A 57671-nucleotide genomic window follows, 5' to 3' on the forward strand; every position below is an offset into this window, starting at 1 on the left:
CGTCGACACAGCAAAATAGTTCTTCTAGACTAAGCATGGGGTAATTCAGATGGATGAGAAGTTAGCACTTTCACCCTACCTGTTTTGCCCCTTCCTTATCCCGAACTCAGGTTGGATTAAAACCCAGCCCTTGAAACAATGGGATGTGGCGCGGGAGTTCCGCCGCCGCCTGAAAATCGCCTTTGATGAGGCGGGTGTTCCAATCCCGCTACCCCAACAGGAGATTTGGTTTAACCGTTCTCTGCCTGCAAAATCTCAGATGGATGAACACGAATCTCACTCGCCAGTTTAGTACGGATGTACTATAATAGAAGGGTAGGCAAATCCAGTCGAGAAACCGCCTGAACCCCACATGGAGTCAAGTATTCAAGCCATGACCAAGCACTACATTCTCAGCCTGAATCCGACTGCTCAGCATGACTGGGATCGTTGCACTCTCAGAAACCCTATCACTGCTGAACGCCCAGACTTGGCGAGTTTGATTGCCGAAGCGGTGGGAGCGGATGCCGGTTCTTACCTGGTAGCTGTCCATATTGAAGTCCAAGTTTTGGAAAAAGCACCAATTCTGCAACCAGAGCGCGTTCATCTGGATGTGCCAGTGACGTCGAAGCAGCTCAAGGAATTAGTCGCGTAGAGGCGGAATACCCAACTAATTTGGCATTTCAGCAATCGTTGTTGTAAACCCACCCTCCGGTTTGAAGTTGAAATCCGGCGAGGGTGGGGCTACAAGAACGCAGCCGCCTTTCATGAAGGCTAGTACAAATTTTTTACAGCTTCTCATGTCCGGACAACACTAGGACAAGGCAGTGCCGTTCGCCTACCGACGCTACGGAAGTCCGCTTTCGGTGGACTAGTACAGATTTTTCTACAACAAGTATTCTTCAAGAAGAAGATGCAAATGAAACTGAGTCAATATCCCGCTGCGATCGCTCAAGCTGCTCATACTGTGAATGAAGTGGATGCTCAGCTTGCCGCCGCTCATCTGGTGATTAACCGCATGGAAGGCAATGCTGACAAAACGGTGGCATTTGAGCAAGATTTGAAAAATGACAATCAACGCAAGGCGCGTCGCTTTGAATTACTGATGGTGAATTTGGAGTATCAGCAGGCGCTGAATACGATGATGCGCTTAAGTGCTGAAAAAGCCAATGCGGTGGCTCACCTGGAGTATCTCCGCAACCAGTTTAGCGTTGCCAAGCTGGAAACACGTCTTGCGATCGCCCGACAGCTTGCTGGTTCCGAAGCCTTGGAACTGGTGGGTGTGTAAGCGATAAAAGCTTCACCGATGACCAGAAGATGGGATAAGTCGGTGTTTCTACAAACAAGTGGGGGTGGGCACTGCCCGCCCTTTTTTTGTCGCACCACAATGGCAATGCTTTGGCACAATAGTTGTAATTGCCTATCTGAATTCCAGATTGGCTACCTTGAATAACAATCCCATGACTATCGTTACATCGGCAGAAATTGAAAATTTTCGTTCCGAATTGGCAGATTATCCAGACGCTCTGGCAGCTTTGGATGTAATCGAGGATTGTGAAGGAGATTTAGAAGATGCGGCGATGGTGCTGGCAATTCGAGTCGGACAGCAACCAGAGATAGCAAACGCAGAATGGTTGCCGATTTTAACTAAAAAATGCCGCGCTGTTATCTGCCAACAAGAATTTCGCGATGAGCTGGTTAATGGAAAATTTGCCCGGATGATGGGGCATTTGGCAGCCACAAAACTTTGCCCAAGCCCTTTAGTAACGCCCGTTTTGATGTATGTGGCTCAGCAGGGTGTGAAAAATTTTTGCGAACCTTTCGATCCGGTATCCTAGCCACACAAGCTTGTTTTTAAATGCAAAGAACCCAAAAGTTAAGAACGCCAAGGTACGCAGAAGAAGGATTCTCTTTGCGTACCTTGGCGTTGAAATAAGAATTTTAGGAATGCTGTTTAGGGTTGTGGGGAATCAGGAAACTGTCGCGATCGCACTTCGCTACCGTAATTCTGCACTGCTTGGGTAATTGTTTCTCGCAAATTGGCGTAAGATTTGGCAAAGGGCGGCTGGCGTTCGGAGAGTCCTAGCAAATCGGCGGTAACGAGTACCTGTCCATCGCAATGCACCCCAGCCCCAATTCCTATCGTCGGAATCGATAATTTTTGGGTAATCTGCAATCCCAAATCGGATGGGATATGCTCCAAAAGCATCGCAAAAGCACCTGCTTGTTCCAGCGCGATCGCTTCTTGTAAAATTTTCTCTGCCGTTTCTGGTGTTTTCCCCTGCTGTCGGTAGCCTAACTGATGTACCGATTGAGGAGTCAGACCCACATGACCCATCACCGGAATGCCTGCTTGCACGACTCTGGCAATCGTTTCCACCATTGCCGGATATCCTCCCTCCATTTTCACCGCCTGAGCGCCAGTTTCTTTTAATACTCTCCCAGCTGAGTGAATCGCTTGCTGAGGACTTTCTTGATAACTCAAGAATGGTAAATCGCACACGACTAACGCCTGTTTGACACCGCGACGCACGGAGGATGCATGGTGTAGGATTTCATCTAGCGTCACCGGCAGGGTTGTCTGATAACCGAGTGCCACCATCCCTAGGGAATCCCCCACCAGAATCACATCCACTCCAGCGGCGTCTAAAAGTTGCGCGATCGCATAATCCCAAGCTGTCAACACGACAATGGGACGCCCCTGTTGTTTCCACTGGATTAATTGCTGGGTGGTGACTGCCATTTTTTAGATGCGATTTTGAGAAGGTTGTTAATCATTGGTAGGGATAGGCTAGAACCCACCCTACTTGTAAAAATTAACAACTATTTCAGCGCTCCGGTTTCATCGTTTGCACAAATCTTAGAAAATCGTCAGTTTCCCAACCGTCTTCAATATCTAGGGTCTGTATGTTAAAAACTCCTACAGAACCGTCAGTCAGTTCGACTTCCATCGGCACTGTTCCACCAAGACCATAGGTGTTCACTACCTGTTCTACCAGAGTACAAGGCATATTGAACGTACCCATATCGATTCTGCCATTGTTGGCTCTGTAATCCCAAACGACTACCTTTTCAATTCCAGCAGAATAGGGTTGCTGACAGTAAAATCGATGACTTAAGGCAATCATCCTCGCCATGTGGACATCGTAGCGGCGCATCTCACCCCCGAAAGCAGAAACAGTCGTGTTTCGATCGGGGACTTCAAAGTAACCCAGTCGCACGTTAGCACTGGCATCGAGGGTATTTTCTAATCGGATGGTATTGATCCGGATGTCTGCTGGACTAGCAGCTTGAGCGATCGCAGAGAAAGCCGTGGCAACGATCGCTGCACTTACAACAGTTTTGGCAAATTTTTTCAGCATGGAAGCGTCAATCTGTTAATGACTCAAACAACCTGTAACAGACTTCAACTTCCGGCTGACTTATTCCGTTAATCTAGACCTTGACAAATTGTTTACTCTTCTCCCCGAACGAAGGCTAAGTGCGGGGTCACGCGCCCTGTCGTCAAGCTAATCCAAGCGAGTCCTTCACTGGTTCCCACCCACAACTTATCGGCGACATCCGTTGATAAAGAGAGTATCCGACTGGAGGGGAGGTCGCCAACTCGATCCAGAACCGCACCCGTATCCGGATTCAATCTCAATAAACCATTATCTGTCCCCACCCAAACGCTCCGATCTTGGGCAAAGCGCACAGCGGTAACGTTGCGCCCCCTGAGTGGCGTCACCGACCGCAGCACATCCCCGGTTTTTGGGTCAATGACTAGCAAACTGCTGGGCGTTCCTGCCCAAATCCGTCCCTGTGGATCTAGGGTGAGAGCTTGCACTGTGGTGCCGGGAATATCCCTCAGCCGCTTCATCACAAAGGCATTGGCGGTATTAATTCGCACTAATCCTTCTAAGGTTCCAACCCATAACTGACCTTCGCGGTCGAGGGTGAGGGCATTCGCTGACACTCCGGGAAGCTTTTGCACCGTTGTCATTAACAATCCCTGGTCGGGACTGATCATGGCAAGACCGCGATCGCTTCCTACCCACAGATAACCCCGCTGGTCAGTCAATAGCGACAACACCCGATTAGACGGTAAGGTGAAATTTTGCGCCGTCACTTCATTGCTGCGGGGATCTACACGCAGCAGTCCTTCGTAAGTTCCCACCCAAACTCGTCCCACTCGGTCTTGCGCTAACGCGCCGATGGTGTAGTTTGGTAGAGCAATCCGAGCCAAAACATTGCCTGTCCTCGGATTTATCCGCGCTAAACTCTGCCAGGAACCAACCCAGAGACTGCCGGTATAACCCGGTTGCAATGCAGTGACGCGAAAATCTGCGGGTAGGGGGGTGGCTTCTTGCCGTCGGCGTTCGGGGGGCAAGGGACGACCTCCAGGCGGCGGCGATGAGGGTGGATAGGTGAGTAGGTCATCTCCCCGGTCTACCTCCGTAGATTGTTGAGCTAGTACGCCACTACCACGGGTCTGTGAATCTGATTGGATGATTCCCCATACTGGTAGGCTTAAAGAAAGCAGCGTAGCACTAATAAACAAACCGATACGCTCACTCAAGAATGCCATCGCTAATCTCCTTAGAAGAGGCTTTGCTAACGTGCCTCTCTTCATTTAGCTGAAATATAAGTTCCTACTACATTTAAGCCTGTGTTAGCGACAGATTGAAAAATTACAACGAAGTCGCGATCGCAGATTGCATAACTTGAGTATATGTACTCAACAAATTAATCACAAACGCCAAATGTTTTTAGTTTGCCATTGACAAAGTAGAAAGCATTTGAACAGTATGCAAGGGTGCCAATTTCTAAATATTGAGGGACACCGGCTGAATCAGTTGGTAGTGCTTTCCAGAGTTCAATTGCTGGTTTTGCTTTAAAAATTTGCTGTTCGGATGTTCCAGATTTCAAAGGAGAATATTCGCGGGCGGCTGGTCCGAGTTCTCCGGATGGTTTGAAGCTAATCGCTGTGTAAATAGTGCCTTCTGAGGAGTCTGGAAGATGGCTGAAATCCTTAACCACGGCTGAATCAAACTGTCCGCTGCTCTGGCTAATGGCGATCAAAAATCGAAAATTATTATTTTTAGGGTTGACTAACAATAGAGCGTAATCTTTCTGCTTGTCTTCGTTGAAGTCAGCAGTGAAAATGCTACAAGTCGTTCGCTGTCCGGGATTTTCTCGCTCATAGGCACGAATTGAAGCGACAAAGTCAGATTCTTTCGCTAACCGATACTCACCCAAGGTTGCTTTGAGCGATGCGGGGATTTCTCCTTGGCACTGAGGTTCTGGTAGCACTGTCACGGATGGGACTGTTTGAGTAGCGTTTTGAGTACCGTTGGAAGCGGGATCGACGCGAGAGGCAGTCAAATCGGTTAACGGACTCATTGGCAGATGGTTGGATACAGCGATCGCACTACACGCTGCCAGCATCAAGGATGCGGCTAGGAGAGAAACTTTTTTTAGCATTCCCAACAAAAAACAACGACCCTATAATATTCGGTGCGCGATCGCTATTTTCAGTGATTTTTATTCGTTTACTAATTGTTTCCAAAAGTCAAGTCTTTATTTGTAACAAAACCTATAGATTTATAGGCAATAAGTAAAGCTTATGTTTACAAAAAGAAGATTAGAATATCAACTTATTACCTTGCTGGTATAGTTAAAAATTAATAAAGAAAAAAGTTATGGGATCGCTTAAACCCGTAACAACATTCAGGATTCCCTCAGGAAGGAAGACATGTCTTACTCTCAAACAAAAACTCAGACAAAGACTGGGTATAAGGCCGGGGTTCAAGATTACAAACTCACCTATTACACCCCAGACTATACCCCCAAAGATACTGATGTCTTGGCGGCTTTCCGGGTTACGCCTCAGCCTGGTGTTCCTCCAGAAGAAGCTGGAGCTGCTGTTGCTGCTGAATCTTCCACAGGTACCTGGACAACAGTATGGACAGACCTGCTGACAGACCTGGATCGTTACAAGGGTCGTTGCTACAACATCGAGCCAGTACCAGGCGAAGACAACCAATATTTTTGCTATATTGCTTATCCCCTGGATTTGTTTGAAGAAGGTTCTGTTACCAACTTGTTGACCTCTTTGGTGGGCAACGTGTTTGGTTTCAAAGCCTTACGTGCGCTGCGCTTGGAAGACTTAAGAATTCCTGTTGCGTACCTCAAAACCTTCCAAGGTCCTCCTCACGGGATTACCGTTGAGCGCGACAAACTGAACAAGTACGGTCGTCCTTTGCTGGGTTGTACGATTAAGCCGAAGCTCGGTTTATCAGCTAAGAACTACGGTCGTGCCGTCTATGAAGTCCTGCGCGGTGGTTTGGACTTCACCAAAGACGACGAAAACATTAACTCCCAGCCTTTCATGCGCTGGCGCGATCGCTTCCTGTTCGTTCAAGAAGCCATCGAAAAAGCTCAAGCTGAAACAGGTGAAATCAAAGGTCACTACCTAAACGTGACTGCTCCCACCTGCGAAGAAATGATGGAACGGGCTGAATTCGCTAAGGAAATCGGCACACCGATCATCATGCACGACTACCTGACGGGTGGCTTCACCGCTAACACCACCCTCGCTAAGTGGTGCCGCCGCAACGGTATCCTGCTGCACATTCACCGCGCTATGCACGCTGTGATTGACCGTCAAAAGAACCACGGTATTCACTTCCGCGTTCTCGCCAAGTGTCTGCGGATGTCTGGTGGAGACCACCTGCACTCCGGTACCGTCGTTGGTAAACTGGAAGGCGAAAAAGGCATCACGATGGGCTTTGTTGACCTAATGCGTGAAGACCACATTGAAGAAGATCGCTCTCGCGGTATTTTCTTCACCCAAGACTGGGCTTCTATGCCTGGTGTGATGCCCGTGGCTTCTGGTGGTATCCACATTTGGCACATGCCTGCTCTGGTGGAAATCTTTGGTGACGACTCCTGCTTGCAGTTCGGTGGTGGAACCCTTGGGCACCCCTGGGGTAACGCACCTGGTGCAACCGCCAACCGTGTTGCTTTGGAAGCTTGTGTCCAAGCTCGTAACGAAGGTCGCAACCTGATGCGCGAAGGCGGCGACGTGATCCGCGAAGCTTGTAAGTGGAGTCCTGAGTTGGCGGTTGCTTGCGAACTTTGGAAGGAAATCAAGTTCGAGTTCGAGGCAATGGATACTCTGTAATCTAATGACAGAGTCATGATTGTTGAGTGCTGAGTTAAACTTAAACAAACTCAACACTCAAAATTCAGAACTCTTTAGGTCTGGGGTCAAATATGGATCTCAAGCAAATTGCCAAAGACACGGCTAAGACACTGATTAGCTACCTGACTTATCAGGCAGTGAAAAATATCGTGGCTCAGTTGAGCGAAACAAATCCTCCTTTGGCAATTTGGCTGAGTAACTTTTCTAAAACGGGCGTCATCCAAGATGGAGAAGCTTACGTCAAGGAATTACTCAAAGAAAATCCAGAGTTAGCGCTTCGGATTATGACTGTGCGCCAGCATCTTGCAGAGGAAGTAGCAGACTTTTTACCTGAGATGACTCGCACTGGTATTGAGAAATCTAATATCGAATATCGGCGTCAACATCTGGAGCGAATTACGCTACTTACTTTACCTGACCCCAGCTTCCAGCCGGAACAACAAACTGAATCACCAGGCGAGTCTGGATAACCTCGACCGTCATCTGACAGAACTCTTCAACTTTGGACGTTAGACCGCATCAAGCGTCCACTTAGCAGACATACCTACAAGGAAGACCACACAACTATGAGAACTCTGCCTAAAGAGATTCGTTTCGAGACTCTTTCCTATTTGCCAGCGCTTACCGACGCGCAAATCAACAAGCAAATCCAATACATCCTCGACCAAGGCTATATTGCAGGGGTTGAATTCAGTGATAGTTCTGCGCCGGAACAGCACTACTGGACATTGTGGAAACTGCCTCTGTTCAATGCTACGACAACCCAAGAAGTTCTCACTGAAATCAAAGCTTGCCGTTCTGAGAACCCCAACGCCTATGTCCGGGTCATGGGCTTTGATAACATCAAGCAGTGCCAAGTTCTCAGCTTCATCGTTGGGAAACCAAACCAAAGAGGTTACTAAACCTTAATTAGTCAGGTGGGCGCTGCCTAACCGACTCACTTTTAACTCGTTCGTGCAAAATTGGAGAGGCAGAGAAATCTACCTCTCCAATTTGTTTGTTTGATGCCTAGCAATCGGAGCATTCACTTTAACAGACTATGACCTACTACATTTCTCCCCGCTTTTTAGACAAGCTGGCGGTTCATATCACCAAAAATTTTCTTGACCTCCCTGGAGTACGAGTTCCTCTGATTCTCGGAGTTCACGGACGGAAGGGAGAGGGAAAATCTTTTCAGTGTGAATTAGTATTTGAGCGGATGGGCATTGAAGCTGTCCATATGTCGGCAGGGGAACTGGAAAGTCCAGATGCAGGAGATCCCGGGCGTTTGATCCGCCTGCGCTATCGGGAAGCAGCAGACTTGATCAAGGTGCGCGGCAAGATGTGCGTGCTAATGATCAATGATTTGGATGCTGGGGCAGGGCGCTTCGATCAAGGCACCCAATATACGGTGAATACTCAGCTGGTGAATGGCACGCTGATGAATATTGCTGATAAACCTACAGATGTGCAACTTCCTGGCAGTTATGATTCCACGCCGCTACCCAGAGTGCCGATTATTGTCACAGGCAATGACTTCGCCACCCTGTATGCGCCGTTGATTCGGGATGGTCGGATGGAAAAATTCCACTGGGAACCCGATAGAGATGACAAGATTGGCATCGTCGGAGGCATTTTTGAGCCAGATGGATTATCTCGCAGTCAGATTGAACAGTTAGTCGATCGTTTTCCCGATCAAGCGATTGATTTCTTTGGTGCAGTGCGATCGCGCATTTACGATGAACAAATCCGCTCTTTCATCCACGATATTGGGATTAACCGGGTTTCTACTAGGGTAGTAAACAGTGCTGAAGGACCACCAGTGTTCAAAAAGCCTGATTTCACTCTTTCTCGCTTAATCGAGTTTGGCAACCTGATGGTTCAAGAACAGCAGCGAGTTCAGAATTCACGCTTGGTAGAGGAGTACAATACAAGCCGACGCTCCGTGACTCCAGAAGTTAGGGATGTGCCTCAGATGTCATCCCTACCCCCGGAAAATCGGAAGACCGTTGTCCGCAATGAACTGGCGAACGAGCCATCGCACCCTCATGAGTCCGATCGAGGTAACGGTCACAGCAGCAACACTCAGGTAAATAGTGCCCGAATTAGTCCAGAGGTGCAGCAACAGATCCGGGATCTACTTGCCCAAGGCTATCGCATTGGTATAGAACACGCAAATGCACGTCGGTTCCGCAGCCAATCTTGGCAAAGCGGCGATCCCATTCAGACAACAAATGCGTCGGAAGCGATCGCTGCTTTGGAAGCTAGCTTGAGCGAGCATAATGGGGAGTACGTGCGCTTCATTGGCATTGACCCCAAAGCCAAGCGGCGCGTTGCAGAAACGATTATCCAACGTCCGAATAGTTAACGTTTGTAGTGTAGTATTTGCGGGGAAAGCGATCGCCCTGTTGGGGCGATCGCTTTTGTTTATCCTGGCGAATCGATAATTCAATAAAAGCGAGATGGGAACAAAAATTTGTTAATTTCGTCGCCCTTTGCGGTATAAATTTACAGTAACGAAGTGAGCGATCGTGATTAAGATATAGAGGCTCATCGAATCACAAAATCAATCCAACTTCTGTAAAGTTTAGGTAAAGTTGCACGATTTTTGTGCAATTTTTGATGAAGTTTTCATTGCTGAGATAGCGATCGCTTAATCACTTTACTTGTCACCGTAACAGAGCGATCGCTATCTCACGAGCAATTGCTCAAACAACCTGCCTGTGCCTCTTTCAACACGTTTTTAGTTCGCTAGATTTGCACTTTGGTTAAAAAAAATCATGCAGTCCATAATCATCCTCTGGACTGATGTTTCGCTATGTAAAGCCCCTTACGATGAGATGACACTAAAATTATGTTTAATGATTCCTTGAACCGAATCATTTCATTGAAATCTAGGCTGTTCTTAAATACGAGTAACTAAGCTTTTTCCGGGTGTTTCTAATGCGAAAAGCGAATGACTAGCGAAAAACAAATTATAGGGTGGATAGAAAAACATTCTATGTTGCAATTGCAGTCAATCAAAAGGCTTTTTAGTAGCTTCTAAATAGCTCTTAAGATTGCATCCTAGCTGTTGTTTGAAACTGAAAATATCAAAGCGTTTTATCTCAATCTCTTCACGAGAGCAATGATAAACCACTCCTAAAAAGTAGCGAAGTAAAGGCTGTGTATACTCTAATAAGCGAAGGTTATACAAAACTATTGAATCAAGATTGTCATTCAGTCCTTGAGCCTAGCTATTCAAAGAGACAAACAATCGCAATAACCCTAGTGTAAGCCTAATTCTTTGACTATGAAACGCCCGATTACCTCTCCCCATGAAGATTTGGCTATTACTGACTCTGCAAGTATTTCTAAATCTTCCCCAAAATCGACAAGGTCTCAAGGAAATTGGATGCGTTACTTAGTCTTAGGACTATTAACTAATGCAGCTATTTGGGGAGGAGCTTTATATTATATAAAAGTTACCAAACCCAATTACAGCACTGAGTTAGCGCTTAGTTTACCCTCAGCCGGTTCAGCCAGCAATATCAACCTGCCAGGGATTGGGCAAGCTTCCTCTAAAAGCGACTCTCCCTACATGAGTACGAATCAAGATCCCAGAGAGAACTATAAATTTCTAGCTCTCAGTAAGCCGGTCTTGGAGACTGCTGCTAATAAGCTCAATATGCCCTTGCAAGATTTTGGTAAACCCAGAGCTAAAGTATTAGACAACACTACGCTGATGACTTTTGAGTTTCAAGGAACGACTCCCGAAGAAGCTTATAAAAAATCTTTAGCGCTCTACGAAGCCTTGCAAGTAAAAATCAACGAACTGAGAATTAAAGAAGCCGCTCAGCAGGATAAAACGCTACAATCTACCCTTGGGGAATCTCAAAAAAAATTAAAAGCAGCGCAAACACGCCTATCTGAGTACAAAGCGCGTTCGGGTTTAACTTCTACGGATCAACTTACGAACCTTTCACAAAATATTGAACAGCTACGCCGACAGCGGGCAGAAGTAGTAGCTAAACAGCAAGATGCGAATGCTCGTTTGCAAGGACTATCTAGTAGCTTAGATTTATCGGCTAAACAAGCAGCAGATGCTTTTGTTCTTCAAGCCGACTCCCTATTTCAACAATACTTACAAGACTATAGTGAAGCGAACAGCCTCTTCGTTGCTTTGCAATCAAAGTTTTTACCCGATCATCCTGCTCTAATTCAGCAGCAGGCAAAGCTAAATGCCGCTCAAACGGCTTTACTGAGGCAGGGGCGATCTCTTTTAAAGCGACCCGTTACGATAGCAAGTCTAGAAGAACTTAACCTGAGCAAAAGTGGTGGATCGGGAACCTCGCGGGATGCTCTTTTCCTAGAGTTAGTGACAGTGCAGACAGAGGCACAAGGACTCCAAGCAGAAGCGCGATCGCTCAACCAACAGCTTGCTCTACTTGAGAATCGGCTCAAGTCACTTGCACAGCAAGAGGTTTCATTAGCTGACCTGATGCGGGATGTGCAAATTGCCGAAGCAGTTTTTTCTTCTACTTTAGCGAGATTGGATTTGAGCAAGTCGAATATATCTTCCTCTTATCCCCAACTTCAAATCTTTACAGAGCCTACAATTCCAACTTCTGCGAGTGCCCCCAATAAGAAATTAGTTCTGCTAGGTGCAGCCTTAGGTTCCTTGTTTTGTACTAATGGACTACTGTTACTGTGGCTGCGCGATCGCAAAATTTCTCGGTCTTCTGCGCTAGTTAAACATACCTACTTGGATACCAGTCCGTAATTACTAGAAATCGATTCAGGTTTCAGGAGATAAACCGCAGCAACAATATTGTTTTGATTAGACCCAAGATGCATGAACCAGATATCAATGAAACCTCAAAATCTTGAAGAAAAGTTGATTTGGTATTACATTACCTGGATTTATGTAATTCACATTCTTGGGCTACAAATGACCTTAGTGCCTATACTAGCTTGGTTTTTCTTGTGGCGTGTAGGAAAGAAACTGTGGAACCAAACAGAGAATACGCCCACTGAGGAGAAAATAACCATTCCCACAACAATCTGGGTGTGGATTATTTGTATCTTAGTCATGGAGGTGGCTTTAATTGCTGCTCACATGAACTTCAATCTAGGATTAGGCAAAATTCTTAACTCATCAATCAATTGGGTTGTAAGATATGCTCCCTTAGCGTTATTTCCTCTTGCAGGCTGTTTAAAAATTCGACCACAGATAATTTATAGAGCAGCTTGCATACTTTGTCTGCAAAGCTTAATTGCTGTGATCGTTTGCTATACAGCGTCTAGATTACACCTACCTTCTCATATCTATACTTCCCCTTTGCGGCTCATAGAACGTAGCGGTCTTGCCTACTACAGTGTTAACCTCTACGGTCTCGATCCTGAAGGAGGTGGAGTTCGTCTTGAATTGTTTACGCCCTGGGCACCTGCCTTGGGAATGGTAGGAAATATCTATTTCTTTCTAGCAGCGCAAGAATCGAACAAAAAATGGCGATTCATTGGCATGATTGGCGCGGTTGCAATGATTGTGGGTTCGGTTTCGCGCTTAGGTATTGTATCTCTTCCTTTTGTCATATTTTCTACTTGGGCTTTATCAAATTTTACGAAACCTTATATACAGCTCATAGCCGGAATCGCCAGTTTTATTATGGGAGTGTTTTCTTCCTGGCTAATTAATTCATTTAGGGCTTTCTCAGATATGTTCTATCAGGCTAGAGCAGGCTCTTCCAGAGTGAGAGATATATTGGCTCGCCTAGCAGTAGAACGTTGGAAAGAAGCTCCTATTTGGGGACATGGAATTGGTGAATTTAAAGGACCTGCTGTTGCAACATTCAAGCCAATCGGTTCTCACAATACTTGGTTTGGTCTTCTGGTAACGAAAGGAATCGTAGGGTTTACAGCACTTGTCATTCCCCTGGCTTGGAGCTTTATAGATTTAGTAATCAAGTCGCAAAGTAGTCGAGTTTCACGAGTAGGATTAAGTATAATCTTGGTGATATTTATGTTTACTTTTGGGGAAAATATAGAGGCTCTTGCTTATGTTTATTGGCCTGGGTTAGTTATGTTAGGAATTAGCATCAAAGAAAAGTTTCCTAGCTTTTTATTCACTGAAACCAATATTCCTGAAAACGGTTATAGAGTCAAAACAGAACTTTAAACTGTTTACTGATGATTGAGGCAAATTAAGATAATATTTTCTTTGATTAGACTTCTACAAAGGTTAAACTAAATGCCAGTAATATCAGTGATAATTCCGGTCTACAATGCTGAACAAACAATCTTGGAAACGGTTAAATCTGTTCAGCAACAAACATTTTCAGACTTGGAAATAATTTTAGTTGATGACGGATCGAGTGACAAAAGCGTAGAACTGCTTAAAGGAATTGTTGATGAACGGGTAAAAGTATTTGTCTATAAAAATGGCGGAGCCGCCGTCGCTCGCAATCGCGGTTTAGCTCACGCTAAAGGTGAATTTATTGCCTTTATTGATGCAGATGATTTATGGACACCAGACAAGCTAGAACTACAACTTGCAGAATTACAAAAGCACCCAGAAGCAGGAGTAGCTTATAGCTGGACTTCTTTTATAGATGAAAAAGGAAAACTTTTATATGTGCAGCAACCCGTATATTTTGAAGGAAATGTTTATCCACAATTATTAGTCAGCAATTTTCTAGTTTGTGGGTCAATCCCACTGATTCGTAAGCAAGCAATTGAGTCCGTTGGGGAACTCGACCCAGAACTGAAATCTACTCATGATTGGGATTACTGGCTCAGGTTAGCAGCTAAGTGGTCTTACGTTCTGGTTCCTCAACATCAGATTTTTTATCGTCAAGTAGCTGGCTCAATTTCTTCCAAAATAGAGGTTAGGGAAAAATATAATCTGATGGCGCTTGAAAAGGCTTTTCAGACAGCGCCCGCAGAGTTGCAATCTCTCAAGAACCAGAGTTTAGCAAATGTTTATCAGCACCTCGCCGATCTTTATTTAACTCGTAAAGCAGATCCTGATGCAGTTAAGCAAGCGGGTTACAAACTAAAAACGGCAGTTCGTTTGTATCCAAAAATGTTGCTAAATAGCAGCGCTCAGCGCTTACTACTGAAATGGCTGGTGATGCGATCGCTTTCCCCTAAATTCGCTAACTATTTTCGGCAGATATCTACTAAATTTCGTGATTTTAGATATCAACGCTGGAGTAAAAATTTAGCAAATATCGGTAAGGAGACACCCTGAATTTAGTTTGAAAACCGACCAAAGCAAGGGAATTTAGAAGAAGGGTTTAAATCCTTCTATAAATATCAGAAATAATTAGCAATTTTTAAATTAGTCGCTTCAAAGAGTTTTATAAGAGGTATCAATTTGTCAAGATTAGAGAAAAAGATTCTATCTGAGCCTGACCAAACTCAGCACTTTCAGACTGACCATCTGAAGGCTGATTTAAAAGGTCGCTCGGTTCGTGGCGGTGCAGTCACGATGGTGAGTCAGGGGTGCAAATTTGTACTTCAAATGGGATCGACGGTTGTGCTAGCTCGTCTACTCTCACCTCAAGACTACGGTCTAATTGGGATGGTGACTAGCGTGACGGGTATTGTGTTTCTCTTCAATGACATGGGTCTGTCAACGGCGACGATCCAAAGAGCCGAAATTAACCACAAGCAGGTCAGTACCCTGTTTTGGGTGAATGTGGGGCTGAGCCTCTTACTGATGCTCTTAACTGCGGTGATGGCACCTGCGATCGCTTGGTTTTATGGTGAGCCGCGCCTCACCTGGATTGCGATCGTTTCTGCCAGTGCATTTATATTTGGTGGCTTGAGCGTCCAGCACCAAGCCTTGCTTCGGCGACAGATGCGCTTTACCGCTCTCGCTGCAATTGAGATCGTCTCCATCGTGCTGGGGGTAGCGATCGCGATTATTTCGGCTTTGTATGGGGCTGGATACTGGTCGCTGGTATTTATGTCACTGACTACGGCAATCGTCACGGCTGCTGGGGTTTGGGTAATGTGTGGTTGGCGTCCTGGCTTACCTGCTCAACGCTCAGGCGTCCGTTCTATGCTGGCTTTTGGTGGCAACCTCACTGGTTTCAGCGTCCTTAACTACTGCGCCCGAAACCTGGACAACATTCTAATCGGACGGGTGTGGGGTGCTGAGGCTCTAGGTGTGTACGCGAAAGCATACAGCCTAATGATGCTTCCTTTGCAACAAATCAACTCCCCAATTACCGCTGTTGCCGTTCCCGGTCTGAGCCGATTGCATTCTGAGCCACAGCAATTTCGCAATCACTATTTAAAAGGACTATCGCTGATCGGATTTTTGACGACGCCTATCGTCCTCTTTATGATGATTGTCTCCGAAGAATTGGTCGAGCTGATACTTGGCTCCCAATGGGGAGAGGCTGGTACAATCTTCAAGCTTCTTGGTATATCTGCACTCGTTCAACCACTTACGAATACCTCTGGCTGGCTCTATATTTCTTCAGGAAGGACAGCTCAGATGTTCAAGTGGGGAGTATTTTCTTCCAGCTTCTTAGTGATTTCTTTTTTCTTTGGATTACCTTATGGCGCACGCGGTGTTGCTTTAAGTTATTCAATTGCCAAGCTATTGCAGACATTGCCTTGTATGTACTATGCAACGCGCGGCACGTCTATCACCATGCTCAATTTATTAGAAGCCATGAAGCATCCTTTGCTGGCATCTCTAATCGCAGGAGCGATCGCGTTTGGGGTTAAGTTAGCGATCGCGCCAACTTTAACCGTTTGGGCTACAGTGATTGTCAGTTTGGCGGTAATGGCTTTGACCTATTTAATCTTGATGTTCTATGTATTCAATACCAAGGAGCTTTACCTGTCTGTACTAAAACAGTTCAAACGACCTAAAGGCTCTTGATGCTTAACCGTCCAGGATGATGACAGCAAAGTATCGGATATTAGGTGAAATTTACGATGAGAATCGCCTTTATTGTTGGTAAATTTCCTACTGTATCAGAGACGTTCATCTTAAATCAGATTGTGGGACTGATTGAGCGAGGACACGAGATTGACATTTACGCCCAGAAACCGGGCGATACTGCCAAAATCCACCCAGATGTGGAAAGATATCAACTTCTTGATCGCACCTACTATGTTCCGGAGCAAAGACCAGCCAATCCTTTAATTTATGTAATTAAGGCGATTTGGCTGCTGTTAGCAAATTTCCCCAAAAATCCTGTTGCATTTCTGCGATCGCTTAATGTTTTTAAGTATGGCAAAGAAGCTGCTTCATTGAGGATGCTGTATACAACATTCTCGTTACTCCCATTTCTATCAAATAAGCCATACGATATAATCCATTGCCAGTTTGGACCCTTAGGATTCTTAGGGATGTACTTTAGGACAATTGCTGCCTCTAGAGCTAAAGTAATTATCTCATTTCGAGGTTCTGACCTCACTATGTATCTCAGTCAATATGGTGACGATATCTATAAAAAGCTTTTTGAAAAAGGAGACTGTTTCCTGCCCATTTGTAAACATTTTAAAAATAAATTGATTAGTCTGGGCTGCAATGAAAAAAAAATTATTGTACTCCGCTCAGGAATCGATTGTAATCGGTTTTCCTTTAAGACACGCTATCCGCATCCCGATGGTAAAGTGCGGATTGTTTCAACAGGTCGCCTAATTGAAAAAAAAGGGATTGAATATGGTATTCGCGCTATTGCTAACTTGACAAAAATGAACCTCGATCTTGAATACAATATCATTGGTGATGGCTCTTTAAAGCCAGACTTGCAGCAACTGATTCAAGAGCTAGATGTTGGAAATATAGTAAATCTCTTGGGTTGGAAACAACAGCACGAAGTCGTGCAAATTCTCAACGATTCCCACATTTTTGTAGCTCCCTGCGTAACCAGTAAGGATAATAATCAAGAAGGAATTCCTAATGTTTTAAAAGAAGCAATGGCAATGGGTTTGCCAGTTGCCAGCACTTACCATAGTGGCATCCCTGAGCTAGTCGAAGATGGGGTTTCAGGGTTCCTAGTTACAGAACGAGATGTCGATGCTTTGACAGAAAAATTAGGCTACCTAATCGCCCACCCAGAGGTCTGGCCCGAAATGGGTGCGGCTGGTCGTGCATACGTGGAAAAGCACTATGAAATTGGGCAGCTAAACGACTATTTAGTTGAAATATACGAGAAACTGCTAATTACCTGATAGGGTATTTAGTAAATAGAAAAGTCAAGTTATAGGGGTAAAATTGTTGTGAAAGTCGCGATGATTGTTGGTCGATTTCCGGTTTTGTCAGAAACCTTTATCTTAAACCAAATCGCTGGTTTAATCGATCGGGGTCACGAAGTTGATATCTATTCTGACCAACTCGGAGATACTTCCAAGGTGCATCCAGCAGTAGAAAAGTACCAACTCCTGAATCGTACCTACTATATCCAAATGCCATCTAATATTGCGATTCGCGGGCTAAAAGGCTTGGGGTTGCTATTCGCGAACAGCTACAAAGACCCAGCCCTATTACTGCGATCGCTTAATGTTTTTAAGTATGGCAAAGAAGCTGCTTCATTGAGGTTGCTATATGCAGCAGTCTCATTATTGGGCAAAAAAGAATACGACGTCATCCATTGTCAATTTGGCCCTTTAGGATTCATCGGGATGTCATTTCGGCTGATTGGTGCGCCCCACGGAAAATTAATTACCTCATTTCGCGGTTTCGATATTAGCCAGCATATTCAGGAATTCGGTGAAGACGTTTATAATCCCTTATTCGCCACAGGAAACCTTTTTCTTTCTAACTGCGATTATTTCAAACGTCGCCTGATTAAGCTAGGTTGCGATGAGAAGAAAATCATCGTCCTTCGTTCGGGCATCGATTGTAGCAAGTTTGTGTTTACCACACGTCATCTACCCGCTGATGGTCGCATTGGAATTGTCACCACAGGTCGCCTTGTCGAAAAAAAAGGGATTGAGTATGGAATTCGTGCCATTGCCAAGTTGGCTAAGGCATACCCCAACATCGAGTACAACATCGTTGGGGATGGGCCATTAAAGGAAAGTTTGCAGCAACTCATTGATGAGCTGGACGTTAGTGACAAAGTAAAATTGCTGGGTCACAAGCAGCAGCAGGAACTCATTGAAATTCTCGACAACTCCCATATATTTATCGCCCCCTGCGTGACAGCGAAGAACGGCGATCAAGATGCCCCCGTAAACGTATTAAAAGAAGCAATGGCAATGGGTTTACCCGTGATAGGGACGCAACACGGTGGCATTCCAGAACTAATTGAAGATGGGATTTCAGGTTTTTTGGTTCCCGAACGAGATGCCGATACTCTGGCTGAAAAGTTGGGCTATTTATTTGAACATCCGGAAGTTTGGCCTGAAATGGGTCGCTCCGGTCGCGCCTACGTAGAAGCGCATTACGACTTTAACAAGTTGAACGAGCGGTTAGTAGAAATCTACCATTAGATAGAGTTCAACCGTTAAAATTGCATTTGGCAGGTTAAAATCTGCCATTAGAAGTATATTTTTCTAGAAAAGACATGATATAAACCGGAATGATTTTCTGATTGAATGAGTTAAAAAATAAAAACTTCAAGCAAGGATTTTATATTAATTGCAACTTCACTAAAACTTCACATTAAAAATAGGGAAAATCGTGTTTTTTCGATGCTTTTATAGCAAAAAATCTGGTAACATTTACTAGAGAAAGTGAACAAAGCTAACACTGTGTTTCCTACGAGCAAAATAATTTAAGAGCAAGCGTCGGCACAGTGAAATATCAGGAAAAAGCGCTCCGGCAAGAAAATTTAGCCTGGAATTAGCAATCAACGATTGGCTGTTCAAAGGTTCAGTAGCGGTAGACACTATGAGTCGAAGTCAGACACTCGGACGAGAAACAAGGTTGCGTGAGGCTAAAGCAAAATTAAAATTGGGCTTAATGAAGCGAATTGGAAAATTCGATAAACTGACCTCTCTGATTTTGGAGGTGCAGAAGAAAACTCTCTATCTAGGTTTAGTGACAATGATTTTGTCTTCTATTCTAGATAGTGTAGGAATCGGATTGATGATTCCTTTCCTAAAAGTAATTTTGAATGAAGGAGGTGGAACGCTTCTTCCTCAAATGGCTTTAACGGAAGGGTTGAACAGTTGGCTAGCGCAGCAAGGTAAAGGAACGCTCATTAGCTTGTTTGCCTTAGTCCTCATGGGTTCTTTAATTTTAAAAGGGTATTTCTACTACATTTCCCAAGTCTTGACTTCCATTTATCGGGAAGCCGTCATCAAACGCTTGAGGAAACGGCTGTATCAAACCTATTTATATTCGCCCATTGAATTTTTTGATAATGTGCAGATGGGTAAAGTAACCAGCACCTTACATACAGAGGTGATGGAAACAAACAAGCTGTTGACTAACTTCTTTTATGGCTTGACCAACCTGCTGATTTTAATCGCGTATTTGGGAACGTTGGTGATCGTGTCGTGGAAAATGACGGTTCTAACGACATTTTTGATTACAGGCGTTGCTTTATGGCTCAGTTATTTCTTGAAAAAGATTAAGACATCGGGGGGTTTAGTTGTTACTGCTAAACGCACTCTAAACGCGATGGCTTTAGATACGTTAGGCGGTGTTCGCATCGTTAAATCTTATGGTGCGGAGGATTTTGAACTGAACCGCTTCAATAAGATCAGTAGCAATTATATGGAGGCGAACATCGGGCTAGCTAAGAAGCTAAACATCATCGACCCGCTGACAGAGTTAGCGACTTTGGCTGCGGCGATGGTGGTTTTAGTCGGTAGCTACACTTTGTTTATCTCCAAGGGTCTGCTCACGACCGCAGAGCTACTGATATTCATGCTGGTTCTGATTAGAATTGTTCCGGTACTGAAAAAGGTGAATGCCGCGAGGGGTTCTGTCCAAGAGTCTCTGCCAGCGTTAACGAAAGTCACGGAGGCGCTCTCGTTACCAGAGAAATATCCGCTTCCTAATGGAAACCAGAAATTTACAGGGTTGCGCGATCGCATTCTTTTCCAAAATGTAAAATTTGCCTACAGCGGCAGATCTTACGTCCTCAACGGTTTGGATCTAGAAATTCCTCGTGGCAAAACTGTGGCGCTGGTTGGCGCTTCTGGAGCCGGGAAATCCACTGTGGCATCTCTCGTTACCCGTTTCTACGAAGTGACCGACGGTGTAATCGAGATCGACGGTCAAGATATCCGAAACTACGATGTTGTCTCGCTACGCCAGCACATCGGAGTCGTTAGCCAAGACACCTACATCTTTAATGCCTCACTTCTGGATAACATTGCCTACGGTTTAGAGGGAATGGACAGAGAAAAGGTGATTGAGGCAGCCCGCCTTGCCAATGCCCACGAATTTATCTGTCAGTTGCCCAACCAATACGACACAGTGGTAGGAGATAGAGGCGTTAGGCTTTCCGGAGGACAACGACAACGCATTTCAATTGCTAGGGCAATGCTGCGCGACCCGGAAATCATGATTCTCGATGAAGCCACTAGCGCCTTAGATTCGCAGTCAGAACAGTTAGTGCAAGAAGCACTGGAACGTTTGCGAACAAACCGGACTGTAATTGTGATTGCCCACCGTTTGGCTACTGTCCGGAATGCCGACAAAATTGTGGTAATGGAGAAAGGTCGAATTATCGAACAGGGAGGGCATGACGAGTTGCTTGCCCAGCAGGGAGCTTACTGGTCTTACCACAATCTCCAGTCTTTGCCTGTGTAAAACAGACCTGCCCAAGCGACACCGGGCAACTACACAGTACAGACTTTAAACACAAACAAGTTTTTTCCCTATCTAGCTGAGTTGATGCATAGCAAACAAAACAGCCGATAAATTGTTTAGTCTTTAGCGAGGAGTTCCTGATGTTAGATCCCCAAGTTACGATTGTTGTTTCACCCCGCGAACGTTTCAGCTGCGCCCGCGAGTCGCTGGAAAGCATTTACGAACATACATCAGTCCCATTCAAGTTAGTTTACGTAGATGGGGGTTCACCCGCTCACATTCAGCGTTATTTGCAACAGCAAGCGACTGAAAAAAGATTTCAAATCATTCGCACCGATCACTACCTCACTCCAAACCGCGCCAGAAACCTCGGTCTGAGTCAGGTTACAACCAAGTATCTCGTCTTTATCGATAACGATGTGATCGTCAGCCCAGGCTGGTTGGAAAGCTTAGTTCAGTGTGCTGAAGAGACAAACGCTAGCGTAGTGGGTCCCCTGACCTGCCAAGGCACTCCGGTACACGAAATTGTCCATTTTGCCGGTGGAGAAGCCCACATTTGGCTGGAAAAAGTCGGCGAAAACCCCAGACGGCGTCTCCGCGAGAAAATGTACAAGCAAGGTCAGAAAGTAGCGGAGGTGCGACCCAAGCTCAAACGTCAACAAACCGAACTAGCAGAATTCCATTGCGTGCTGGTTCGCGCTGAAATCTTTGAGAAAGTCGGCTTGCTCGATGAACAAATGTTCAATACTAAAGAACACCTCGATTTCTGCATGACAGTCGTTGAGGCGGGTGGTAGCGTTTACTTTGAGCCAGCGTCTCTTGTCACTTATGTTCCAGGCCCGCCACTGAAGCCTTCAGATATGCTCTTCTATATGCTGCGTTGGAGCGACGCTTGGGAACTCAATAGCTTGCATCGCTTGCGCGATAAATGGAATTTGGACGAGGACGGGTACTTCAAATATCGCTACAAGCGCTTGGGATGGCGGCGATACGTGACAATCCTGAACCCAATTGGTAGCCGCCTGACTTTAGGTCTTGCTGGGGGCGGGGTGGCAAAAGTGTTGCGTCCTCTAGATAAGGTGTTTAACCGTTATCTCACGAATCGTCAGGCTCGCCTGCAAGCGAAAGGGCTACAACCTCAGATGCCTGCAATACCGGAGAAGAAGCCTACAGTGACGGCATCGTCCCGTTAGGTTGGCGTGTAAGGGTGTAGAACGACGAAACGAAGGTGCCAAAAGAAGGTGCGATCGCTTCGACGATAAATACCCTTACACAGCCAAAACCTAAGTCTTCATCCAGAAAACAAGTGGGGAAAGCGATCGCAATCCACAGACTTTTTTAGTCGTACTCCTACCTTGGAAAAGTGGATGCTATTACTAAACTTGTTCTGTGTTAAGCGATTCCCCGCTTTTTCAGGAACGCTCCTGTTGAAATTGAAATGTTGTTTGGGTTTTCCTTCTTCAGGGAGAGGTTTTGCCTAAGCCGTTCAATGATTGTTAATTTTTGTAAATGCACTAAACCAGGCAAAATCATCGGAATTCGCCTAAGCCGAGTGCAACAAAAATGAAGCATCCCAATCAACAACAAAACTATGCACTCTTTTGCCCAAACAAACATCCAACTCTTCAACCAGCTACGTGCAGAAGGCTACTCAAGCAACGATATTAACCGCATCCGTGATGCTTATCAGCTGACAATGCAGCTGTTCACAGGTGCTTTTCGAGCCTCAGGTAAGACGTTTATCGCCCATCTAGTCAGCACTGCTAGTATCCTGGTTTCTCTTCATGTACCTGCAAAGATAGTAGCAACAGGTCTGCTTCATGCTACCTATACTCATGGTGACTTTGGAAACGGGAAAAAAGGCATTTCCAATGCCAAACGCGAACAGGTAAAACGTGTTGTTGGCAAAGAGATTGAGGAGTATCTTGCTAGATATGCAACGCTATCCTGGAATAAAAAGACGATTCCCGCTATTTTTCACCGCATTGATACGCTCGATCCGCTTGAGCGCGATATTCTTTTGGTGCGCTTAGCCAATGAGCTAGAGGAATACTTGGATTTTGGCATTGTTTATTGTGGAGATTTCAAACATCAACAATACATTAATTATGACGGTCATCTGATCGTAGAAATGGCAGAAAAGTTAGGTTTTCCTAATTTAGCTATTCAACTAACAGAAGCATTTAAAGAAACTGCCTCCGCTGAAATACCTAGCGAACTTTGTAACACAAACGCTCAAGATGTTTCGTTTCGTCTTGCACCAAAGTCCTATCAGAAGCGGCTGTCCCTCACCTTTTATAATTTGTTGATTCATAAACCGCGTCGTTTAGTTTCTGCCATAGCCCGTAAATTTGGTAATTTGCGTCCCAGTACGTCCATGACAACGGATGTTCCTACTATAAGTCAGTCAGAGTAAGGGGGCAGTTAATCACAAGGAAGTGCTGGCTGTAGCAAATATTATTTTTTCACAATTTTTCAAAATTAAAATGAAAAAAATTTCTGTCATAATTCCGGTCTATGGAGTCGAAAAATATATAGCTGCTACAGTGCAATCAGTTTTAGACCAAACCTACAAACATTTTGAACTTCTAATTATTGATGATGGTTCTCCCGATCAAAGTGTAGAAATTTGTCAGCAATTCACAGATCCTCGAATTCAGATTATTCGCCAGCAGAATAGCGGGGTTTGCGCCGCTCGAAATACAGGAATTCGCCATGCTCAAGGAGAATATCTTGCTTTTTTAGATGGAGACGATCTGTGGTTACCAGAAAAGCTGGAAAAACATATTGAGCATCTAGAAAATTCACCAACTGTCGGGCTTAGCTTTAGCCGCTCTGCTTTTATTGACGAAGCGGGGCAGCCATTAGGTATCTATCAAATGCCTAAACTCAAGGATATTGCTCCACCCTTGATCCTCTGCCGTAACCCGATTGGAAATGGCTCAGTTCCGGTGATTCGGCGAGAGGTTTTTGAAGCTATTAAGTTTCAAGATGCTCCTCAGGGTACTGCAAAAGATTGTTATTTCGATGAAAGATTGCGACATTTTGAAGATGTCGAATGCTGGCTTCGCATTTCCTTAAAGACTAATTGGCAAATCGAAGGCATTCCTGAAGCTTTGACGCTGTACCGAGTTAATTCCGGAGGGGCTTCAGCAAATCTGCTCAAGCAGTTAGAAGACTTGGAAAAGGTGCTGGAAAAAACCCGCTCCTATGCTCCAGATTTGATTGCTCAGTATGGAAACCCAGCTAAAGCCTACGAGTTGCGGAAATTAGCCCGGTGGGCAGTCCGGCTGAAAGCTGCCCCAACCGCTGTAGACATGGCTCACCGCGCCTTATCTACCCACTGGCGCATGATTCTTGACGAACCCCGGCGGACACTTTTGACGTTGGGAGCTGCCTATTCGCTGTGGCTACTGCCACGTCCTCTCTACCGCCAGATGGAAAGTTTTGCCTTAAAAATGACAGGAGCCGCCCAAAAACGACGCATTCTTCAAGATCGTTCCCGTCAATTGGCATAACGATAGAACCTTTTTTATAAACACCCGCTCGCCATCAAAATAGGTTGCAGAATATGAGGGTTGTCTACCTAATCCAAACCCATACCAATCCGGAGCAAATTTATCGGCTGGTTAAAGTTATTAAAAAGTCCAGTAATGACTCTTATATAGTGATGAGTCATAACTTTAATGCTAGTCAAATAGATGTAGAACTCTTCGAGAGTTTACCGAATGTTAAAGTACTGAGAGCCAAGAAAGTTGGAAGAGGCGATTTCTCAATTACCCAAGCTTATTTGGATGTTGTTGACTGGATTTTAACCCAGAATATTCAATTTGATTGGCTAGCTAATCTCACAGGTCAAGACTATCCGACTCAATCGCTCTCAAAATTTGAGAATTTTCTGGCTGCAACCGAGTACGATGGATTTTTTGATTATTTTAATGTGCTTTCTGATAAGTGTACTTGGGGAGCTAAAGACGGGCGCGATCGCTACTTCTATCAATACTGGTGGTCAGGTATAGAATTAGCCAAGTGGCAAAGAGCCTTATTCAAACCTTTTCGAGTGCTTATTAATAATGTTCAGCCTTTTGTGCGGATTGATTCTTCCTATGGACTCATCATCGGGCAACGGGCCGCTTCAGCTCCATTTAATGACAAATTTGTATGCTATGGAGGCTCTTACTTTAAAACAATTTCTAGACAATGCATTCAATACATTCATGATTTTTGCTCTGCCAATCCTGATTTGGTGAACTACTACAAGAAAGTTCGCCTTCCCGATGAATCTTTTATGCAAACCATCTTATTAAATAGTGGTTTGTTTAATTTTTATCCCCGCAATATGCGCTATATTGATTGGGAGAACAGCCGACACGGTCATCCCCGCATCCTCACATCTGAAGATTTTCCAAATTTAATTAAAGATAAATATTACTTTGCTAGAAAATTTGACATGAACCGGGACAGCAAAGTATTAGATATGCTTGACGAAAGAATTTTTCAAGCAATTTAAAGAAAATGGTACTTTTCATGAAAAAATTTTCGGTTATTATTCCAGCCTACGGAGTAGAAAATTATATAGCTGCTGCAATTGAATCGGTTCTAGCTCAAACATACAAAAATTTTGAAATTATTGTAGTTGATGACGGCTCTCCCGATAGAACTGTAGAAATTTGCCAGCAGTTTATAGACCCTAGAATTAAAATCGTTAGCCAGAAAAATAGAGGACTCGCTGGAGCAAGAAACACCGGAATCCGCCATGCTCATGGCGACTATTTAGCTTTTTTAGATGGCGATGACCTTTGGCTACCGGAAAAATTAGAGAAACATCTCGAACATTTAGATAATTCCTCGACGGTAGGGATTAGTTTTAGCCGTTCTGCTTTTATCGATGCAACAGGAAATCCCTTGGGTACGTATCTGATGCCCAAATTCAAGGACATTACACCACCGGATTTACTTCGTGACAATCCAGTCGGAAATGGTTCGGCTCCCGTAGTTCGGCGAGAGGTATTTGAAGAAATTAAATTTCAAGATAATCTTTACGGGACTGTTGAAGATTTCTATTTTGATGATAATTTTCGTCAGGCAGAGGATATAGAATGCTGGCTTCGCATCCTCCTCCAAACCAACTGGCAAATTGAGGGGATTCCTGAAGCGCTGACACTGTATCGGGTAAACGCGGGAGGTCTTTCAGCTAGTTTGCTGAAGCAATTAGAAGCTCTCGAAAGGGTAATTGAAAAAACACGCTCCTACGCTCCAGAATTAATCGCTGAATGGGAAAACCCTACTAAAGCATATCAACTGCGATATTTAGCGAGAAGTGCAGTCCGTTTAAAAGCAGGCTCAATGGCTGTGCAGCTAATGCACCGAGCCTTGGCTGCTCACTGGCGCATCCTTTTGGAGCAACCCCGCCGCACGCTGATGACCTTAGTAGCTGCCTACTTGCTCTGCTTCTTACCCCATCCTGTTTATTACCAAATAGAGGCTCTTGCTGCCAAAATGACTGGGCTTATTCAAAGACGCCGTATTCTTCAAGATCAGTCTAGCTAATCTTTATAATCAACATTTTTATACTTCTAATAAAATTAATCTAACTGCTTCAATAAAACCTTGACGTTGCATTAATTGATGTTAGTATAGTGGCGTTTTAGTGACTGGAGCAGCTAGACCATGAAAATTTTCTTAGAAATAAAAAACTTTTTCAAAGAAACAATTAAGGGTTCATTTCTCGATCCGGTTGTTAGACCATTTTTAGATATAGTAAATCCTCCTAAACGCAGTGACATTCTTAATAGACAAGACAATGCTTTCACGATTGAAATAATGTCTTGTGTTTTAGCAAAAGACTCAAACTGTATTGATGTTGGTTGTAACACGGGCGATTTACTTGACAAAATTTTACAGTTTTCACCTCTAGGATTTCATTATGCATTTGAGCCAATACCACGGTTAGCGAGTAGGCTTAGAAAAAAATTTCCAACTGTTGAAGTAAGAGAAACAGCTTTGAGTGATTCGGAGGCAGAAACTACTTTTTGGTATGTAGTGAATGCTCCTGCTGTAAGTAGCCTGGATAAAGAATGCTGTAAAAGCCATATTCCTGATGCACTTATGGAACCAATCACTGTTAAAACTCAGAGACTTGATGATGTATTAGCCCCAGACCTTAAGATTAATTTCATCAAGGTAGATGTAGAAGGGGTAGAATTGCAGGTTTTTAGAGGTGCTATCAGAACATTAAAAACTTATAAACCTTACTTAGTCTTTGAAAGTGGCTTAATTAATTCTCAGGAATGGGTTGATGGGACATTGAAAGACGGAAAATGGCACGATAGCAGAATTTACGATCTGCTTGTCAATGAGTGTGGTCTAAAAATTTTTAAGCTAAAAAATTGGGTAGATGGTTTAGCTCCGCTGAGTCGGGATGAATTTCTAAAATCTTCTGCTTGGAATTTTTTAGCAATGCCTTAGTAACAGAAAAATTTGCCTGAATACTTTTTGAGCTATCTGCAAAGTGGCAATTAGCTAATTTTCTAGTACTTTTTATTATGCTAGTTTTGTGCAGGCAAGATTGGTATTGCTTGTTACTGTTATTTTAATTTTAAAGGAAATATATTAATGTTTTACTTTAGGCGGACAAATCGCATAAGTAAAGTCTATCTTAAGGGGGACGCTTGCACCATAGGCACTGTAACAAGATGTAAAGCGTAAAGCGACTAGGATTGCAAGCGTGGCTTGAGTCCCTTAAAGAGTTCCTTAGACTGGGATTTTAATTATGACCATAGCTGTAAATGTAAAAAATTGGGTGCAACGAAAAGGTCATAGCCTGTCGTGAAGAATCTAATTTTGTACACCATTACTGAATTTGGACATGGTTAAAAGACAGAGATTTTTTTCCTAGGGTACAGAGTTTAGTATCTATGTCTATGTGGGTGAAACAATAAAACAAGGTTCGGTTGAAAACCGGGAACCAAATAAACCCACATTTCGTCTATATACCAGGTTTACTATTTACCATTCTGAACTTAACTATTCTAGAGTGCCTGATTTCCAGTGAAAGCACCTATTTACTGCTGTTTTAACTTTGTCGATGCTATTGCAGTTAAACAGTTTTAGTTAAGTTCTTGAACACAGATTTCCCTGTCAATTTATGGCTTTGCTTGCACAAAATCACCAGTATTTATTATGCAGGCATTTCTAGTTTGACAATTGTTGCAAATTTTGTTCTTACCGCATAGAGAGCAGATAATCAGGTTTTTTTTAATACCTTGATCGGGTTGAATCTACCTATCTCTACTTAGGGTACATTCGAAGTGTTATGCACAACACTTTGGCAGATTGCTGCGTTCACTTTTTCGTGCAGTTGTTTTCTGGAGGTTAAAGATCGTGAAAGTTTTATATCTGATTCAAAGTCATAAAAATCCCGAACAGATTTTTAGACTGGTGCAAACTCTAAAAAAATCAAGTCCCCAATCTCAGATATTGATTAGCCATGACTTTAGGGGTTGTCATTTAGACGTAACGGCCTTTCACCAATTCCCAGGAGTGAACGTAATTAGGGGTACAGGAGGACGAGGAGATTTTTCGATTGTTCAAGGTTATCTGAATGCCATTGACTGGCTTTTTAGCCATAATGTTGAATTTGATTGGCTTGCCAATATTACAGGTCAAGACTATCCGATTCAACCACTACCAAAAATCGAGAAGTTTCTTGCAGAATCACCTTTTGATGGCTTTTTAGAGTATTTTGATGTACTTTCAGATTTAGAGGGAAATCTTTGGGGAAGCCGGGAAGGTAGCGATCGCTATCTCTATCAGTACTGGCGTTCGGGTCAATATTTACCACTGTGGAAACGCGCTATCGTCAAAATTCCTCGCATGGTCATTAATAATGTCCAGCCTTTGGTGAGAATAAATTCTTCCTATGGGCTGATGCTAGGAGTTCGTACGACTTCATCTCCATTCAATGAAAACTTTAAATGCTATGCAGGGTCTTACTTCAAGACTCTATCGAGGAAGTGTGTCGAATATTTACATCATTTTTGCCAGCATAACCCCGAGCTAATTAATTACTATAAAAAGACTTGTATTCCTGATGAATCTTTTGTCCAAACGGTTTTAGTCAATAGCGGGCAATTTCATTTGTGTAACGACTATAAACGCTATATTGATTGGACTGGGACTCGCCACGGTCATCCTCGTACTCTAAATGCTGAAGATTACTCAGCAATTATAAGAAGGGACGTTCACTTTGCCCGAAAATTCGATATGACGCAGGACAGCAGAATTTTAGATATGCTTGATGCAAGAGTTTTAAAAGAAAGTAGCCCAGTCACCTTAGGCATTAGTTAAGACTTAACCCGTCAAATCTGTATAGTCAGCTATAATTCCTTAGTTGGAAGTAGCTGATTATGGGATTTGAGGCTCAACGATGCTTAATGCAGCTATTAATCATTGGTCAACCATTGAAGCGATCGCTAATGTTACATTTGCAGGGCTGGCAAGCGTCCAACCAGTTCTGACTAGCTTATTAGTCTTCGCCATCGGGATTTGCCTCGCCCATATCGCCTTCAAGCTGATTACTAAATTTAGCGCCCAACCAAGCCTTTCGTTAGCTCGAACGGTTCGCCTTGCTGTCATTGCTCTGTTTGCCACAGTCGCACTTCAGCACATCTGGCTTGCTAGCAACATCCTTAACGGTGCATCAGGACAGGCAGAAGTCGTCACTTCCCGCAATTACCGAACCAATGTGTCTTTGGGGGAGACGAATGTTGCAATAGGCGGAGGGGGCTATGTTACGGGTATTTTTCTGCATCCGCTACAGAAGGATCTTGTTTACATCAAAACTGATGTGGGTGGCTTCTATCGTTGGAATTCAGTAAATAAAAGCTGGGTACCGCTAACTGACCACTTTCCACTAGAGAAGAGCAATTACTACGGCGGAGAAGCCCTAGCCCTCGATCCAAAAGATCCAAATATTGTTTATATTGCCGCAGGCAAATACGTCTGGGATGAGCCTGGAACTATCTTTAAGTCTAACGATCGAGGTGCAACCTGGAAAAAGCTGGATTTGGACTTGCCAATGGGCGGCAACCAAGATAGGCGGGAGGTAGGCGAGAGACTCGTCATCAATCCATTTAATTCCAAGATGATTTTATTTGGTTCGCGGCGCGATGGGCTTTGGAAATCTTTAGATGCTGGCGCGAACTGGACTAAAGTGACTTCTTTTCCCGGAAAGCCGGAAAAAGATATCGGCATCACAGCAATTGTCTTTGACAAAGATAAGCCTGGCTTAGTCTATGCCAATGCCTATGGTGATGGAATTTATAAATCTACTAACACAGGCATTACCTGGAGCAAGATTGACGGAAGCCCAAAAAAAGCGATGCGGCTAGTGACAAGTCGCAATAACACTCTCTACACAACAATTAATGGAAGTCCTGGAGTTAAAAAGTATACAGATGGAGATTGGAAAAACATTACTCCACAAGGCTCCAAAGAGGATTTTAATGGGTTGAGCATTAACCCTGCTAATTCTAAAGATATTCTTGTTTCTACAAAAGAGAGAAAAAATACTAAAATTTATCGCTCATTCGATGGCGGAACTACATGGAAAGAGCAGAAGCGATCGCTTAACAATACCGTTCCTTGGTGGTCTAGCTATATGCTCTCCAATCCTTCTGTCTCTGCGATTGAGTTTGACCCCCACGTTTCTGGGAGAGTTTGGTTTACCGATTGGTACGGAATATGGCGGACAGACAATATTAACAAACAACCCTCTGCCTGGACGAACTATCAAAAAGGACACGAAGAGCTTGTCACCTTCACCTTAACTGCGCCTCCGAGTGGCGCGTTGTTGTTGAGTGGGGTGGCAGATGTAGACGGGTTTTACCACAACAAGGGATTAGACAATTATCCATCTAAAACCTTTAGTGCTAGTGGCCCTTCGTTCCAGGATACCTACAGCATTGCCTACTATGAAAAAGCTCCCCTGCAAATGGTGCGCGTTGGCGGTAATCGCTGGAACAATACTTATTCGGGAGCAACTTCGACAGACGGCGGCTTAACTTGGAAAGAATTTGCTTCATTTCCAAAAGACACGATGCCGATGCGTATAGCGATGTCAGCAACTAATCCAAAGTTATTTGTTGTCACTGTTAGTGGAGATAAAGCTCTCCGCACAGATGATGGAGGCGCTTCGTGGAAAGAAGTTACTGGCTTACCCAAGGGTTCCAAGGGACCTTGGAATTGGTCTTTGCCGCTGGCAGCAGACAAAGTGGATGGTAACACGTTTTATTACTATAAGAATGGCAAATTCTATCAAAGTACCGATGGAGGTTTGTCTTTTAAAGTCGTGAATTCATCAATTCCCGATGAAAGTTGGCACTCGCTAAGAACCGTATCTGGAGTTAAAGGTGAAATTTGGCTGAGTCTCGATAAGAAACAACTTTACCATTCGACAGACGGTGGCAAGACCTTCTCTAAGATGAATACAGTTAAGAGATCCTATTTGTTTTCTTTAGGAAAACCACAGCAGGGGAGCACGATTCCAGCACTGTATGTGTACGGAGAAATTAATAATATGGGCAAAGGAATCTTCCGTTCTCTCGACAGAGGGAAGACATGGCAAAGGATTGGTAATCCGAAAAATCCGATTGGCAATAGCCCAAATGTGATGGAAGCAAGCTTGCAGCAGTTTGGTTTAGTTTTTATTGGTACAAATGGCAGAGGAATTTACTATGGCAATTAGTAATCCAGTAGGAACATCCTCCTAAGGCGGCAAGCAAATACATCTTGTGACGCAGTTGTAGCGAAGGGGTTCGGAATGCGATCGACCCTTACAATCTATTTAGAACCCCAGCCTTACCCGTTTACCGGAAAGAAAGAGCTTGAGGAAAGGTGGGAGAAATTTCTCAAGTAGTCTAATTCAAGTAGTCTAATCGCCTGTCAAGATATCTCAATCACAAAAATAGACGTTCCGTGGAACGTCCATCATGCAACCATAAATTTTAACAGAAAGCCTATAGCTGCTGTAGCTTGCTTACCCTACGACAAGCAAGCTACAGCATCACAACAATAGGTACTTTACAAACGTCCCTTCAAATAAGAATTTTTTTATTCCCACTTAACTCGTTCTAATTTCACAGATTTCTTCTCTGTCTGAAAAGGCTTTTTATAAAGGTTAAGCTTTTGTTTCAAGATTAACCAGAAGAAAGGCATATCGTCTATTAAATATCTTTTCCATAACCTTTGTGGCTCGGATAAGAGTCTATGTAACCACTCTATTCCTGCGTCGCTCATCCACTGTGGAGACCTTGGTTTATGACCTGCTTCAAAGTCAAGAGATGCGCCAACAGACAAGAAAACTTTGACATTGGGTAATTTATTTTTATACTTCAATATCCACTTTTCTTGTTTAGGGGCACCGACGCCAATGGCTAAGACTGTAGCGCCTGACTTATTAATTTTGTCAATAATTTCTAGGCATTCTTTTTCGCTCTTTTCAAATCCGAAAGACGGCGAATGAGAAGCGACTATAATATTTCTGCCTACTTGGTTATTGATTCGCTCTTGAGCTTTACGAGCCACCCCTTCAGCAGCACCCAGCAAGAAAATCTTAACGCTTTCATTGTCCTTGTGGTGCATATAGAAAGCGGGAAATAAATCTGAACCCGACAGTTTTTCTTTAATCGGCGTTCCCAAAAATTTAGAAGCGTACAATACTATTTGACTGTCACACACTTTATAAGTAGCGATATTGTAAGCTTTGTAGAAATCTCCATCGGTTTGCAGCTTCATCAGGTGGTCTACGTTTGGCGTAAATACGATACCACCTTCCCGATCGAGTTTGGTTAATAGCTCTGCTCTTGACAAGTTGTCAATGGATACATTAAGTACATTAACTTTTTTCATTGACTCCTCTCACTTTAGCAATCTACTCGTGTGGGGACAGCACACTAATAACAACACAATAGTGAGAGTCAAGCTTGCACTACCTCTACCATGAGAGAGGACAAATCTTTATCAACGTTTATTCCCTCGGATAGATTGGAAAATTGAGTGAACAAGATTCGCTATTATAGTGAGGGTTTTTCTGAGCGAAAGAAAAAAGGTTGTGATCGCGCCACAACCAGCCGCAACCTTGGCTGAAAGGCTTGCCCTGTTTACCTCCGGCGCGCTAAACAAGGGAATTCGGCGCTTACTTCCCATCGTTCCCCTGTATGAATCAGTAGGGTTAGCTGAGCAGCAGTGAACTCAAACTCTAACGATCGCCCCTGAAATTCAGGCCATGCCGCATGAAAGTTTTGCCGTGTCAAGTCTCTAAAGGCAACAGTCATGTGAGGAGCAAAGGGACGCTGCTTGGAAACCGCATCGACAATTCCCAAGTTTGTCTCCATATCGGTCATTAAATCGGCTTGTAACGCTAGCAGTTCCGGCGTCTTAAGAACATTGATGTAAATAACACGCGGTGGAAAAGCTCCAAACCCTTGCAGAGTAATGGAAACGGGTGAACGATGGGAAGCAAACGTTCTCAAGGAGTCTTCTAGCACTGGCACTGTCTCTACCTGCCATTCAAACGGCGGTTGCAGCGTGATATGCGGGGGAGATTTCTGGGCACCTTTGCTAGCATAGGTTTGGGCGAAGTGCTTCTGAATCTCTTTGGCGTAGTCTTGAATCTCTTGCGGCGGCAAGAGAGCGATAAAGAAGCGGCGTTTTGTATTGTCCAAGAACTTCCAGCGGTAGTTTACTTGTTAAATAGATATAGCCAGATAAGGGAAGAAAGTGAATGCCCTGGTTTGTAAAGATTGAAGAAGGCATCGTTGATAAACCGATCTTTGATAAATCTGTACCGGCGCACAAAGCTTATGTCCAGGATTTGATTGCCAAAGGATATCAGGCGCGTAGCGGCTACTGGCTGGAGCGGCGAGGCGGCATGATGCTATTTGAGGCGTCTTCACTGGAGGAGGCGCGCACGATTGTCTCACTCGATCCGCTGGTGCAAAACGGCTGCGTCAAGTATGAACTTTATGAGTGGCGAGTGGTTGCCGAATAAAAGCGAATCCTTGATTGCCGCCAGAGGTTTCAATTTTCAGTGAATGATGTTATGCTTTAGATGATCTGGACCCATGCGATCGCAACGCCTAAACCTTGTCAGAACCGGAAGGTAGCAGCAACACGGGATGCTTGTGATAGGCGTGGTATCCGGATCACCCGAATCGCCGCCTCGCCCTCGTTTGCCTTGTAATTGGTGGGCAGTTTCTCGATTTCACGCTTATGCTGGAATCAGCAGATACTTGCAGATTAAAGGAGCGACTTATTGCGATGGCTGGTTTTGGAGATATTGTTCAAAAAGCGTTTTACTTAGGGGTTGGCTTAGCTGCCTCTGCGGGTGAGAGAGCTGGGGGGAAGTTAACTGAGTTGCGATCGCAAGCTCAAAAGCTAGCCGATGAAATGGTAGCAAAAGGCGAGATGACAACAGACGAAGCTCGCCGGTTTGTCGATGATATGATGAAACAAGCCCAGCAGGCACCCGTTGAGCCATCCACTAGCAGCACCCAACCCGGTGAGCCGCGGCGGATTGAAATTCTCTCAGAAGATGAAGAGCCAAAGTCGGCAGCAGCTCCAAATGCGGCTCCAAATAATGATGTGGACGCGATGCGCCAACAGGTGCAAGCACTACAGGACGAACTGCGTCGGCTAAAGCGCGATTAGCTTTGCAGTAATGAACGATAAACTGCGAACAGCCGAATCGTTAGCTGCATAGGCAAGAGCGAGTCGCTGCGAGGAGCATCACACGCCTTGCGATCGCGCAAGGCAACGTGTGCTAATCTATAGCATTGCGATCGCATCATGGATTCGCACTATTTAGAATAGAATTGCAGATTAATTGGCGTCATCGCGTCGCCGGTAAAAACTAAGCCTTTTGTGCTGAGTATCCAAAATGGAAGAGTGGCAAAAAGATTTTTTCGAGATGATGGAAGCAGTCGCTGATGAAGTAGAGCAATTCTTCGTTGGCATCACAGAAGTAGTAGACGCTGTTGCCGAAAGCGTGCAAACTACAATTGCAACCGATCTCAATCAGTGTTTGCAGGAATTATTTGAACCGATCGCTGAAATTTATTTAGAATTTGAAGAAATTGTGGGTGAAGGTGAGCAGCCTTTTTCCTATATGGTGGATACTGTTGAACCCACCCCACAAAAAAATCCTGCATGTATGGGTTGTCACCATTACCACGGACAAGCTTATGGTGGAAACCTGTTAGTCTGCGCCATGCATCCCTATGGCTGGGATGATAAAAATTGTCCGGATTGGGAGGGTAGTACAGATCCGTTCAATTCTAGAGATATTTTCTGAACAAAGCAGGTGAAGAAGGCTGAAAAAGCTTGACCTGCATTCATATTCAAGGGTTATTAGTCCTTTATTTGTTATAAATGACTAATAACTAACGACCCACGTTTGCTACCACTACTGATGAGTCAGTCGCCAACACAACAACAATTATCATCTGAAACGCCGCTCTCGGAAATGAAATACGGTGAGCGAAATATTTCTGAAGGACAATTAATTACCTTCCCCAATCCGCGAGTCGGACGCCACTACGACATTCACATTACTCTACCAGAGTTTACCTGTAAGTGTCCGTTTTCTGGCTATCCTGACTTTGCGACCATCCATATTACCTATGTTCCCGACCAAAGGGTGGTGGAACTGAAGGCGATCAAGCTTTATATCAATAGTTACCGCGATCGCTACATCTCCCACGAAGAATCCATCAATCAAATTTTGGATGACTTTGTGGCAGCTTGCGATCCTTTAGAAGCCACTATCAAAGGGGATTTCGCGCCCCGCGGTAATGTCCACACAGTCATTGAAGTGCGTCATCAGAAGTCCTCTGACGCCTAGATAGCAGCAAAAAAATTCACTTGCATCTGGCTACTTCCACCTGGTTTAAAAATTATCTTTTTCAGAAAGCCCGTCCAACGGGCTTTCTGCTTTGTGTCATCAAAAGTCTATCTTATCGGCTCAAAAAATAGACACAATATCAGTCTCAGGGTGAATGATAACTTCCATTGGCACGCCTAACATTTCGCAAAGCTTCCCGGCTTTTTAGATTACGAAATGGAGGTTTCATGGCAGTTGCACAAAGCCTTAACCATGTTAAGAATAGGTTAACTCAGACAAAACTACTTCCTCCAACTTGGTTACAATTTTTTATCATTGTCGTGCTGGTACTGGGAGTATTTTTTCGATTCGTCAACCTGGATCGCAAAGTTTACTGGGGCGATGAGACTTTCACTTCATTACGGATTGCCGGTTACAGCAAGGCAGAATTCGCCCAAGAAGTCTTTGATGGACAGGTGATGGGGGTCGAAGAATTACAGAAGTTTCAACAACCCAATTCGGAAAAAGGTGCAAGCGGAACCATCAACTCGATAGTGGTCGATACTCCCCAGCATCCGCCCCTCTATTTTTTAATGGCAAGATATTGGGTGCAACGATTTGGTTATTCGCCAGGGATAATCAGAAGCTTGTCTGCATTAATTAGCTTGCTAGCTTTTCCTTGCATCTATTGGCTATGCCAAGAATTATTTGGATCTTCCTTAGCAGGATGGATAGCGATCGCACTCATCGCCGTCTCCCCGTTTCAAGTTCTCTACGCCCAGGAAGCACGACCTTATAGTTTGTGGATTGTGGCGATCTTACTATCGAGTGCGGCACTGCTGCGAGCGATGCGGCTGGGAAATAGAGACACCAAAATCCTTATTTCCACTTGGGGGCTGTATGCAGCAACGCTAGCACTGGGAATTTATACCCAGTTATTTTTTGCGCTAGTTGCGATTGGACATGGCATTTATTTATTGACAATCGAAAAATTCCGATTTACTAAAACAGTCTTTGCCTATTTGCTGGCATCTTTGGCTGGTTTGCTCACATTTGTGCCTTGGCTTTTAATTCTAATTGCTAATTCATCTACCGTTGAAAAGACAACAGATTGGTCTCGCCAGAAAGAAAGCCTGTTTTCTTGGGTGAAAGCTTGGACTCGCAATATCACTCGGACATTTCTTGATACAGATCCAGCAGGAGGAGTGATTGAGTTTGGATTTAACAATCAATGGACCGAATTTATCCGACTGACACTGGTAGGAATGATTTTATTCCTGTCAGGATATGCAATTTATTTTCTGTGTCGTAACACTGGCAAGCAAGTTTGGTTATTTGTTTTAACTTTGCTTGGGGTAACTGCCCTTCCCTTTATTTCCAGAGATCTAATCTCCGGAGGAGGATTGTCAGGTTCAACTCGACATCTAGTTGCTGTTTATTTGGGGATTCAGCTAGCAATTGCTTACTTACTGGCTACTAAAATTAGTTTGCCTTCGAGAAGTGCAAAGGTACAAAAACTATGGCAATTTGTGCTTGTTGCAGTAGTTTCGAGTGGTGTTATATCCTGTGCCATCAGTTCTCAACAAGAAATCTGGTGGAATAAAGCTCTCTCTCAAACTGAATACAATCCAAAAGTAGCCCAAATCATCAACAAAACAGCTCATCCGCTTTTGATCAGCAATGAGAAACTAAACTTTTTTCTTCCTTTAACCTATGCACTGGAACCGAAAGTGCGGCTTCAATTAGTCGTTAAACCAAATGTGCCTCAGATTCCAGATGGGTTCAGTGATGTGTTTTTATACAGGAGTTCCAAGGAATTAAGAAAGGCACTACAAAAGCAGAACTACAAAATAGAGCCTGCATACCAAACGGGTCAAGTTTGGCTTTGGAAACTAGAAAAAAAGGTGTGAGTGGAAGACGTTATTTGTTGGTAGAGGCGCGATGAATCGCGCCTCTACCAACCCACATCAAAAATGGTTTAGGACTGGGTCGCGATCGCTTCTATCTCAACAACTGGCACTTCCTCCTGAGACGGATGACTGACTCGATCCAAAATTTCTAACAGTTCCCGTTCAAAAGCAACCTGTGCGCGGTTAGTTCTGCCGCCGACATAGAAGCGAATCTCCTTGTGAGAAGCGGCGCTAACTCCTTCTTGCAGCGCCCAAATTTGGGAATGAGAAAAATAACTCATGACTACACCCAGCATCAGCAAACCAAAGCCAGCATAAACAAACGGGATACCCGGATCGGCTTTTATTTGCAAGCCAGTGCTGCCGATTACTTCATCAATGCTCAGCCTGACTCCATTCACAGGTACCGACATCCCGGCGCGAATAGTATTGATTAGCTGACCCTTTGGGTTATAAAGCATCAGTGTTCCCTGCAAATCCTTCGCAATTAAGGCAACTCCCTCACTCAAATCCGGTTTAGTGGGAATCCAAGTTCCCCAGATTCGACCCTTGCTGACAGTATTTAATGACGCCATCGGCAACTGTAAAACTGGGCTATTATTCAGCCGCACCTGGATACCTGCAATTCCCCAATCTGTTTGATAAAGCGTCACACCTCGGTAACGCAGCGGCTGATTGACGTGAATCGTTTGACGATCAACTTCTTGTCCTTGTTTATCCAAAACCGACAAATCGGAATAAAACTGGTCGATTCTGCCTTCAGGTGTATAGTCGATCCAAAAGCGATTTACCCGCACCGACCAATCTTTGGGAACTTGTGGCAGCGCCCAAGAACCCGCTTCGATGATGTTTTTTATCTGAAACGTATCGCCGCTGGCAACCATTTCCTGGGCCACAAAACCCGTGATACTCCCCCAAATTGCGCCCCCCAGAATAATTAACATACTGGCATGAACAACAATCGGACCAATCCGCCCCACCAGACCTTTTCGGGCGTAAAGTTTATCTCCTTCTTGAAAAACTTTATAGCGCCGCTGCTGCAACAACTCGGTCAGTTTGTTTAGCGAACCTGTTTCGAGTTCCGCACTCAAGGCGAGTTTCTGAAATTGGCGGGGTTGGTCGTAAAACTTCCAGTGCTGTGCTGCTTTTAAAGCTGGAAACTGGCGGGTGAAGGTACAGGCAGTTAAGCTGCTGCCAAATAAAATCAGGATGGCTAAAAACCACCAGGTGCGATAAACACGATCCAATCCGACTACCTGGATTACCTTCCAAGTCAGGAAACCAAACAAAGCGGGATGCTCTGGATAGTTCGCTTGGTAAAAAGCAGGCGACTGACCCTGCTCAATTACCGTGCCAGAGATACTGAAAAGTGCGATCGCTAATAGCAACGCGATCGCTAACCGCAAATCTGCCAGTAGTGGCAACAACTCCTGTCGCCAAAACCGATAGGAAGTTGACCCTAAGTTTGAGAAAAAAGAATTTTTTGCAGTCATTTTTTGATAATTGATAATTGGTACTTGGTAATAGCGAGTGCTTTTGATTACCTTTAACCAATTGGAATCCGAGACAGCAGCGAAAATACCCCAAATCCAACCAAAAGCACACCACTAACGGGTGTAATCCAACTCGACCACTGGCGCAACTCCAGCAACTTCTTAATAGAGGCTGTAAAAGTTCCTGCCAAAATCAACGGTGCTACATAACCTGCTGTGTAGGATAGCAGCAAGACTGCACCTAATACCATGTCTTGCGTTGTGGCAACCCAACCCAGTAACGTTCCCAACACGGGAGTACTGCACGGGGACGCAACCACCCCAAAAGTTAGACCAATCAGATAGGAACGCACTCCCGCTGGTAATTCTTTGGAAATCCACTCCATCCCACCCCAAGCAGGCAACGGAAGGGGCAAAGCTTCTAGTAAATTTAGCCCCATTGCGATCGCAAGAATGCTCACAAGGATCGGCAAACCAAATCCCACTTGACCGTAGACGTTCCCCAGCAACGCCGCTAAGATACCAAGCCCTGCCAGCGTTGTTGCCAATCCCAAGGAAAACCAGGTAGCTTGGGCAGCTGCTTGGAGGCGGCTTTTGGTTTCATAGCCCCCGATGTAGCCAAGGGTGATGGGCAACATGGAAAGCATACAGGGGGTCAAACTGGTGAGCAATCCGGCTGCAAAGATAATGCCAATACTGATAACGCTGAGATGTTGCAGCTGGATAAAAACGAGACGGTTGGCAAATTCACTGAGTTCGTAAAGCTGGGTTTGCAGACTTTCAATCATGAGGAGGCTAGTTCGCGGAATGCTGATTCTGCTTGAATTTTAGCTTACTTGGAAGGGTAGAACCGGCGCGAAGGAAAGCGTCCGCATTGTTTGCTTGACAATAACACCCATCAATGTTTTTTATCAACGCAGGTTTCTCAAGAAATTTTTAACGCCGTTTCTATTAATTGCCCCATTAAGCTTGCAGCGAGTCTTTTATTCAAATGTTCTTAATTCAGTCGGCGGATGCATTAAATTGAATATTTTTTTAGTTGGATTAACGCAGGAAACCCAACACCTGTGAGGGTTACGCTATCGACAACCCATCCTACAAATCATTAATCCAGCCTACTGATTGTCAAGCCTGAAAAAGAAAACTTTTACTTTTTTCATAAAGGAATAATATATTTTTTGTATTTCTTAACATTAAAGAACATTCAATATTAGAGTTTTTTTCCAAATTTAGGGAATCCTAAATACGGACACTAGGAGCCTATATTATTCCTCCTTTCCTTAGCAGAGGGATGACTTCGCCAACGAACTACGAGCCTCATTGACTATTTAATTGGAAACTCCAAGAAGGTCGAGGAGAGTGCTATGTCCGTGTTGAATGTTGAATTTGAGCCGCTTAACTTAATTTCGATATATCTAAAACCAAAAGGTATAGAAGGAGGAATAGATGGTTACAAGTTATAGACGCAGTAAAACCAGTACCGGCAAATTGCAGAATCAAGAATCCTTGAAACTGCGTCAGCAAATTGCCGAGCTAGAGCAGACACTAGCCGATTGCAAGGAGGTCGAGAAAGAACTGCGTCAACGGGTGGAGATGTATGCACAAGTCCTAGATGCCATCCCAAATTTAGTAAAGTGCCAAAACTCCCAATCGTGCCTAGTTTATGCCAACAAAGCATTTTGCGACTTTTACGGCATGACACTGGAACAGCTTTGCGATCGCGATCCGACAGATATTCCTCTAAATAACCGGGATGCTACCCAACAGTCTGTCGTGGATGACGCCTATGTCGTGAATACCGGGCAGACGCTCCACATCTCTCAAGAACCTGTAACTCGTTACGATGGGCAAGTCTATTTATTTGACATCGTTAAAGTCCCTATTTTTAATGCTGAAGGCGAAGCTGTCAAAGTTGTGGAGTCCAGTCACGTAGCTTTAGGTGGCAACCTCTCCGACTCAGCCTTAATAGAAGTCAATTCAGCAGATATCCGGGGAGAACAGCGAGATAAATTAACCAACTCTCTCACTTATTTAAATAGCCAAATTATCGAGCGCAGGCAAGCAGAACAAGCCTTACAGGATCTGATCGCCGGAACCGCCTCAGTTACGGGCAAAGATTTCTACCCGGTGTTTGCACAGCATCTAGCCGCAGCGCTTGGAGTTCGCTACGTTATCGTGGCAGAAGCATCCGCCTGGGAGGACGATACACCTGTCCGAGCCAAAGTGCTTTCCTTTTGGAATTCAGACAAATTGGGTGACAACTTTGAGTACGACTTAGTCCATACTCCTTGCGAAAGCATCTTTACACAAGAGACTCTGGTTGAAAACAACGGCATCAGTTGCTATCCCCAAAACGTCCAGTCATTCTTCCCCAAAGGCGAAGCTTTAGCGGCTTTGGGAGGAGAGTGTTTCCTGGGAGTTGCCCTTTTAGATTCAACATCCAGTAAGCCAATTGGTCATATTTGCTTTATCGATGATAAGCCCCTCGTGCAGGAGCAACGGGCAAAATCAATTATGAGCCTCTTTGGAGCACGAGTTAGCGCCGAACTGGAGCGCCAGTGGGCTGAGGAAGCGCTAGAGCGATCGCAAATACAACTGAAACTTTCCCACGAGCAACTAGAAAACTACAACCGGATGCTGGAGGGGAAAGTCCAAAAGCGAACGCTAAAACTGCAACAAGAAATACGCGATCGCCAAAAAGCCGAACAAGCCGCCCAATCTGCCAACCGCGCCAAAAGCGAATTTCTCGCTAACATGAGCCACGAACTGAGAACCCCCCTCAACGGCATCCTCGGCTATGCCCAAATCTTCAAACGAGACAAAACCTTAAATGAGCCGCAAAAAGATGGTTTAGGCGTCATTCACCAGTGCGGCGAACATCTATTAACCCTGATCAACGATATCTTAGACCTCTCTAAAATAGAAGCCCGGAAAATGGAACTCCATCTGAGTAACTTTCATTTTCCCCAATTCCTCGAAGGCATCGCTGAACTGTGCCGTATTCGTGCCCAACAGAAAGACATCTACTTAACCTACCAACCCATTGCCCCACTTCCGATGGCAGTCCAGGGTGATGAAAAACGTTTGCGGCAAGTCTTAATCAACTTACTTAGCAACGCGATCAAATTTACAACCACCGGCGGCGTCACCTTCCAAGTCAGCTATCAAGACGGAACATTTCGGTTTCAAGTAGAAGACACCGGCGTCGGTATGGCACCAGAGCAACTAGAAGAAATTTTCTTACCCTTCTACCAAGTAGGAGAGACCGATCGCAAAAGTGAAGGCACCGGCTTAGGCTTAGCAATTAGCCGTCAATTAGTACAAATGATGGGCGGCGAAATCAAAGTTAATAGCATCTTAGGGAAAGGTAGCGTTTTTTACTTTGATTTAGATTTACCCTCCGTTGACCAGTGGGCAGATATCGCCCAAATAGATGAACGCCCGATCATTGGTTATTTGGGCGACAAACGCAAAGTTCTCATCGCCGACGATCAATGGGGAAATCGTTTGATTCTCGTAAAAATGTTAGAGCCATTAGGGTTTGAAATTATGGAAGCCACTGATGGGTTCGACTGCATAACCAAAGCACAGGAGTGGCAACCTCATGTAATTTTTATGGACTTAATGATGCCCACCCTCAATGGCTTAGAAGCCACTCGTCGAATCAGAAAGTTACCCGATTTAACGGTCGTTGTGATTGCGACTTCAGCCAGCGTTTTTGATCGCGATCAACAACAGAGCTTTCAAGCCGGTTGTAACGATTTCCTGGCAAAACCTATCCGAAACCAGGAACTTTTAGAAAAGGTACGAGGTTATTTGGGGCTGTCATGGGTTTATGAAAAAATTAAAAATAAAGAATTCTTGAAGCCTTCCGCAGCGATGGTGCCTCCGCCTGTAGAGGAAATCGCGGCTCTCTTCGATCTCGCAATGATGGGCGACCTCAGAGGGATTGCCAAGCGAACCGCTCAACTGGAACAGATGAATCAGGACTGGATACCGTTTGCCAGCCATTTACGTCAATTAGCCAAGGGCTTTGAAGAAAAACAAATTTTGGAATTTATCAAACAATATAGAGAAAATAAATGAGCGTAGAAATTCCCCACAAAGGCATAATCTTAATTGTTGATGATACTCCTACAAACTTAGGGGTTTTATTCGACTTTTTGGCGGATTCTAGCTTCAAAATTTTGGTAGCTCGGGATGGCGAAAGTGCTATTCAAAAGGGGGAATACGCCCTGCCGGATCTCATCTTATTAGATGTACTGATGCCGGGAATGGATGGGTTTGAAACTTGCCGTCAACTGAAAGCTAATCAAGTTACGAAAGATATCCCTGTGATTTTTATGACGGCGCTTTCCGAGACGGTCAATAAGGTTAGAGGTTTAAGCCTGGGAGCGGTCGATTATATTACTAAACCACTTCAGCATGAAGAAGTTTTAGCTCGCATTACTGTCCAACTGAGTATCCAGAGTTTAACAAAGAAACTGAAAGAACAAAATGTGCTTTTGGAACAAGAAATTCAAGAACGTACAAGGGTAGAAAAAGCACTCTTACAGCTCAAAGAAGAACTAGAAGAACGGGTAGAGGAAAGAACCCTTGAACTTTCCCACTCTAATGCTCTGCTGAAACAAGAGATTCAAGAGCGGATTTCTACAGAAGCAGTATTACAACAATCAGAGGCACGCTATCGAGAACAAGCGCATCAGCTAGAACTCGCCTTTCGCCAACTCCAACAGACTCAAGGTCAACTGATCCAAAGCGAACAACTGGCTAGTTTAGGACAGTTAGTCGCCGGTGTTGCTCATGAAATGAATAACCCGGTCAACTTTATCTACGGCAATATTACTCACGCAGAGCGCTATACCCAAGACCTGCTGTACCTGCTGAATCTTTATACCAAGGAATTAACCAATCCGGGGCCAACTATCTTGGAGGAGGCTCAGGCAATTGACCTGGAGTTTCTGGTTGAAGACCTGCCAAAACTACTGGGTTCGATGAAGATTGGGGCTGAGCGCATCCGCGAGATTGTCCAGTCATTGCGGAATTTCTCTCGCGTGGATGAGGCTCAGATGAAGCCAGTGAACATTCACGATGGGCTAGACAGCACTCTGCTAATTTTGAACAACCGGCTGAAATCCAAGGCTGACTATCCGGGGATTCAGATCGTTAAAGAGTATGGCAAGCTGCCTCCTGTAGAGTGTTATGCAGGTCAAATGAACCAGGCATTTATAAATGTGCTGTCGAGTGTGATTGATGCTTTGGAGGAGTATGACCATAAGCGATCGCCTGAAGAAATACACTTCTCCCGCAGTACCATTCGGATTTGTACCGAAGTAACTGACCGTGGCTTTGTGACGATTCAGATTATAGATAATGGCCCTGGTATAGCGGAGGAAGTCCGCCCTCACCTGTTTGACCCCTTCTTTACGCCGAAAACGAATGGCAAAAGCACGAAGGTTGGGTTGTCCCTTACCTATCAAATCGTCGTGGACAAACATGGTGGACAGATGCAGTGTAATTCAGCGCCCCGAGAGGGTACGGAATTCATCATAGCGATTCCGATTCGACAGAATCTTCAGAAAACGCCTTCGTTCGAGTCAATGTAATGTCAACGTCATCAGGGAAAAGCATTTAACTGGCACAGTCAATTCTGGTAGTGGGTAATGGAAATTATCCTCACCTAAAACCTCTCTTTCAATTTGTGCAATTTAGATATATGACAGACAACTTATTGTTCTCGGCGTCGCCGCCTAGCCGCAGACCGACGTCCTTGCAGCGACACAATTTCTGCTTCGCTACTTTCCCGCGCCACGCGAATCAGCAGCCCAGCGGCAATCAAACTCGCAATCATTGAATTGCCACCATAACTAAACAGCGGCAAGGGCAAACCCGTAGTAGGTAGGACACCAGTCGCAACGCCAATATTTAGTAGTGACTGCCCCACCATCAAAATCATGGCTCCAATCGCCACCAGCCGGTGAATGGGATTTTGCGCCTTTATCGCCACAATTAGCGCCAGCGCTGCATAAGCCATCAGCAGCAACAGCAGCAGCAAACTGCCTGCAAAGCCAAATTCTTCTGCGTACACCGCAAAGATAAAATCGGTGTATTGAATCGGCAAATAAAACAGCTTCTGTTGCGATAGCCCAAAACCAGACCCCCAGGTGCCGCCAGAACCAACTGCCAGTAAACTTTGAATCAGCTGGTATCCGTCTTGCATGGGGTCAGCCCAAGGATTCAAAAAAGACATTATCCGACGACGCTGATATTCTTTCACGCTGATACTGATTGTCGCCAAGAGCACCCCGCCCAGCGCTGTTCCTCCCAAGTAGGAATAAGGCAACCCAGCAGCAAGTGCAATTAGCCACAAAGTCATCCCGCAAAGTGCGGTTGTACTTAAGTTGGGCTGTAGCAAAATTCCCAAAAGCACGCAGCAAAAAATAAACAGCCAGGTCAAGCGGACTTTCCACGTTAGTCTGTCCCAATGCCCAAAAATCCGAGCGCCTTGCAACACCAGGAACGGCTTGATCAACTCAGAGGGTTGAAGTGGAAATGGCCCCAAGGCTATCCAACGGGTTGCGCCATTGGTGGTGGTTCCCACTCCTGGAATCAGGGTGATGAAAATCACTCCCAACAGGAGTATGACAAACCAATCAGCGATTTCTAGAACAGAACGTAGGGGGAAGTTCACCACCAGGTTAAAGGCTACTAGCCCCAGGATGACTGAGATGATTTGGCGCTTGAAGTAGTACATCCCATCTCCAAACTCAGCATCTGCGCTGGGATAGGACGCCGAAAATAGCACGACTAACCCGATAAACAGCCAGAGGAAGGTGAGCCACCGCAACAATCTGGCATCTATTGCCCAATCCTGGGCAGAGGAATTAAAAACAGGAATTAGCTGGCGTAAATTCACAGCGACTTGGCGTATAGGTAACATTCAGCGGCAAGGAATCACAAAGCGATCGCTCTGGCGGATGCACGGAGTGCTGCTCGCTCCCCAACATTAGCAGCGGTACCGACCAAAATGATAAGGCGCTTTGCCCTATATCGGTTCATCCGCTCCCGATTTTCTTTGCTTTTCTATAAATCTTTCTGACATCTAACGGCATCAGGCGATCGCTTTCTAAATCAAAAATTTATTAATCTACCCTCTAAATTAAAGCTTTCAAGAAGATTGCTTCACTGACGATCTTTGTATTGAACTTAACCGTATGATTACCGAATCAAAATTCTAAATTTCAGTGGTTTAAGTAAAAACGCGACCTTATTACTTCGTAATATCTATCGCCCCTATTACGTATAATCACGCAGACCACTTAGAGTTTTGGATTGAGCAAGCTGAAAAAGCTCAATTAGCCCCCAAGACTACAGAGACGATTCCCTATTTCCTATAAAGTTGAGCGAGATTACTTAGAAATGCAGGTCAAAACTCATCCTCTCAATGTAACGGTGCTGACTGTCCTGGTGTTGGCAGGATTTATCGGCATCGCCTCCATCCTATTAGCTCTCGTCAGCTCATCTTCACTCTACTCATCTACACATCCAGTGGTGATACCTTGGATAGGCGAGCAGCATCGATGTGAGACAAGCGGTAGAACTTGGAGAGAAGAGAGCGAGGAAGAATGCCTGGATTACGAACACAGCGCTGAGTTCTAAAAGAATTTGGCTTAACAGAAATTCCGGAAAAATCCTTGACAAGAAGTCAATAAATGCTTACCTAGCAAACTTTAGTCGTTGTTTTTAATCTAGTTCTTATATGATTCACAAATTACTAGCAACAGAATCGCTCTAGGCGTCTGCTGAAAAAGGGAGCTTCGGGAATCGAAGTGTAGCCTAACGGGACTTAGACAAAAACTGATAAAAAAATGGCTTCAAACTTAGACAGAGAAAAATTTTCAGCTCAAAAGAGCATAAATCCAGTATTCACAAGGGTTTCAGGCATTTTTTGATTATCGACCTTTTTTTCTTGCTCAGAGAGGTTTTCAGCCCCTAAAGGGGCTAGAAAATGCCTAAGTCCCACTAATAAAACGAATTGCTATCGAAAGCGGCTATTGAGCCACAAAAAAAGAGGTCCTTAAGACCTCTTTGCATTTGAATCTTATCTAAATGTTGAAAATTCCGTAAACAAGCCTATTTCCGCAAATTAAAGTAGACCAGTATTTACTCCTGGCTTACCAGTAGCCAGCTCAACCTTAACGATTTTTCCACCCATTTTCATAATCCGCTGCTGTTCGCGAAACCAATTTTCGTAGGGAACGAGTTTCGTGAAATAAGTGTTTTGCAATTCCCGCTGAGTCCGGATACGGGTCTGGCTGGGAACACAGGCAGTAATTTTAAACATCCGCATGGTTAATTTCTCCTAGTCAGGTGGTGAGGAAATTTTTGATCTCAATCAATCTTTGGATTGGCGTATCTAATTAAGACACCGAAGGCTGGGAGTCAAGAGTCAATACTAGACCGCTAAAACTTATCAACTTAATTCGACAAGCCTTTGACGAGCTAGCATTCACTCCAGACTTCCCAGACTTCACCAGACAAAACGCAGTCGCTTAAAACTTAAGCGATGAACGAGCGCTTACGCTTAGCTCAAGCCAGAGCAGATGTAGTCTAAATAAACGCCCATTTCCTTACCAGCATCAGCACCCACCAAGCTGGCGGTAACTTCTTTCATGGCTTGGATAGATTGCACAGTAGCGGAGATGGGAACACCCAAGGAGTTGTAGGTTTCCTTCAGACCGTTCAGCACGCGCTCATCCAAGATGGATGGGTCGCCAGCCAGCATGGCATAGGTGGAATAGCGGAGGTAGTAGTCCAAGTCGCGGATGCAAGCAGCATAGCGACGGGTGGTGTACATGTTGCCACCGGGACGGGTGATGTCAGAGTACAACAGGGACTTAGCAACCGCTTCCTTAACGATGGTGGCAGCATTAGCGCTAATGGTGGTTGCTGCACGAACGCGTAGTTCGCCAGTGTTGAAATAGCCCTTGAGCTTTTCCAAAGCACCAGTGTCAAGGTATTTACCTTGAACGTCAGAGGAATTGATAACAGCAGTAATTGCGTCTTGCATTTTTCTTGTTTCCTTATCTTACGTAGTCAGGTTCTAATCCTTAGCAGGGGAAGGGAAACACCCTACTGCATGGCACCAATCACGTAGTCGAAGTAAGCGCCTGCTTCAGAAGCATCTTCGCCAGACATCATGGAGGAAGCAGCATTCTTCATAGCGCGAACGCCTTCAGCAACTGCGTCAACCGGGGTACCCAGAGACTTGTACATTTCACGAACGCCAACCAAACCGATTTCTTCAATCGGGGTGACATCACCAGCAACGACTCCGTAGGTGATCAGGCGTAGGTAGTAGTCCATATCCCGCAGGCAGGTAGCGGTCATTTCTTCACCGTAAGCGTTGCCACCGGGAGAAACAATATCAGGACGCTTTTGGAACAACTGGTCGCCAGCTTGCTTGACGATGCGCTCGCGAGAGTCGGTCAACGTTTGGGCAATCCGGAGGCGACGCTCACCGGAGGTCACAAAGTTCTTGATCCGGTCTAGTTCGCCTGGGCTAAGATAACGAGCCTCGGCATCAGCATTCACGATGGATTTCGTGACGATACTCATTTGTGGATTCCTCCAATCAAAAGAAAAGTTTTACCAGATGGTTTGAAACTGGCATTCGCCAAGGAATGTGGAAGCCTGTCACTGCTACAAGAATACTTGTTCGGTATCTTTAGCATTTTTCAGTGTAACCATCCGTACACACTGCCTGGGACTCAGCTACCTTCCGCAAATAATTTTGCGGCATTCTGTTCACATTCCAGGTCTCTTCTTAACACTTTTTAATATTGTTCCTCATTTTGGGGCTTTGAGGGCGATCGCAGCGGGTTTCGCTGGGGTCAGTTGGTCATCAAAGAGCGATCGCTTGCTTGGGAGGGGAGCGATCGCTGTCAGGATTTTTGAATTTCTGCACCCCTGAGCATCAATCACCTTTTATTCCCCATTTGTCCTCCAAATCTTCGCGGCTCCATAAAAATGCGATCGCCCATTCCATGCCCTAATCTGTTCTGCTGATTTAGCTTTAGCAGAAACTTTAAGGGATTCAAGTTGTGGACACTAGATGAGCCACTTTACCACAATGCAGTTGGACAAGGTTTTGCAGTGCGGTTATTGGGGGAATTTGAACCGAAGAATTTATCTTATTGGAGGATGATCGACAAGATAGCGATCGCCTCTTCTATCTCTATTTCTCTGGTTTCTGGAGCGCTTCTGCGTTTCGATAAACTCCCCGCGTCATCCAGAGAGAGCATAGAGCAAAACTTCCGATTCATTAGGAATGGGGAACGGGTCATATTAATCACCCATTCCCCATTCCCGACTCTCGGATTTATCGGCTCAAGCGATTACCGATGTAGGAAGGCGACATATCTGACCAGGATTGTTTCACCAAGTCAGCTGCTGCTTTCACACTGCCCAGATAATTACCCGCTGGCAGGGACGGGAAGCGGTTGTAAGGCACCACATCCTCGCCGAAGTAACGAGCATACTCAGGACTATCCACCATTGCCTCTACAGCCGCCTTCAAGCCGCTATCCGCCAGCAGTTTGTTGTACTGCCGGATTTCACCTTGGGTAGCGGGTGCGCGTCCCAGCAGGTGCCGGAATAGGAACTCAATCACCTTGGTGTTGGGATAGGGGGCATAGAAGCGACGGCGATAGATATCGGAACTCGCCAGACTCTTCACAAACTCGCGCACCGAGATTTCACCGTTGCGGAGTCTGCTATCGAGATCCGAACGGCGCAGTTCCCCAGGAACTTGACCGCTGAAGATATCCATCACCTGACAGTAGATGGCATTAATCACCTGTGCAGATTCACCCTGATTCATCCCTGGATTCATCCGGTAAATTCGAGCAGGCTTACGCCGCGATGTCCCAACTCCAACTTCAACGGATTGCCCGTCACCGTTGGTAAAGGAACGACCCAACTCGATAAACAGCGGCTTACTCATGTCGCGCTGACGAGCTTTTGCAGCGATATCTGCGATCGCTTTACCCATCAGCGGCATCTTCGCCACATCCATGCGCGACTGCACCGGCTTGAAGCTGGGAACCACCAAGTCATCATTCTGCTTGGTCAGTTGGTTATACAGCTTCTCAGTATTCGGGAAGTTTGCCGCTGGCAGGGTCGGGAAGCGGTTGTAAGGCACCGTATCTTCTCCAAACGCCTGGGCATACTCTGGGCTATTCACCATTGCGCCCACAAAGCCCCGAAGCCCTTCAGATGCAAGGATCTGGTTATACTTGCGAATTTCTACTTGGTCTAGGGGTGCCCGTCCCAAGAAGTGCTTCGTACCCAACTCGATCACCTTAGTGTTCGGGTAGGGAGTATAGAACTCTTTGATGTAGAGGTCTGAACCTCCCAACGCCTCAATAAATTCCTTGAGGTTGATTTCACCATTCCGCAGCTTGCTTTCAAAGTCGCTGAATTGGTTCTTCACGATATAGGGTTCAATATCGCGCTCGAAAATTTGCCGGTATGCTGCCCGGATTGTGTTTTGCACCAACGCTTTGTCGTTGGTTTCTGTCAGCTTAAAGACCTTGGTTTGCTCGCGCTTCTTGCTGACACCCTGGTTGATGCGGAATTGAATGTCGGGTTCTGTCCGCAGCTGCGTAACTTGACCGAGTTCCACAAAACGAGGGGTTTCTTGCTTCTCAATTTTCAGAGCTGTGTCGGCAATGCTGCCAATCCGAAGGCTACGCAAGCTGACTCCAGCTGGTGTCAGATAGCGCTCGTAAGGAATCGTATCTTCCCCAAATGACTCGCTGTATTCGGGGCTATCGATAATCGCGTCAACCAGGGCGTAGAAGCCTTTTTTGGCGCAAATATCAAAATACTTGTTAGTTTCCTGACGTCCATAGGTGGGACGACCCAACAGACGGCGGTGGATGTATTCAATCGACTTGGTAACGTACAGCGAAGTCCAGTACAACTTGCGGAACAAGTCAGACTTAGCCAGAGCGCGGATGAACTCCCGCACTGTGGTTTCGCCGTTCTCCAGCTTGATTTCCGCCACTTTGAGGCGCTGACCTTCATAGACATCCCGCCCGAATACTTGCAGGTAGGCTGCCTTAATCACCGCTTGGGTGGAACTTTCGGAGTATTTAACGCTGGAATTCTTCACATACCGTTTGAAGGATGTGCCGCCGTTCCCACCTGGACCGGGGAGTTGATCCAGTTTAAACACTTTCGGACCCAAGGAACCCGGAGCTTTGGGACGAGCTGCTGGGTTGCTCAGTTGGTTGTCAATTCCTGGGCCTTGGCGGATCAGGATGCGACGAGTATCTTTACCAAACGGAGCAGGACGGGTGTTGGGATTTTTGGTTTCTTTGGGGAAGATTGCCCCAAACTGAATTTCCAAGGGGTCGTTGCCGGAACCATACGGATGTTGGTCGGGCAGCGGTCGCTCGTAAGCAGCAAATGTGGTGAGGAACTGCGGTACCTTGCGGAAAGGCGCGCTGTAGTTCAACAAATCTTGCTGCGGTCCCCAGTTACGACACTCCTGCGCTTCTTGACCCAAACCCCGGATGTAGGGCACGGTTTCTTCGCCGAAGTAGTCGGAATATTCTTTAGAATCCACCAGGGCATCAACGAGACCGGGTAGACCTTTGCTGGAAACGATGGAGAAGTATTCTTGGACTTCTTCACGGCTGGATGGGCCACGACCCAGGAAGTGACGGAATGCCAGTTCCAGAGCGCGACTGTTGATATATGGCTCGTAGAAGTTTTTGCGGTAAAGAGTAGATTTACCCAAGCGGCGGATAAATTCTTTCATTGAGATGTCGCCATTTCTGACCTTGGATTCTAAGTCAGAGATGCCAAGGCTGTAAGCGCGAGTAATGTCGCGCTCAAAGACTTGCCGATAGGCGGCTTTGATGATTTCTTGCTTTTCCGAAGATGACAAACCGGGCTTCATGGCGTACTTGGGACGCCGCTCGGCTGAATTGAAGTAAATTTGGGGCAGTTGCAGACCTTGCTGATCGCCAGAAGGACGCTGCCGCACTTTGTCGGAGGGGGTGGGGGCGCGGAATTCGCTAATCAGCACTTCAAAGTACTGGTTGACAATCGTTGTCCCTTCCTCGTCGCGCCGGAAATAACCCAAGGCGGCTGCCCGCATTTCCTGCAACGCCACAATTGTCGCTTCGCCGGAGCAAGCATTTTCAATGATTTCCCGCAAACCCCGCGTGTTAACCGCGATGATATTGGGGTCTCCGGCAACAATTGCGTAGGTCAGGTAGCGCAAGAACCAGGATAAGTCCCGCAACGACTTTTGCATATTGCCCGGACCGTAGCGGGCAACGTTGATCGGTCGGAAACCCGCTGGGGTAGGACCGCCGCCGCCTGCGCTGAAGAGCGATCGCAACCCCTGCAAAAAGCCACCGCTGCTTTCCACATAGGTGACATTTCCCAGCGCCATCCCTTGTTTGACATCCGGAACGTTCGCTGTCACCAATTCGGGTTCGCGAGGCTTTTCTAAGAAAGCCATCGGGGAACCCCCGACGAAAATGCGGTTGGCAGCGCGAGACACAATCAGGTCTGCATTTTGGGTGAGCGTTTGAGCAATCTCAAGACGCTTGCTGCCGGAACTGAAATAGCTCTTCAGTTCATCCAGCTCACCTCTCCCTAAGAAGCGGTCTTGTTGTTCCGCTTGCGAAATAGTTGCAACTGGTACTGTTTGATATAGTTGCGGACGCGCAACTGAGCTTCCACCACTTGCCTTAACACTCATTGGATCTCAAAAGCTCCCTATCTAAATCGTCACTGCGTTAAACATGACCAGAGTGCCACTGATGAATGATGAATTGTGAAGGTTGAGGGATTAAAGTTAACCAACCGCCACGGGAGCGACTGACCCGGAGAAAGTGGCTTTTTCCCTACGGCTTATGGCTTATCAACTTCATTCTTGCGCCTTCAACATCTCAGCGTTCATCTTTGAGCCTTTATCCTTTAACTGCCTGGGGTTAATCAGCTCAGTTTTTAGATTAAAACTTTTCGGGCTTCTCAGACTGGTTTGTTAAAAAGTGTGTAGAACCCTATCTAGGTGTTCACAAGGTCATAATACTAAATGGCGGCAGATTCCCTGAGAAGAGCGATAAGTTTTGTTACTTAAGACGCCGTCTAGCTACAGATGACCTGCCCGGACATCTCTAACTTTACCCTTTAACGTGATATGGAAATCAGGCAGGATATCAGTTCCGCCGTCCAACGACTTTACGATACTTACCCTTTTCCACCAGAACCTCTGCTGGATAGTCCGCCTCCCGGCTACAACTGGCGCTGGAATTGGCTAGCCGCTTATCACTTTTGCACCAATCAAACACCCCAAAAGCAGGATGTCCGCATTTTAGATGCCGGATGTGGCACGGGTGTAGGAACAGAGTACCTAGTTCACCTCAATCCGGCGGCTCAAGTGGTGGGAATTGATTTGAGTTCGGGCGCTTTGGAAGTGGCACGAGAGCGTTGTCGCCGTTCTGGGGCAAATCGCGTCGAGTTTCATCACAAGAGTTTATATGACGCACAGGAACTACCGGGTGAGTTTGATTTAATCAACTGTGTTGGGGTTTTGCATCATTTGCCCGATCCGATTCGGGGAATTCAATCCTTGGCGGCGAAGTTAGCGCCGGGAGGCTTGATGCATATTTTCGTTTATGCTGAGCTGGGGCGCTGGGAAATCCAGTTGATGCAAAAAGCGATCGCACTGCTTCAAGGCGAACGGCGAGGCGACTACCGCGATGGCGTTCAGGTGGGGCGTCAAATATTTGCCGCTTTGCCAGAAAATAATCGACTGGTCAAGCGAGAAAAAGAGCGCTGGTCTTTAGAAAATCAGCGGGATGAGTGTTTTGCAGATATGTACGTTCATCCCCAGGAAATCGACTACAACATCGACACTCTTTTTGAACTCATTGATGCTTCAGGTTTGGATTTTGTTGGTTTTTCTAATCCCAAAAACTGGGAATTAGAGCGACTCTTGGGGAAAAATCCAGACTTGCTCGAACGGGCAAAAAAATTAAGCGATCGCGAACGTTATCGTTTAATCGAATTATTAGACCCAGAAGCGGTCACTCACTACGAATTTTTCCTGGCACGTCCTCCCCTATCCAAAGCAGATTGGTCATCGGATGAGGCGCTGTTGGCAGCTATTCCAGCCCGAAACCCCTGCATGGATGGATGGCCTAGCCGCTGTCTGTTTAACTACGATTATCAGATTGTCAATTTGTCAGAGGGAGAGTTTAAATTTTTGCAAGCGTGTGATGTTAACTCAGAAAAACGTCGAAGCATAAAAGAAATTTTGGCGAGTGTTTCGTTGGAGTTGGATCTTGTGCGATCGCTCTTGGAACGACAGCTAATTATGCTGACACCGAGTTAACAAATCGGTAATTGTTAATGGGTAATAGGAAATTCATGACGATTCATTCCCTATTACCTATTCCCATTGCCAATATTTCATATATCAATTCAGCTTGCCTTACATTAGTTACCCTGGTTTGGCTGGGGGTTCCTTGGTTCTGCTTCCCAAATGATCTCTCGTTTTGGCTCTTCGTTGTTGTCGTCTGGACTCTCAGCAGGCGTTGGTTCTGGGATTTCCGCAGGAGTCTCAGCGGGGATTTGATTTTGGGGTTCTTCCGGAGTCTCAGCAGGCGTTGGTTCTGGGACTTCCGCAGGAGTCTCAGCAGGGATTTGATTTTGGGGTTCTTCTGGAATCTCAGCAGGCGTTGGTTCTGGGACTTCCGCAGGAGTCTCATCAGCAGGGATTTGATTTTGTGGTTCTTCTGGAGTCTCAGCAGGTGTTTCAGAAGGCGCTTCATCTCCTGCTTCAAACTCAATCGTAATAATCGGTTTAGCCTCCTGATAGATAAAGGCTTCCATATCTCCTATAGGATTTCGGGCACTGTTAAGGCTGTCACCATCGTAGGGGGGAGTGCCATTGAAGAATTTTTCAAGCCGATAGGTTTGAGCCACGGCTGGTGAACTGATAAAGGCACTTAATCCAATGATGCAGATTAACCCTTGAGTTTGAGGTTTCATTTAACCAATACCTCCTCAACTACAGTTACCTGTAGTCTATATAACCACCAAAATTAAACGAAGTTTCCAGTTTATATCCTTTAGTGACTTCTGTAAAACTTGAACAAAAAAATTAGTTCAGATGGAATCGGCAACGAAAAGGACGTGATGGTACTCCTTGAAGGATTTTTTCAGCATCAAAGAATATTTTGATATCGTCAAGAACAAGTTTTGCTGGCATTGCTAATGGAGACGATTGCCCCTAAAACAATAGGAAATATAGCAGTTGTAAATGATTCTTGAAGACGGGATTCGTGACTGCTTAGAGAAATCGCACATCTGAACCTCTGTACAAAAAACAATTCCCCTAACTTCCTTGATTAAGAGAAAGTTAGGGGAATCAGTTGTGTAAAAAATGCAATTATAAAAATATAAGCCCTCAACCCTTACCTAGAGTAAATAAAAAGATGAGGGCGTTATTAGAACTTGCATGACTACCTTAGTGAACCTGGCTGGTAGGGCTGGTTCGTGGGTCTTGCATCTCTTTGTAACTGGCTTTCCGACTGATTAGGATTGTTGTTTTCTGGTTCTGTTAAGTTGCGATTGGTTGCTGGTGTCGCATTCTGAGTTGATTCCCCAACCTCTCTATCATCGTTAGAGGTTTCCCGATTTCCAGTCGGGTTGCGGGGTTCAACAACGTCATCGCCCGTATATGGGGGGAGACCATTGAAAAAGTCTTGTAACGGTGTGTTTTGAGCTACGGCTGGGGAACTGATGAGGGCAGTTAATCCCAGGATGCCAATCAGCCACTGGGTTTTAAATTTCATTTGACTAATACTTCCTTAACTACGTGTCGTCTCCTAGTATTCAAGTTAAGCAAGTTTGCTTTTTGTAACCTCTAGCTGCCGACGTATCACCTGAGATTAAAACTCAGCCAGATAAAACTAGCAAACGAAGCGATCGCTACTACACCCAGATCGCTACTGTACCCATTTGATAATTCTTCTGGCGTCACAAACCGATGGCGAGGCGATCGCTCCTTGACACTTCTGTTTCTAGAGTGTTCTGTGCGGTTCGTTTTTTAGGAGTCCAAGAGAAGTGCTATAGACGCGCCTTTTCCGTGTGGGCTAAGACAGTAGATGTCGCTGCACACTTCTCGAAAAATCGCTATGCGCTCTCAAATCGGACTTTGCGCCTTCATCACCTTCCTGGCTACTATTCTGAGTGTCGATTTGGGATTTCCAACTGTAGATTGGCAATTCATCCAAAATTCAAAATTTTCTAGCGCCATCCAAAATTCTCAGGCGTTGGCTCAAACCCCCGCTGAGCGAGAAGCCGAAGCCGATCGGTTGCTAGAGCAAGGGATTGAGCAGCAAAAGAAGGGTCAATTTAGAGCTTCCTTACAGTCTGGACAAGAAGCATTAAAGATTTACCGAGAAATCGCCGATAAGAAGGGAGAGGGGGCGGTTCTTAACAATTTGGGAGAAGCTTATCGATCGTTGGGTGACTATACACGAGCGATTGAGTTCTATCAACAAAGTTTAGCTGTGGATCGTTCCCTCGGCAATCGCAAGGGAGAGTCATACGTTCTAAATAATTTGGGCATTGTTCATCACCATTTGGGCGATTATGCCAAAGCAATTGATTACTTTGAGCAACGTTTAACGATTGCGCGAGAAATCCGCGATCGCTCCGGAGAACAAGGCGCTCTGGGAAATATAGGGATTGTCTTCTATTCCCTGGGAAATTATGTCAAAGCGATTGATTTCCATCAACAGAGTTTAGCGATCGCGCGAGAACTTGGCGATCGCTCTGGGGAAGGTGCCTCTCTGAATAATTTGGGCATCGCTTACGATTCTCTAGGCGACTATTCACGAGCTATTAATTACTATCAACAGCGTTTACCGCTGGCGCGAGAGTTAGGTGAGCGTCACGCAGAGGGGCAAGTTCTGGGGAATCTAGGCGTTGCTTACATGGATTTGAGGGATTATCCCAAAGCAATTGAGTATCTGCAACAGCGAATCGCGATCGCGCGGGAAATTGGCGATCGCTTAGGGGAAGCAACAGCACTGGGAAATTTAGGCAATGCTTACACTTCCTTGGGCAACTATGCCAAGGCAATTGATTATCAGCAGCAGCGGATCGCGATCGCGCGGCAAATTGGCGACATCGAAGGCGAAGGAACGGCGCTAAACAATTTGGGCGTGGCGCTTCGCCGATCGGGCAAGCTTACAGAAGCTGAAAAAACCCTAAGCGCAGGAATTCAAATTTGGGAATCGCTTCGGCAAAAATTGGGGAATAACGATACTTACAAGGTGTCAGTTTTTGAACAGCAAGCCAAAACTTACCGTCTGCTGCAACAAGTCCTCATCGCCCAAAATAAGATAAATGAAGCGTTGGAAATTGCCGAACGGGGTCGAGCGCGGGCATTTGTAGAGTTATTGATGACGCGCGTCGCTTCACC

49 protein-coding genes, 1 other RNA gene and 3 pseudogenes (1 of these 53 running past the window's edge) are annotated in these 57671 nt (G+C 45.3%); 35 read left to right on the forward strand and 18 right to left on the reverse strand.

Annotated elements, in window-relative coordinates:
- Positions 1-112: 112 nt before the first annotated feature.
- The 4 genes and pseudogenes from NDA03_RS20950 to NDA03_RS20965 all read left to right on the forward strand — a co-directional run.
- Positions 113-292, forward strand: a pseudogene (locus NDA03_RS20950) (mechanosensitive ion channel family protein); the annotation flags it as partial.
- Between the two features lie 81 nt (positions 293-373).
- Positions 374-634, forward strand: coding sequence for a hypothetical protein (locus tag NDA03_RS20955; protein ID WP_190536428.1), 261 nt, complete (start codon positions 374-376; stop codon positions 632-634).
- 264 nt (positions 635-898) lie between these two features.
- Entirely contained in the window at positions 899-1267 is a 369-nt protein-coding gene (locus NDA03_RS20960; protein WP_190411157.1) for a hypothetical protein, read from the forward strand.
- Positions 1268-1439: 172 nt separating this feature from the next.
- Complete coding sequence (locus NDA03_RS20965) at positions 1440-1817, forward strand: hypothetical protein (RefSeq protein WP_190411158.1); 378 nt, start codon at positions 1440-1442, stop codon at positions 1815-1817.
- A gap of 116 nt (positions 1818-1933) precedes the next feature.
- On the opposite strand, the gene panB is transcribed toward NDA03_RS20965, so the two are convergent.
- The 4 genes from panB to NDA03_RS20985 form a co-directional block, all read right to left on the reverse strand.
- Positions 1934-2722 (reverse strand): 3-methyl-2-oxobutanoate hydroxymethyltransferase, encoded by a 789-nt coding sequence (gene panB / locus NDA03_RS20970; RefSeq protein ID WP_190411159.1) that lies wholly within the window; start codon positions 2720-2722, stop codon positions 1934-1936.
- Positions 2723-2807: 85 nt separating this feature from the next.
- On the reverse strand, positions 2808-3341 hold the full coding sequence (locus NDA03_RS20975; RefSeq protein WP_348239037.1) for a hypothetical protein: 534 nt from the start codon (positions 3339-3341) through the stop codon (positions 2808-2810).
- A gap of 92 nt (positions 3342-3433) precedes the next feature.
- A complete protein-coding gene (locus tag NDA03_RS20980; RefSeq protein ID WP_190428494.1) occupies positions 3434-4546 on the reverse strand; it encodes a two-component regulator propeller domain-containing protein in 1113 nt (370 codons plus the stop codon).
- Positions 4547-4704: 158 nt separating this feature from the next.
- Positions 4705-5442, reverse strand: a complete 738-nt coding sequence (locus NDA03_RS20985; RefSeq protein ID WP_348239038.1) for a hypothetical protein — start codon at positions 5440-5442, stop codon at positions 4705-4707.
- A gap of 271 nt (positions 5443-5713) precedes the next feature.
- Between NDA03_RS20985 and NDA03_RS20990 the strand changes: the two genes are divergently transcribed.
- The 19 genes from NDA03_RS20990 to NDA03_RS21080 all read left to right on the forward strand — a co-directional run bounded on the left by NDA03_RS20990 (position 5714) and on the right by NDA03_RS21080 (position 31611).
- A complete protein-coding gene (locus NDA03_RS20990) occupies positions 5714-7144 on the forward strand; it encodes a form I ribulose bisphosphate carboxylase large subunit (protein ID WP_190411163.1) in 1431 nt (476 codons plus the stop codon).
- A 92-nt stretch (positions 7145-7236) separates the two neighbouring features.
- Entirely contained in the window at positions 7237-7635 is a 399-nt protein-coding gene (locus tag NDA03_RS20995; protein WP_190411164.1) for a chaperonin family protein RbcX, read from the forward strand.
- Positions 7636-7731: 96 nt separating this feature from the next.
- Positions 7732-8067 (forward strand): ribulose bisphosphate carboxylase small subunit, encoded by a 336-nt coding sequence (locus NDA03_RS21000; protein WP_190411165.1) that lies wholly within the window; start codon positions 7732-7734, stop codon positions 8065-8067.
- Between the two features lie 137 nt (positions 8068-8204).
- Positions 8205-9512: a ribulose bisphosphate carboxylase small subunit gene (locus NDA03_RS21005; protein ID WP_190411166.1), complete on the forward strand. Its 1308-nt coding sequence runs from the start codon at positions 8205-8207 to the stop codon at positions 9510-9512.
- A 924-nt stretch (positions 9513-10436) separates the two neighbouring features.
- Positions 10437-11906 carry a hypothetical protein gene (locus tag NDA03_RS21010; RefSeq protein ID WP_348239039.1) on the forward strand — a complete coding sequence of 490 codons (1470 nt, stop codon included), beginning with the start codon at positions 10437-10439 and terminating at the stop codon, positions 11904-11906.
- Between the two features lie 87 nt (positions 11907-11993).
- On the forward strand, positions 11994-13301 hold the full coding sequence (locus NDA03_RS21015; RefSeq protein WP_190435470.1) for an O-antigen ligase family protein: 1308 nt from the start codon (positions 11994-11996) through the stop codon (positions 13299-13301).
- A gap of 72 nt (positions 13302-13373) precedes the next feature.
- Positions 13374-14375: a glycosyltransferase family A protein gene (locus tag NDA03_RS21020; RefSeq protein WP_190682256.1), complete on the forward strand. Its 1002-nt coding sequence runs from the start codon at positions 13374-13376 to the stop codon at positions 14373-14375.
- A gap of 126 nt (positions 14376-14501) precedes the next feature.
- Positions 14502-16025 carry an MOP flippase family protein gene (locus NDA03_RS21025; RefSeq protein ID WP_348239040.1) on the forward strand — a complete coding sequence of 508 codons (1524 nt, stop codon included), beginning with the start codon at positions 14502-14504 and terminating at the stop codon, positions 16023-16025.
- A 56-nt stretch (positions 16026-16081) separates the two neighbouring features.
- Entirely contained in the window at positions 16082-17326 is a 1245-nt protein-coding gene (locus NDA03_RS21030) for a glycosyltransferase (protein ID WP_348239041.1), read from the forward strand.
- A 48-nt stretch (positions 17327-17374) separates the two neighbouring features.
- Positions 17375-18589 (forward strand): glycosyltransferase, encoded by a 1215-nt coding sequence (locus NDA03_RS21035; protein WP_348239042.1) that lies wholly within the window; start codon positions 17375-17377, stop codon positions 18587-18589.
- Between the two features lie 400 nt (positions 18590-18989).
- Positions 18990-20864 carry an ABC transporter ATP-binding protein gene (locus tag NDA03_RS21040; RefSeq protein ID WP_190411171.1) on the forward strand — a complete coding sequence of 625 codons (1875 nt, stop codon included), beginning with the start codon at positions 18990-18992 and terminating at the stop codon, positions 20862-20864.
- Positions 20865-21004: 140 nt separating this feature from the next.
- The gene (locus NDA03_RS21045) at positions 21005-22057 is read left to right on the forward strand and encodes a glycosyltransferase (RefSeq protein WP_348239043.1); all 1053 of its coding nucleotides are present in this window, start codon (positions 21005-21007) and stop codon (positions 22055-22057) included.
- Between the two features lie 398 nt (positions 22058-22455).
- Positions 22456-23280, forward strand: a complete 825-nt coding sequence (locus tag NDA03_RS21050) for a DUF6817 domain-containing protein (RefSeq protein ID WP_190411173.1) — start codon at positions 22456-22458, stop codon at positions 23278-23280.
- A 70-nt stretch (positions 23281-23350) separates the two neighbouring features.
- Positions 23351-24382 (forward strand): glycosyltransferase family 2 protein, encoded by a 1032-nt coding sequence (locus NDA03_RS21055; protein ID WP_190411174.1) that lies wholly within the window; start codon positions 23351-23353, stop codon positions 24380-24382.
- A 53-nt stretch (positions 24383-24435) separates the two neighbouring features.
- Complete coding sequence (locus NDA03_RS21060; RefSeq protein ID WP_348239044.1) at positions 24436-25374, forward strand: beta-1,6-N-acetylglucosaminyltransferase; 939 nt, start codon at positions 24436-24438, stop codon at positions 25372-25374.
- 17 nt (positions 25375-25391) lie between these two features.
- The gene (locus NDA03_RS21065; protein ID WP_348239045.1) at positions 25392-26414 is read left to right on the forward strand and encodes a glycosyltransferase family 2 protein; all 1023 of its coding nucleotides are present in this window, start codon (positions 25392-25394) and stop codon (positions 26412-26414) included.
- Between the two features lie 120 nt (positions 26415-26534).
- Positions 26535-27332, forward strand: coding sequence for an FkbM family methyltransferase (locus NDA03_RS21070; protein ID WP_348239046.1), 798 nt, complete (start codon positions 26535-26537; stop codon positions 27330-27332).
- A gap of 915 nt (positions 27333-28247) precedes the next feature.
- Positions 28248-29213 carry a beta-1,6-N-acetylglucosaminyltransferase gene (locus NDA03_RS21075; protein WP_348239047.1) on the forward strand — a complete coding sequence of 322 codons (966 nt, stop codon included), beginning with the start codon at positions 28248-28250 and terminating at the stop codon, positions 29211-29213.
- Positions 29214-29292: 79 nt separating this feature from the next.
- On the forward strand, positions 29293-31611 hold the full coding sequence (locus tag NDA03_RS21080; protein WP_348239048.1) for a hypothetical protein: 2319 nt from the start codon (positions 29293-29295) through the stop codon (positions 31609-31611).
- Positions 31612-31976: 365 nt separating this feature from the next.
- Here the strand turns inward: NDA03_RS21080 and NDA03_RS21085 are convergent, their stop codons facing one another.
- Complete coding sequence (locus NDA03_RS21085; RefSeq protein ID WP_348239049.1) at positions 31977-32774, reverse strand: WecB/TagA/CpsF family glycosyltransferase; 798 nt, start codon at positions 32772-32774, stop codon at positions 31977-31979.
- A gap of 251 nt (positions 32775-33025) precedes the next feature.
- Positions 33026-33589 (reverse strand): 2'-5' RNA ligase family protein, encoded by a 564-nt coding sequence (locus tag NDA03_RS21090; RefSeq protein ID WP_348239050.1) that lies wholly within the window; start codon positions 33587-33589, stop codon positions 33026-33028.
- A gap of 59 nt (positions 33590-33648) precedes the next feature.
- Here NDA03_RS21090 and NDA03_RS21095 point away from each other — a divergent pair, with 59 nt between their 5' ends.
- From NDA03_RS21095 to NDA03_RS21105, 3 genes are all read left to right on the forward strand, one after another.
- Complete coding sequence (locus NDA03_RS21095; protein ID WP_348239051.1) at positions 33649-33915, forward strand: YciI family protein; 267 nt, start codon at positions 33649-33651, stop codon at positions 33913-33915.
- Between the two features lie 62 nt (positions 33916-33977).
- Positions 33978-34074: signal recognition particle sRNA small type (ffs, locus tag NDA03_RS21100), an RNA gene on the forward strand.
- Positions 34075-34184: 110 nt separating this feature from the next.
- The gene (locus NDA03_RS21105; protein WP_190435443.1) at positions 34185-34574 is read left to right on the forward strand and encodes a phasin family protein; all 390 of its coding nucleotides are present in this window, start codon (positions 34185-34187) and stop codon (positions 34572-34574) included.
- On the opposite strand, the gene NDA03_RS21110 is transcribed toward NDA03_RS21105, so the two are convergent.
- A complete protein-coding gene (locus NDA03_RS21110; RefSeq protein WP_348239052.1) occupies positions 34571-34714 on the reverse strand; it encodes a hypothetical protein in 144 nt (47 codons plus the stop codon). The two genes, NDA03_RS21105 and NDA03_RS21110, sit on opposite strands and share 4 nt — an antisense overlap.
- A gap of 89 nt (positions 34715-34803) precedes the next feature.
- Between NDA03_RS21110 and NDA03_RS21115 the strand changes: the two genes are divergently transcribed.
- The 3 genes from NDA03_RS21115 (at position 34804) to NDA03_RS21125 (ending at position 37655) form a co-directional block, all read left to right on the forward strand.
- Positions 34804-35217: a hypothetical protein gene (locus tag NDA03_RS21115; protein ID WP_190430081.1), complete on the forward strand. Its 414-nt coding sequence runs from the start codon at positions 34804-34806 to the stop codon at positions 35215-35217.
- Positions 35218-35334: 117 nt separating this feature from the next.
- Positions 35335-35766 carry a preQ(1) synthase gene (gene queF, locus NDA03_RS21120; protein ID WP_190435437.1) on the forward strand — a complete coding sequence of 144 codons (432 nt, stop codon included), beginning with the start codon at positions 35335-35337 and terminating at the stop codon, positions 35764-35766.
- 227 nt (positions 35767-35993) lie between these two features.
- Complete coding sequence (locus NDA03_RS21125) at positions 35994-37655, forward strand: glycosyltransferase family 39 protein (protein WP_348239053.1); 1662 nt, start codon at positions 35994-35996, stop codon at positions 37653-37655.
- A 68-nt stretch (positions 37656-37723) separates the two neighbouring features.
- On the opposite strand, the gene NDA03_RS21130 is transcribed toward NDA03_RS21125, so the two are convergent.
- On the reverse strand, positions 37724-39148 hold the full coding sequence (locus NDA03_RS21130) for a cytochrome c biogenesis protein (protein ID WP_348239054.1): 1425 nt from the start codon (positions 39146-39148) through the stop codon (positions 37724-37726).
- Positions 39149-39201: 53 nt separating this feature from the next.
- Positions 39202-39936: a cytochrome c biogenesis protein CcdA gene (locus tag NDA03_RS21135; RefSeq protein WP_190411189.1), complete on the reverse strand. Its 735-nt coding sequence runs from the start codon at positions 39934-39936 to the stop codon at positions 39202-39204.
- Positions 39937-40741: 805 nt separating this feature from the next.
- On the opposite strand from NDA03_RS21135, the pseudogene NDA03_RS21140 reads away from it, so the two are divergent.
- From NDA03_RS21140 to NDA03_RS21150, 3 genes and pseudogenes are all read left to right on the forward strand, one after another.
- Positions 40742-41065: pseudogene (locus NDA03_RS21140) on the forward strand (PAS domain-containing protein); the annotation flags it as partial.
- Between the two features lie 699 nt (positions 41066-41764).
- Positions 41765-43234: pseudogene (locus NDA03_RS21145) on the forward strand (ATP-binding protein); the annotation flags it as partial.
- Complete coding sequence (locus NDA03_RS21150; protein WP_190411191.1) at positions 43231-44754, forward strand: response regulator; 1524 nt, start codon at positions 43231-43233, stop codon at positions 44752-44754. The pseudogene NDA03_RS21145 and the gene NDA03_RS21150, both read left to right, overlap by 4 nt.
- A 122-nt stretch (positions 44755-44876) precedes the next feature.
- On the opposite strand, the gene NDA03_RS21155 is transcribed toward NDA03_RS21150, so the two are convergent.
- Positions 44877-46064, reverse strand: a complete 1188-nt coding sequence (locus tag NDA03_RS21155; RefSeq protein ID WP_190411238.1) for an FtsW/RodA/SpoVE family cell cycle protein — start codon at positions 46062-46064, stop codon at positions 44877-44879.
- 503 nt (positions 46065-46567) lie between these two features.
- Here NDA03_RS21155 and NDA03_RS21160 point away from each other — a divergent pair.
- Positions 46568-46807, forward strand: a complete 240-nt coding sequence (locus NDA03_RS21160) for a hypothetical protein (RefSeq protein ID WP_190411192.1) — start codon at positions 46568-46570, stop codon at positions 46805-46807.
- Between the two features lie 487 nt (positions 46808-47294).
- Here the strand turns inward: NDA03_RS21160 and NDA03_RS21165 are convergent, their stop codons facing one another.
- The 6 genes from NDA03_RS21165 to NDA03_RS21190 form a co-directional block, all read right to left on the reverse strand.
- Positions 47295-47498 (reverse strand): phycobilisome linker polypeptide, encoded by a 204-nt coding sequence (locus NDA03_RS21165; protein ID WP_190411193.1) that lies wholly within the window; start codon positions 47496-47498, stop codon positions 47295-47297.
- Positions 47499-47732: 234 nt separating this feature from the next.
- Complete coding sequence (apcB, locus tag NDA03_RS21170) at positions 47733-48218, reverse strand: allophycocyanin subunit beta (protein WP_190411194.1); 486 nt, start codon at positions 48216-48218, stop codon at positions 47733-47735.
- A gap of 62 nt (positions 48219-48280) precedes the next feature.
- Complete coding sequence (gene apcA / locus NDA03_RS21175; protein ID WP_190411195.1) at positions 48281-48766, reverse strand: allophycocyanin subunit alpha; 486 nt, start codon at positions 48764-48766, stop codon at positions 48281-48283.
- Positions 48767-48997: 231 nt separating this feature from the next.
- Positions 48998-49132, reverse strand: a complete 135-nt coding sequence (locus tag NDA03_RS21180) for a hypothetical protein (protein ID WP_277877513.1) — start codon at positions 49130-49132, stop codon at positions 48998-49000.
- Between the two features lie 209 nt (positions 49133-49341).
- Entirely contained in the window at positions 49342-49494 is a 153-nt protein-coding gene (locus tag NDA03_RS21185) for a hypothetical protein (protein ID WP_348239055.1), read from the reverse strand.
- 35 nt (positions 49495-49529) lie between these two features.
- Positions 49530-52931, reverse strand: coding sequence for a phycobilisome rod-core linker polypeptide (locus tag NDA03_RS21190; protein WP_190411196.1), 3402 nt, complete (start codon positions 52929-52931; stop codon positions 49530-49532).
- 441 nt (positions 52932-53372) lie between these two features.
- On the opposite strand from NDA03_RS21190, the gene NDA03_RS21195 reads away from it, so the two are divergent.
- Positions 53373-54569 (forward strand): class I SAM-dependent methyltransferase, encoded by a 1197-nt coding sequence (locus NDA03_RS21195; protein WP_348239056.1) that lies wholly within the window; start codon positions 53373-53375, stop codon positions 54567-54569.
- 104 nt (positions 54570-54673) lie between these two features.
- Here the strand turns inward: NDA03_RS21195 and NDA03_RS21200 are convergent, their stop codons facing one another.
- Both NDA03_RS21200 and NDA03_RS21205 read right to left on the reverse strand, forming a co-directional pair.
- Positions 54674-55228 carry a hypothetical protein gene (locus tag NDA03_RS21200; RefSeq protein ID WP_190435405.1) on the reverse strand — a complete coding sequence of 185 codons (555 nt, stop codon included), beginning with the start codon at positions 55226-55228 and terminating at the stop codon, positions 54674-54676.
- A 473-nt stretch (positions 55229-55701) separates the two neighbouring features.
- On the reverse strand, positions 55702-56034 hold the full coding sequence (locus NDA03_RS21205) for a hypothetical protein (RefSeq protein WP_348239057.1): 333 nt from the start codon (positions 56032-56034) through the stop codon (positions 55702-55704).
- 342 nt (positions 56035-56376) lie between these two features.
- Between NDA03_RS21205 and NDA03_RS21210 the strand changes: the two genes are divergently transcribed.
- Positions 56377-57671: the 5' portion of a CHAT domain-containing tetratricopeptide repeat protein gene (locus tag NDA03_RS21210; protein ID WP_348239058.1), read on the forward strand. It continues 1201 nt past the right edge of the window; 1295 of the gene's 2496 nt are visible here — the first part of the coding sequence; the start codon lies at positions 56377-56379; its stop codon lies beyond the right edge, outside the window.

The organism is Trichocoleus sp. Lan, from assembly GCF_039961855.1.
GTDB lineage: Bacteria > Cyanobacteriota > Cyanobacteriia > Cyanobacteriales > FACHB-T130 > FACHB-T130.

Bases quoted from the DNA above. Each gene is read 5' to 3' on its own strand.
- NDA03_RS21185 (WP_348239055.1), bottom strand. From the start codon at position 49,494: ATGACCCGTTCCCCATTCCTAATGAATCGGAAGTTTTGCTCTATGCTC.
- NDA03_RS21125 (WP_348239053.1), top strand. From the start codon at position 35,994: ATGGCAGTTGCACAAAGCCTTAACCATGTTAAGAATAGGTTAACTCAG.
- NDA03_RS21130 (WP_348239054.1), bottom strand. From the start codon at position 39,148: ATGACTGCAAAAAATTCTTTTTTCTCAAACTTAGGGTCAACTTCCTAT.
- NDA03_RS21015 (WP_190435470.1), top strand. From the start codon at position 11,994: ATGAAACCTCAAAATCTTGAAGAAAAGTTGATTTGGTATTACATTACC.
- apcB (WP_190411194.1), bottom strand. From the start codon at position 48,218: ATGCAAGACGCAATTACTGCTGTTATCAATTCCTCTGACGTTCAAGGT.
- NDA03_RS21085 (WP_348239049.1), bottom strand. From the start codon at position 32,774: ATGAAAAAAGTTAATGTACTTAATGTATCCATTGACAACTTGTCAAGA.
- NDA03_RS21005 (WP_190411166.1), top strand. From the start codon at position 8,205: ATGACCTACTACATTTCTCCCCGCTTTTTAGACAAGCTGGCGGTTCAT.
- NDA03_RS21045 (WP_348239043.1), top strand. From the start codon at position 21,005: ATGTTAGATCCCCAAGTTACGATTGTTGTTTCACCCCGCGAACGTTTC.
- NDA03_RS21095 (WP_348239051.1), top strand. From the start codon at position 33,649: ATGCCCTGGTTTGTAAAGATTGAAGAAGGCATCGTTGATAAACCGATC.
- NDA03_RS21190 (WP_190411196.1), bottom strand. From the start codon at position 52,931: ATGAGTGTTAAGGCAAGTGGTGGAAGCTCAGTTGCGCGTCCGCAACTA.
- queF (WP_190435437.1), top strand. From the start codon at position 35,335: ATGAGTCAGTCGCCAACACAACAACAATTATCATCTGAAACGCCGCTC.
- NDA03_RS20975 (WP_348239037.1), bottom strand. From the start codon at position 3,341: ATGCTGAAAAAATTTGCCAAAACTGTTGTAAGTGCAGCGATCGTTGCC.
- NDA03_RS21000 (WP_190411165.1), top strand. From the start codon at position 7,732: ATGAGAACTCTGCCTAAAGAGATTCGTTTCGAGACTCTTTCCTATTTG.
- NDA03_RS21200 (WP_190435405.1), bottom strand. From the start codon at position 55,228: ATGAAACCTCAAACTCAAGGGTTAATCTGCATCATTGGATTAAGTGCC.
- NDA03_RS21020 (WP_190682256.1), top strand. From the start codon at position 13,374: ATGCCAGTAATATCAGTGATAATTCCGGTCTACAATGCTGAACAAACA.
- NDA03_RS21135 (WP_190411189.1), bottom strand. From the start codon at position 39,936: ATGATTGAAAGTCTGCAAACCCAGCTTTACGAACTCAGTGAATTTGCC.
- NDA03_RS21160 (WP_190411192.1), top strand. From the start codon at position 46,568: ATGCAGGTCAAAACTCATCCTCTCAATGTAACGGTGCTGACTGTCCTG.
- NDA03_RS20980 (WP_190428494.1), bottom strand. From the start codon at position 4,546: ATGGCATTCTTGAGTGAGCGTATCGGTTTGTTTATTAGTGCTACGCTG.
- NDA03_RS21065 (WP_348239045.1), top strand. From the start codon at position 25,392: ATGAAAAAATTTTCGGTTATTATTCCAGCCTACGGAGTAGAAAATTAT.
- NDA03_RS21195 (WP_348239056.1), top strand. From the start codon at position 53,373: ATGGAAATCAGGCAGGATATCAGTTCCGCCGTCCAACGACTTTACGAT.
- panB (WP_190411159.1), bottom strand. From the start codon at position 2,722: ATGGCAGTCACCACCCAGCAATTAATCCAGTGGAAACAACAGGGGCGT.
- NDA03_RS20985 (WP_348239038.1), bottom strand. From the start codon at position 5,442: ATGCTAAAAAAAGTTTCTCTCCTAGCCGCATCCTTGATGCTGGCAGCG.
- NDA03_RS21205 (WP_348239057.1), bottom strand. From the start codon at position 56,034: ATGAAATTTAAAACCCAGTGGCTGATTGGCATCCTGGGATTAACTGCC.
- NDA03_RS21060 (WP_348239044.1), top strand. From the start codon at position 24,436: ATGAGGGTTGTCTACCTAATCCAAACCCATACCAATCCGGAGCAAATT.
- NDA03_RS21030 (WP_348239041.1), top strand. From the start codon at position 16,082: ATGAGAATCGCCTTTATTGTTGGTAAATTTCCTACTGTATCAGAGACG.
- NDA03_RS21010 (WP_348239039.1), top strand. From the start codon at position 10,437: ATGAAACGCCCGATTACCTCTCCCCATGAAGATTTGGCTATTACTGAC.
- NDA03_RS21110 (WP_348239052.1), bottom strand. From the start codon at position 34,714: ATGATGCGATCGCAATGCTATAGATTAGCACACGTTGCCTTGCGCGAT.
- NDA03_RS21165 (WP_190411193.1), bottom strand. From the start codon at position 47,498: ATGCGGATGTTTAAAATTACTGCCTGTGTTCCCAGCCAGACCCGTATC.
- NDA03_RS20960 (WP_190411157.1), top strand. From the start codon at position 899: ATGAAACTGAGTCAATATCCCGCTGCGATCGCTCAAGCTGCTCATACT.
- NDA03_RS21105 (WP_190435443.1), top strand. From the start codon at position 34,185: ATGGCTGGTTTTGGAGATATTGTTCAAAAAGCGTTTTACTTAGGGGTT.
- NDA03_RS21050 (WP_190411173.1), top strand. From the start codon at position 22,456: ATGCACTCTTTTGCCCAAACAAACATCCAACTCTTCAACCAGCTACGT.
- NDA03_RS21055 (WP_190411174.1), top strand. From the start codon at position 23,351: ATGAAAAAAATTTCTGTCATAATTCCGGTCTATGGAGTCGAAAAATAT.
- NDA03_RS20990 (WP_190411163.1), top strand. From the start codon at position 5,714: ATGTCTTACTCTCAAACAAAAACTCAGACAAAGACTGGGTATAAGGCC.
- NDA03_RS20965 (WP_190411158.1), top strand. From the start codon at position 1,440: ATGACTATCGTTACATCGGCAGAAATTGAAAATTTTCGTTCCGAATTG.
- NDA03_RS20995 (WP_190411164.1), top strand. From the start codon at position 7,237: ATGGATCTCAAGCAAATTGCCAAAGACACGGCTAAGACACTGATTAGC.
- NDA03_RS20955 (WP_190536428.1), top strand. From the start codon at position 374: ATGACCAAGCACTACATTCTCAGCCTGAATCCGACTGCTCAGCATGAC.
- NDA03_RS21040 (WP_190411171.1), top strand. From the start codon at position 18,990: ATGAGTCGAAGTCAGACACTCGGACGAGAAACAAGGTTGCGTGAGGCT.
- NDA03_RS21080 (WP_348239048.1), top strand. From the start codon at position 29,293: ATGCTTAATGCAGCTATTAATCATTGGTCAACCATTGAAGCGATCGCT.
- NDA03_RS21150 (WP_190411191.1), top strand. From the start codon at position 43,231: ATGAGCGTAGAAATTCCCCACAAAGGCATAATCTTAATTGTTGATGAT.
- apcA (WP_190411195.1), bottom strand. From the start codon at position 48,766: ATGAGTATCGTCACGAAATCCATCGTGAATGCTGATGCCGAGGCTCGT.
- NDA03_RS21070 (WP_348239046.1), top strand. From the start codon at position 26,535: ATGAAAATTTTCTTAGAAATAAAAAACTTTTTCAAAGAAACAATTAAG.
- NDA03_RS21115 (WP_190430081.1), top strand. From the start codon at position 34,804: ATGGAAGAGTGGCAAAAAGATTTTTTCGAGATGATGGAAGCAGTCGCT.